The sequence below is a fragment of the Enterobacter sp. AN-K1 genome, from assembly GCF_020971765.1.
Lineage (GTDB): Bacteria > Pseudomonadota > Gammaproteobacteria > Enterobacterales > Enterobacteriaceae > Enterobacter > Enterobacter hormaechei_C.
On the sequence record NZ_CP087390.1, the window covers coordinates 2915766 to 2972985 of the forward strand.

At 56.3% G+C, this 57220-nt stretch carries 56 protein-coding genes, 1 pseudogene and 1 other annotated feature (2 of these 58 only partly in view); of the genes and pseudogenes, 39 read left to right on the plus strand and 18 right to left on the minus strand.

Going from position 1 to position 57220, the window contains the following annotated elements; all coding sequences use genetic code 11:
• From osmY to LOC22_RS13960, 4 genes are all read left to right on the plus strand, one after another.
• Positions 1–247, plus strand: partial view of a molecular chaperone OsmY gene (osmY, locus tag LOC22_RS13945; protein WP_015572610.1) — the 3' end only. Its footprint begins 371 nt before the window's first position; only the last 247 of its 618 coding nucleotides appear in the window; the start codon falls outside the window, past its left edge; the stop codon is at positions 245–247.
• Between the two features lie 124 nt (positions 248–371).
• A complete protein-coding gene (locus LOC22_RS13950; RefSeq protein ID WP_003856556.1) occupies positions 372–533 on the plus strand; it encodes a DUF1328 domain-containing protein in 162 nt (53 codons plus the stop codon).
• A 122-nt stretch (positions 534–655) separates the two neighbouring features.
• Positions 656–1708, plus strand: coding sequence for a patatin family protein (locus tag LOC22_RS13955; protein WP_003856550.1), 1053 nt, complete (start codon positions 656–658; stop codon positions 1706–1708).
• On the plus strand, positions 1705–2487 hold the full coding sequence (locus tag LOC22_RS13960; RefSeq protein WP_032652508.1) for a TatD family hydrolase: 783 nt from the start codon (positions 1705–1707) through the stop codon (positions 2485–2487). The genes LOC22_RS13955 and LOC22_RS13960 overlap by 4 nt, the downstream gene beginning before the upstream one ends.
• On the opposite strand, the gene LOC22_RS13965 is transcribed toward LOC22_RS13960, so the two are convergent.
• Complete coding sequence (locus LOC22_RS13965) at positions 2482–3342, minus strand: YjjW family glycine radical enzyme activase (protein WP_017694551.1); 861 nt, start codon at positions 3340–3342, stop codon at positions 2482–2484. The two genes, LOC22_RS13960 and LOC22_RS13965, sit on opposite strands and share 6 nt — an antisense overlap.
• Entirely contained in the window at positions 3317–4852 is a 1536-nt protein-coding gene (locus tag LOC22_RS13970) for a YjjI family glycine radical enzyme (protein WP_230238982.1), read from the minus strand. The genes LOC22_RS13965 and LOC22_RS13970 overlap by 26 nt, the downstream gene beginning before the upstream one ends.
• Before the next feature lie 262 nt (positions 4853–5114).
• Between LOC22_RS13970 and deoC the strand changes: the two genes are divergently transcribed.
• The 4 genes from deoC (at position 5115) to deoD (ending at position 9438) form a co-directional block, all read left to right on the plus strand.
• Positions 5115–5894: a deoxyribose-phosphate aldolase gene (deoC, locus tag LOC22_RS13975; RefSeq protein WP_003856543.1), complete on the plus strand. Its 780-nt coding sequence runs from the start codon at positions 5115–5117 to the stop codon at positions 5892–5894.
• A gap of 99 nt (positions 5895–5993) precedes the next feature.
• Positions 5994–7316: a thymidine phosphorylase gene (deoA, locus tag LOC22_RS13980; protein WP_017383831.1), complete on the plus strand. Its 1323-nt coding sequence runs from the start codon at positions 5994–5996 to the stop codon at positions 7314–7316.
• A 53-nt stretch (positions 7317–7369) separates the two neighbouring features.
• Positions 7370–8593, plus strand: a complete 1224-nt coding sequence (gene deoB / locus LOC22_RS13985; RefSeq protein WP_003856540.1) for a phosphopentomutase — start codon at positions 7370–7372, stop codon at positions 8591–8593.
• Between the two features lie 125 nt (positions 8594–8718).
• A complete protein-coding gene (deoD, locus tag LOC22_RS13990) occupies positions 8719–9438 on the plus strand; it encodes a purine-nucleoside phosphorylase (protein ID WP_047062448.1) in 720 nt (239 codons plus the stop codon).
• 85 nt (positions 9439–9523) lie between these two features.
• On the opposite strand, the gene lplA is transcribed toward deoD, so the two are convergent.
• Positions 9524–10540, minus strand: a complete 1017-nt coding sequence (gene lplA / locus LOC22_RS13995) for a lipoate--protein ligase LplA (RefSeq protein ID WP_015572614.1) — start codon at positions 10538–10540, stop codon at positions 9524–9526.
• A gap of 39 nt (positions 10541–10579) precedes the next feature.
• Positions 10580–11224 (minus strand): YtjB family periplasmic protein, encoded by a 645-nt coding sequence (locus LOC22_RS14000; protein ID WP_015572615.1) that lies wholly within the window; start codon positions 11222–11224, stop codon positions 10580–10582.
• 117 nt (positions 11225–11341) lie between these two features.
• On the opposite strand from LOC22_RS14000, the gene serB reads away from it, so the two are divergent.
• From serB to nadR, 3 genes are all read left to right on the plus strand, one after another.
• Positions 11342–12310, plus strand: coding sequence for a phosphoserine phosphatase (serB, locus tag LOC22_RS14005; protein ID WP_003856524.1), 969 nt, complete (start codon positions 11342–11344; stop codon positions 12308–12310).
• Between the two features lie 75 nt (positions 12311–12385).
• Positions 12386–13771: a DNA repair protein RadA gene (gene radA / locus LOC22_RS14010; RefSeq protein WP_017383829.1), complete on the plus strand. Its 1386-nt coding sequence runs from the start codon at positions 12386–12388 to the stop codon at positions 13769–13771.
• Positions 13772–13806: 35 nt separating this feature from the next.
• On the plus strand, positions 13807–15039 hold the full coding sequence (gene nadR, locus LOC22_RS14015; RefSeq protein WP_015572616.1) for a multifunctional transcriptional regulator/nicotinamide-nucleotide adenylyltransferase/ribosylnicotinamide kinase NadR: 1233 nt from the start codon (positions 13807–13809) through the stop codon (positions 15037–15039).
• Between the two features lie 83 nt (positions 15040–15122).
• Here the strand turns inward: nadR and LOC22_RS14020 are convergent, their stop codons facing one another.
• Positions 15123–16124 carry a zinc-binding alcohol dehydrogenase family protein gene (locus LOC22_RS14020; RefSeq protein ID WP_196064047.1) on the minus strand — a complete coding sequence of 334 codons (1002 nt, stop codon included), beginning with the start codon at positions 16122–16124 and terminating at the stop codon, positions 15123–15125.
• Positions 16125–16232: 108 nt separating this feature from the next.
• On the opposite strand from LOC22_RS14020, the gene LOC22_RS14025 reads away from it, so the two are divergent.
• Positions 16233–17132, plus strand: coding sequence for a LysR family transcriptional regulator (locus LOC22_RS14025; RefSeq protein WP_015572618.1), 900 nt, complete (start codon positions 16233–16235; stop codon positions 17130–17132).
• 128 nt (positions 17133–17260) lie between these two features.
• Here LOC22_RS14025 and ettA read toward each other — a convergent pair whose 3' ends face one another.
• The gene (gene ettA, locus LOC22_RS14030; protein ID WP_006810191.1) at positions 17261–18928 is read right to left on the minus strand and encodes an energy-dependent translational throttle protein EttA; all 1668 of its coding nucleotides are present in this window, start codon (positions 18926–18928) and stop codon (positions 17261–17263) included.
• Between the two features lie 226 nt (positions 18929–19154).
• Here ettA and sltY point away from each other — a divergent pair, with 226 nt between their 5' ends.
• Positions 19155–21092, plus strand: a complete 1938-nt coding sequence (sltY, locus tag LOC22_RS14035) for a murein transglycosylase (protein ID WP_045338414.1) — start codon at positions 19155–19157, stop codon at positions 21090–21092.
• 55 nt (positions 21093–21147) lie between these two features.
• Positions 21148–21477, plus strand: coding sequence for a trp operon repressor (gene trpR, locus LOC22_RS14040; protein ID WP_032670591.1), 330 nt, complete (start codon positions 21148–21150; stop codon positions 21475–21477).
• Positions 21478–21504: 27 nt separating this feature from the next.
• On the opposite strand, the gene yjjX is transcribed toward trpR, so the two are convergent.
• On the minus strand, positions 21505–22020 hold the full coding sequence (yjjX, locus tag LOC22_RS14045) for an inosine/xanthosine triphosphatase (protein ID WP_015572619.1): 516 nt from the start codon (positions 22018–22020) through the stop codon (positions 21505–21507).
• 48 nt (positions 22021–22068) lie between these two features.
• Between yjjX and gpmB the strand changes: the two genes are divergently transcribed.
• Positions 22069–22716 carry a 2,3-diphosphoglycerate-dependent phosphoglycerate mutase GpmB gene (gene gpmB, locus LOC22_RS14050; RefSeq protein ID WP_006810187.1) on the plus strand — a complete coding sequence of 216 codons (648 nt, stop codon included), beginning with the start codon at positions 22069–22071 and terminating at the stop codon, positions 22714–22716.
• Here the strand turns inward: gpmB and robA are convergent.
• A complete protein-coding gene (robA, locus tag LOC22_RS14055; RefSeq protein WP_015572620.1) occupies positions 22713–23582 on the minus strand; it encodes an MDR efflux pump AcrAB transcriptional activator RobA in 870 nt (289 codons plus the stop codon). The genes gpmB and robA overlap by 4 nt on opposite strands.
• Before the next feature lie 214 nt (positions 23583–23796).
• Between robA and creA the strand changes: the two genes are divergently transcribed.
• Positions 23797–24267: a protein CreA gene (gene creA, locus LOC22_RS14060; RefSeq protein ID WP_032103047.1), complete on the plus strand. Its 471-nt coding sequence runs from the start codon at positions 23797–23799 to the stop codon at positions 24265–24267.
• A gap of 48 nt (positions 24268–24315) precedes the next feature.
• On the opposite strand, the gene arcA is transcribed toward creA, so the two are convergent.
• Positions 24316–25032, minus strand: coding sequence for a two-component system response regulator ArcA (gene arcA, locus LOC22_RS14065; RefSeq protein ID WP_003856501.1), 717 nt, complete (start codon positions 25030–25032; stop codon positions 24316–24318).
• Between the two features lie 95 nt (positions 25033–25127).
• On the opposite strand from arcA, the gene yjjY reads away from it, so the two are divergent.
• The 7 genes from yjjY (at position 25128) to LOC22_RS14100 (ending at position 31932) form a co-directional block, all read left to right on the plus strand.
• Positions 25128–25268: a protein YjjY gene (gene yjjY / locus LOC22_RS14070; RefSeq protein WP_001541509.1), complete on the plus strand. Its 141-nt coding sequence runs from the start codon at positions 25128–25130 to the stop codon at positions 25266–25268.
• 399 nt (positions 25269–25667) lie between these two features.
• Entirely contained in the window at positions 25668–26354 is a 687-nt protein-coding gene (locus tag LOC22_RS14075; RefSeq protein WP_017383824.1) for a tRNA/rRNA methyltransferase, read from the plus strand.
• 211 nt (positions 26355–26565) lie between these two features.
• Positions 26566–26634 (plus strand): thr operon leader peptide, encoded by a 69-nt coding sequence (gene thrL, locus LOC22_RS14080; RefSeq protein ID WP_015572623.1) that lies wholly within the window; start codon positions 26566–26568, stop codon positions 26632–26634.
• Positions 26573–26690 (plus strand) — a sequence feature (Thr leader region). Its footprint overlaps the gene before it by 62 nt.
• A 24-nt stretch (positions 26691–26714) precedes the next feature.
• Positions 26715–29177, plus strand: a complete 2463-nt coding sequence (gene thrA, locus LOC22_RS14085; RefSeq protein ID WP_230238983.1) for a bifunctional aspartate kinase/homoserine dehydrogenase I — start codon at positions 26715–26717, stop codon at positions 29175–29177.
• Position 29178: 1 nt separating this feature from the next.
• Complete coding sequence (gene thrB / locus LOC22_RS14090) at positions 29179–30108, plus strand: homoserine kinase (protein ID WP_047726399.1); 930 nt, start codon at positions 29179–29181, stop codon at positions 30106–30108.
• A 3-nt stretch (positions 30109–30111) separates the two neighbouring features.
• Entirely contained in the window at positions 30112–31398 is a 1287-nt protein-coding gene (gene thrC / locus LOC22_RS14095) for a threonine synthase (protein ID WP_015572626.1), read from the plus strand.
• A gap of 246 nt (positions 31399–31644) precedes the next feature.
• Positions 31645–31932: a DUF2502 domain-containing protein gene (locus LOC22_RS14100; protein ID WP_219378323.1), complete on the plus strand. Its 288-nt coding sequence runs from the start codon at positions 31645–31647 to the stop codon at positions 31930–31932.
• A 31-nt stretch (positions 31933–31963) separates the two neighbouring features.
• Here LOC22_RS14100 and yaaA read toward each other — a convergent pair whose 3' ends face one another.
• Both yaaA and LOC22_RS14110 read right to left on the minus strand, forming a co-directional pair.
• Positions 31964–32737: a peroxide stress protein YaaA gene (yaaA, locus tag LOC22_RS14105; protein WP_022650381.1), complete on the minus strand. Its 774-nt coding sequence runs from the start codon at positions 32735–32737 to the stop codon at positions 31964–31966.
• Positions 32738–32803: 66 nt separating this feature from the next.
• Positions 32804–34237, minus strand: coding sequence for an alanine/glycine:cation symporter family protein (locus tag LOC22_RS14110; protein WP_047062444.1), 1434 nt, complete (start codon positions 34235–34237; stop codon positions 32804–32806).
• 262 nt (positions 34238–34499) lie between these two features.
• Between LOC22_RS14110 and tal the strand changes: the two genes are divergently transcribed.
• The 3 genes from tal (at position 34500) to LOC22_RS14125 (ending at position 37596) form a co-directional block, all read left to right on the plus strand.
• Positions 34500–35453 carry a transaldolase gene (tal, locus tag LOC22_RS14115; protein ID WP_003856481.1) on the plus strand — a complete coding sequence of 318 codons (954 nt, stop codon included), beginning with the start codon at positions 34500–34502 and terminating at the stop codon, positions 35451–35453.
• 110 nt (positions 35454–35563) lie between these two features.
• Entirely contained in the window at positions 35564–36151 is a 588-nt protein-coding gene (gene mog / locus LOC22_RS14120; protein WP_003856479.1) for a molybdopterin adenylyltransferase, read from the plus strand.
• Between the two features lie 122 nt (positions 36152–36273).
• Positions 36274–37596, plus strand: coding sequence for an MFS transporter (locus tag LOC22_RS14125; protein ID WP_023295901.1), 1323 nt, complete (start codon positions 36274–36276; stop codon positions 37594–37596).
• On the opposite strand, the gene satP is transcribed toward LOC22_RS14125, so the two are convergent.
• The gene (satP, locus tag LOC22_RS14130) at positions 37573–38139 is read right to left on the minus strand and encodes an acetate uptake transporter (protein ID WP_003856474.1); all 567 of its coding nucleotides are present in this window, start codon (positions 38137–38139) and stop codon (positions 37573–37575) included. The genes LOC22_RS14125 and satP overlap by 24 nt on opposite strands.
• A gap of 296 nt (positions 38140–38435) precedes the next feature.
• Between satP and dnaK the strand changes: the two genes are divergently transcribed.
• The 4 genes from dnaK to nhaR all read left to right on the plus strand — a co-directional run bounded on the left by dnaK (position 38436) and on the right by nhaR (position 43888).
• Complete coding sequence (gene dnaK, locus LOC22_RS14135) at positions 38436–40349, plus strand: molecular chaperone DnaK (RefSeq protein WP_006810169.1); 1914 nt, start codon at positions 38436–38438, stop codon at positions 40347–40349.
• A gap of 87 nt (positions 40350–40436) precedes the next feature.
• A complete protein-coding gene (dnaJ, locus tag LOC22_RS14140) occupies positions 40437–41582 on the plus strand; it encodes a molecular chaperone DnaJ (RefSeq protein WP_014830600.1) in 1146 nt (381 codons plus the stop codon).
• A 172-nt stretch (positions 41583–41754) separates the two neighbouring features.
• Positions 41755–42930, plus strand: a complete 1176-nt coding sequence (gene nhaA / locus LOC22_RS14145) for a Na+/H+ antiporter NhaA (RefSeq protein WP_230238984.1) — start codon at positions 41755–41757, stop codon at positions 42928–42930.
• A 58-nt stretch (positions 42931–42988) separates the two neighbouring features.
• Entirely contained in the window at positions 42989–43888 is a 900-nt protein-coding gene (nhaR, locus tag LOC22_RS14150; protein ID WP_017694543.1) for a transcriptional activator NhaR, read from the plus strand.
• A gap of 58 nt (positions 43889–43946) precedes the next feature.
• Here nhaR and rpsT read toward each other — a convergent pair whose 3' ends face one another.
• On the minus strand, positions 43947–44210 hold the full coding sequence (gene rpsT / locus LOC22_RS14155) for a 30S ribosomal protein S20 (RefSeq protein WP_003856458.1): 264 nt from the start codon (positions 44208–44210) through the stop codon (positions 43947–43949).
• A gap of 115 nt (positions 44211–44325) precedes the next feature.
• Between rpsT and LOC22_RS14160 the strand changes: the two are divergent.
• The 8 genes and pseudogenes from LOC22_RS14160 to LOC22_RS14195 all read left to right on the plus strand — a co-directional run.
• Positions 44326–44531: pseudogene (locus LOC22_RS14160) on the plus strand (DUF2575 domain-containing protein); the annotation flags it as partial.
• Positions 44532–44538: 7 nt separating this feature from the next.
• Positions 44539–45465, plus strand: coding sequence for a bifunctional riboflavin kinase/FAD synthetase (gene ribF, locus LOC22_RS14165; RefSeq protein ID WP_003856456.1), 927 nt, complete (start codon positions 44539–44541; stop codon positions 45463–45465).
• Positions 45466–45510: 45 nt separating this feature from the next.
• Positions 45511–48327 (plus strand): isoleucine--tRNA ligase, encoded by a 2817-nt coding sequence (ileS, locus tag LOC22_RS14170; RefSeq protein ID WP_032670587.1) that lies wholly within the window; start codon positions 45511–45513, stop codon positions 48325–48327.
• Positions 48327–48827: a signal peptidase II gene (gene lspA / locus LOC22_RS14175; RefSeq protein ID WP_032670586.1), complete on the plus strand. Its 501-nt coding sequence runs from the start codon at positions 48327–48329 to the stop codon at positions 48825–48827. Before ileS ends, lspA begins: the two co-directional genes overlap by 1 nt.
• A 116-nt stretch (positions 48828–48943) precedes the next feature.
• Positions 48944–49393: an FKBP-type peptidyl-prolyl cis-trans isomerase gene (fkpB, locus tag LOC22_RS14180; protein ID WP_003856450.1), complete on the plus strand. Its 450-nt coding sequence runs from the start codon at positions 48944–48946 to the stop codon at positions 49391–49393.
• Position 49394: 1 nt separating this feature from the next.
• On the plus strand, positions 49395–50345 hold the full coding sequence (ispH, locus tag LOC22_RS14185) for a 4-hydroxy-3-methylbut-2-enyl diphosphate reductase (protein WP_017694539.1): 951 nt from the start codon (positions 49395–49397) through the stop codon (positions 50343–50345).
• Between the two features lie 156 nt (positions 50346–50501).
• Positions 50502–51056, plus strand: coding sequence for a glucose-6-phosphate isomerase family protein (locus tag LOC22_RS14190; protein ID WP_017383813.1), 555 nt, complete (start codon positions 50502–50504; stop codon positions 51054–51056).
• Positions 51049–51819: a glucose-6-phosphate isomerase family protein gene (locus LOC22_RS14195; protein ID WP_017694538.1), complete on the plus strand. Its 771-nt coding sequence runs from the start codon at positions 51049–51051 to the stop codon at positions 51817–51819. Before LOC22_RS14190 ends, LOC22_RS14195 begins: the two co-directional genes overlap by 8 nt.
• A 27-nt stretch (positions 51820–51846) precedes the next feature.
• Here the strand turns inward: LOC22_RS14195 and LOC22_RS14200 are convergent, their stop codons facing one another.
• Genes LOC22_RS14200 through LOC22_RS14220 form a run of 5 tightly spaced genes read right to left on the minus strand, consistent with a single transcriptional unit; the run spans position 51847 to position 56151 of the window.
• A complete protein-coding gene (locus LOC22_RS14200) occupies positions 51847–52665 on the minus strand; it encodes a PTS system mannose/fructose/sorbose family transporter subunit IID (RefSeq protein ID WP_015572637.1) in 819 nt (272 codons plus the stop codon).
• Positions 52665–53462, minus strand: a complete 798-nt coding sequence (locus LOC22_RS14205) for a PTS mannose/fructose/sorbose/N-acetylgalactosamine transporter subunit IIC (RefSeq protein WP_015572638.1) — start codon at positions 53460–53462, stop codon at positions 52665–52667. The genes LOC22_RS14200 and LOC22_RS14205 overlap by 1 nt, the downstream gene beginning before the upstream one ends.
• 10 nt (positions 53463–53472) lie before the next feature.
• Positions 53473–53967: a PTS system mannose/fructose/N-acetylgalactosamine-transporter subunit IIB gene (locus LOC22_RS14210; RefSeq protein WP_015572639.1), complete on the minus strand. Its 495-nt coding sequence runs from the start codon at positions 53965–53967 to the stop codon at positions 53473–53475.
• Between the two features lie 10 nt (positions 53968–53977).
• Complete coding sequence (locus LOC22_RS14215) at positions 53978–54406, minus strand: PTS sugar transporter subunit IIA (protein ID WP_047056534.1); 429 nt, start codon at positions 54404–54406, stop codon at positions 53978–53980.
• 2 nt (positions 54407–54408) lie between these two features.
• Entirely contained in the window at positions 54409–56151 is a 1743-nt protein-coding gene (locus LOC22_RS14220; protein ID WP_015572641.1) for a class I mannose-6-phosphate isomerase, read from the minus strand.
• 187 nt (positions 56152–56338) lie between these two features.
• Between LOC22_RS14220 and LOC22_RS14225 the strand changes: the two genes are divergently transcribed.
• Positions 56339–57220 carry the 5' portion of a LacI family DNA-binding transcriptional regulator gene (locus tag LOC22_RS14225; RefSeq protein WP_230238985.1) on the plus strand. The gene runs 126 nt beyond the window's last position, so 882 of the gene's 1008 nt are visible here — the first part of the coding sequence; its start codon is at positions 56339–56341; its stop codon lies beyond the right edge, outside the window.

Genomic DNA, 57220 nt, shown 5'->3' on the forward strand with positions numbered 1-57220 from the left:
CGTACGTGACAGCAAAGAATCGTCGGTGAAGGGCTATGCCGGAGATGCAGCAACTACCAGCGAAATCAAAGCTAAACTGTTAGCTGACGACATCGTGCCATCCCGTATGGTGAAAGTTGAAACCACCGATGGTGTGGTCCAGCTGTCCGGTACGGTTGAGAATCAGGCACAAAGCGATCGTGCCGAGTCAATTGCGAAAGCTATTGATGGTGTGAAAAGCGTCAAAAACGATCTGAAAACGAAGTAAAGCAGTACCATTCGCCCGCAGGCTGAAAACCGCGGGCGAAATAAAAACGATTCTGGAAAAGCCGGTGAGTGACCTGAGCGCTCACGTTTAGCGGCCGACATTAACTATGGTAAAGGAGAGGCTTATGTTTCGTTGGGGCATTATATTTCTGGTTATCGCGTTAATTGCCGCCGCATTGGGCTTTGGTGGACTGGCGGGTACCGCGGCATGGGCAGCGAAAATTGTCTTCGTCGTCGGTATTATTCTGTTCCTGGTCAGCCTGTTTACGGGTCGACGTCGCCCGTAGCAAACGCAATATTTATTAAACAAACTCAAGCCAGTCCTCGTGACTGGCTTTTTCTCGTTTGAGAACCACCGGGGAAGTGCGTTACTGTGTCTCATCAAAATAATGAAAACAGGAAGGCAGAGGTGGGGCAACGAATTCCCGTTACGCTCGGCAATATTGCGCCGCTGACGTTAAAACCGTTTCATGCAGGCCAGCTTGCGCTGGTCTGTGAAGGGGGAGGGCAGCGCGGTATCTTTACCGCCGGCGTGCTTGACGAATTTATGCGCGCACAATTCAACCCGTTCGATCTCTATTTCGGCACCTCTGCCGGGGCGCAGAACCTCTCCGCCTATGTCTGCAACCAGCCCGGCTATGCGCGCAAAGTGATTATGCGCTACACCACCTCCAAAGAATTCTTCAATCCGGTACGCTTCGTACGCGGCGGGAACCTGATCGATCTCGACTGGTTACTGGATGCTACCTCCAGCCAGATGCCGCTGGCCATGGATACCGCGTCACGTCTGTTCGATACCGGCAAAGAATTCTGGATGTGCGCCAGCCGTGGCGATGACTATTCGCCGGGTTACTTTTCGCCGCAGAAAGAGAACTGGCTGGATATCATCCGCGCGTCCAGCGCGATCCCGGGATTCTACCGCACCGGCGCCCTGCTGGAGGGGATAAGCTATCTTGACGGCGGTATCAGCGACGCGGTGCCGGTACAGGAGGCGGCGCGGCGCGGGGCAAAAACCATTGTGGTGATCCGCACGGTGCCTTCGCAGATGTATTACACCCCACAGTGGTTTAAGCGGATGGAACGCTGGCTGGGCGACAGCAGCCTGCAACCGCTGGTGAATATCGCGAAGCAGCATGAAACCACCTACGGCGCGATGCAGCGTTTTATTGAAAAACCACCGGGCAAGCTGCGCATCTTTGAAATTTATCCGCCTAAGCCGCTGTTGAGCATGGCGCTGGGCAGTCGGCTGCCTGCGTTGCGTATGGATTACAAAACGGGGCGGCTGTGCGGGCGTTACTTCCTGGCGACCGTCGGGAAAATGCTGGCGGAGCAACCGCCTCTTCATCGGCATAAAAGCATCATTTTGCCGCCTGCCGTTGTGGCCAATGACGCGGTGGCGATGCCGCTGGTGGACGCGCCGCAGGCCAACGATGGCTTACTCGATAACGAGGATCTGGCGTGACGCACTGCTTTATCGATACCCATTGCCACTTTGATTTCCCGCCGTTTAGCGGGGAGGAAACATCAAGTATTGCGCGCGCGGCTGAGGCCGGTGTGAGAGCCATTATTGTGCCCGCTATTGAAGCGGCGAGATTCGACAAAGTTCTGGCGCTTGCCCGGGAGCACGATGCGCTGTATGCCGCGCTGGGTCTGCATCCGATCGTTATTGAGCACCATCTTGATGACCATCTCGACAGGCTGGATGCCACGCTGCAAAATGCGGATACGAAGCTGGTTGCCATCGGTGAGATCGGCCTCGATCTCTATCGTGAAGATCCGCAGTTTGAGCGCCAGCAGACGATCCTGGATGCGCAGCTCCGGCTGGCAAAGCGCCACGATCTGCCGGTGATCCTCCACTCCAGACGTACCCATGACAAACTGGCGATGCACCTGAAGCGTATCGACGTGCCGCGCAGGGGCGTGGTCCATGGTTTCGCTGGAAGCCTTCAGCAGGCGCAGCGTTTTATTGAGCTGGGCTATAAGATTGGCGTCGGTGGCACCATTACCTATCCGCGTGCCAGCAAAACCCGTGATGTGATGGCGCAGCTCCCGCTGACCTCGCTCCTGCTGGAAACGGATGCGCCTGACATGCCGCTGAATGGTTTTCAGGGCCAGCCCAACCGCCCGGAGCAGGCGGCGCGCGTTTTTGATGTGCTGTGTGAGCTGCGTCAGGAGCCTGAAGATGTGATTGCCAGCGCGCTGCTGGAAAACACCCGCGCGGTCTTCGGCATCACGCTATAAATAAAGGGCCGGGCGGATCACCGTGATCTGCTGCCGTTCCAGGGCCTGCGCCAGCGGCTCGATGTCCTCCGGCGTGGCGCTCCGCCATCGCGCCGCCTCCCCGTAAACCCCATGAGCATGAAACGCGTTGATCCGCACAGGAACGTTCCCCAACGCGTGGATAAAAGCGGTCAGCGATGGCAGATGGTGCAGATAATCACACCGAGCGGGGATCACCAGCAGGCGCAGCTCCGTCAGGCGATGACGATCGGCCAGCCAGCGGATGCTCTGCTTGATCTGCGTGTTTTCGCGCCCGGTCAGAAAACGGTGATGTTCATTGCCCCAGGCTTTCAGATCCACCATCGCGCCGTCAAACACCGGTAACAGCTTTTGCCAGCCGGTTTCGCTTAACAGGCCGTTGCTGTCCACCAGGCACGTCAGATGGCGCAGGGACGGATCGGCTTTGATCGCGGTGAACAGCGCAACCAAAAACGGCAGCTGCGTGGTGGCCTCACCCCCGCTGACGGTCACGCCCTCAATAAACGGCGCGGACGTGCGAACCCGGGAGAGGATCTCCTCGACGCTATAGCGCTGCGCCATCGGCGTCGCCTGCTGCTGACACAGGTGCAGACAGGTGTCGCACTGCTGACAGTGACTCTCCTGCCACCAGACGCGCCCGGCCTGAATTGCCAGCGCATCATGAGGACAGTGGGGAACACAGTCGCCGCAGTCGTTGCAGCGCCCTATCGTCCACGGGTTGTGGCAGGTTTTGCAGCGCAGGTTACAGCCCTGGAGGAACAACGCCAGGCGGCTGCCCGGCCCGTCCACGCAGGAGAAGGGTATGACCTGACTAACTAAAGCGCATCTGCTGTTCATGGCTTATCACGCGCGGCTGACGTTCCAGAATACGGGTATTGCGCGCGGCCTCCTCGCCGAGCCAGGTGGTGTTGGTGCGCGAGCCGGCCTCCCGGTATTTCTCCAGATCGGAGAGCCGCACCATATACCCGGTGACGCGCACCAGGTCGTTTCCGGCTACATTCGCGGTGAACTCACGCATACCGGCGTTGAACGCCCCCAGGCACAGCTGCACCACAGCCTGAGGATTGCGTTTAACCGTTTCCTCCAGGGTGAGAATATCGCTGATCCCCGAATGATAGTGTTTATGATGCGGCGCCACGGCCAGCAGGTGGCTGACAGGGTCCGGTTCGTCGCCGTACGGCAGACGTGCGCCCGGCGTGGTGCCAGAATCGGAACTGATCCCAGACTGGGCATGCAGCATCGCGCGGTGCTGCCAGCCGTGTTTCACCGGCGTGTTTTCAACAAACGCCGCAAGCTGTTCACTGATGCGGTAGCCCAGCGCATTGGCCTGTTCGTTCTTACCGTAACGTCCCGTAATGCCTGCTTTCTCGCACAGCACATTCACCGCTTCGGCCAGACCGTACATGCCAAACATCGGCACAAAGCGATCGGCATCAATCAGCCCCTCTTTCACCAGGAAGCTATTCTCAAAGAAGCCGGATTGTTCATATAAAAAATCGCAGCGCGCATTGATGATCGCGATTTGTTGCTGGCAGTAGTGTGGCAGGGTACGGGTGAAAAAGTCTTCCGGTGAGCGGCTGTGTTCCGCAATCGCTTTCAGGTTAAGGCGCACCAGCGTGCTGCCGCCGCCCGCCAGCGGCAGGGAGTTGTAACAGCTCACCACGCCATAGCGACCTTTTGTGAAAATTTTATCATTCACCGGGCCATTAGAAATATGCGGTTTACTACATTCACAAATGTTTTCCGCCACGCTCAGCAGCAGATCGCCGGGGGTTACATCCGGGTCGTAGATAAAGGTCAGGTTCGGCGCAACCTGCTTCAGTTCGGCATCCGCGCGAAGGATGGCTCGGGTGACAGGCGTATCCGCCGGGCCGATATTGGCATGCATAAACGCATCGGGCAGGGTTCTGTCCAGGTAACGCCAGAAACGTTTTATTCGGCTATCGATTTCATCCTGTGTTAGAATTTTAACATAAGGGCTGAGTATCTCATCGAGCTGGCCCAGATAGACCGGCATCGATGTGACGGACGGAACATGGTGATAAAGGATAGTGAGCAGCGAGAGGGCATCATCCAGATCTTTAGCCCCTTCCAGCTCCAGCCATTCTGAGCCGTTAGCCAGAAATTTAGCGTAGTCCGGCAGCACGTAGCGCGGTTTGTAAGGCGCATGGCCTTCGAACATGTCGCAGATGAATCCATCGTCCAGCGCGGCGCGGGCCGCCTCTGGCAGAGCGGGATAGGGCAGATTGTTCTCCGCTTCCAGCGCCAGAAAATGACGTTTTTGTTCCGGGGTTAACACCGGGCTGGTCACAATGTGCTGGCAACGTTGTTGCAGGGTGTCGGGCATGTTCACTTCCTTGGTTGTTCTGCGGATGGTGAACGAATTGTAGGAAGCCAGCCTGGTGGCGCTTTTGATCAGAACGGGGATATCGCCGATTTAGTCAGCAATTAACGCACTAAAATTTGAAGAAGATCTCATTACAGTAATGCAAATTTGCACACAGTTTTCATTAACTGTGATGAATGTCGAAGTGTGGATGCGGGTGAATGTTAGAATACTCACAGACCCGCAAGGTAAAATTTATACGGCACTGCCGTTGGAGAATGTTATGACCGATTTAACTGCAAGCAGCCTGCGCGCGTTGAAACTGATGGACCTGACCACCCTGAACGATGACGACACCAATGAAAAAGTCATCGCCCTGTGCCATCAGGCGAAAACGCCAGTGGGTAACACCGCCGCCGTCTGTATCTACCCGCGCTTTATCCCGATTGCCCGCAAAACGCTGAAAGAGCAGGGCACGCCGGACGTGCGCATTGCCACCGTAACTAACTTCCCGCACGGCAATGACGATATCGAGATCGCGCTGGCAGAAACCCGCGCGGCGATTGCGTACGGCGCGGACGAAGTTGACGTGGTATTCCCGTACCGCGCGCTGATCGCCGGCAACGAGCAGGTCGGTTTTGACCTGGTGAAAGCCTGTAAAGACGCGTGTGCGGCGGCAAACGTGCTGCTTAAAGTGATCATCGAAACCGGCGAGCTGAAAGAAGAGGCGTTGATTCGTAAGGCGTCTGAAATCTCCATCAAAGCGGGCGCGGATTTCATTAAAACCTCTACCGGTAAAGTGCCGGTCAACGCTACTCCGGAAAGCGCACGCATCATGATGGAAGTCATCCGTGATATGGGCGTGTCCAAAACCGTTGGCTTCAAACCGGCGGGCGGCGTGCGTACCGCGGAAGACGCGCAGCAGTTCCTGGCGATTGCCGACGAGCTGTTCGGCGCCGACTGGGCTGATTCCCGCCACTACCGCTTCGGCGCGTCCAGCCTGCTGGCCAGCTTGCTGAAAGCGCTGGGTCACGGTGACGGTAAGAGCGCAAGCAGCTACTAAGTTGAATTGCCGGGTGACGCTACGCTAACCCGGCCTACAGGATCGTAGGGCGGGTCAACATATCCGCCGCCATTCACCCGATTCCGCATGGAGGTTACCGTGTTTCTCGCACAAGAAATTATTCGTAAAAAACGTGATGGTCATGCATTAAGCGACGAAGAAATCCGCTTTTTTATCAATGGCATTCGTGATAACACCATCTCTGAAGGGCAGATTGCGGCTCTGGCGATGACCATTTTCTTCCACGATATGTCGATGCCTGAGCGCGTGTCGCTGACCATGGCGATGCGAGATTCAGGAACCGTTCTGGACTGGAAAAGCCTCAACCTTAACGGCCCAATTGTGGACAAACACTCCACCGGCGGCGTGGGCGACGTGACGTCTCTGATGCTCGGCCCAATGGTGGCGGCCTGTGGCGGTTACATCCCGATGATTTCCGGGCGCGGCCTGGGTCATACCGGCGGTACGCTCGACAAACTGGAAGCCATTCCGGGCTTCGATATCTTCCCGGATGACAACCGCTTCCGCGACATTATTAAAGACGTTGGCGTGGCGATTATCGGCCAGACCAGCTCTCTTGCTCCGGCTGACAAGCGTTTCTACGCGACGCGTGACATTACCGCGACCGTAGACTCCATCCCGCTGATCACCGCCTCTATCCTTGCCAAAAAACTGGCGGAAGGTCTGGATGCACTGGTGATGGATGTGAAAGTGGGCAGCGGCGCGTTTATGCCAACCTATGAACTCTCTGAGGCGCTGGCCGAAGCGATCGTTGGCGTCTCCAACGGCGCGGGCGTGCGCACCACTGCACTGCTGACGGACATGAACCAGGTGCTGGCCTCCAGCGCCGGTAACGCGGTTGAAGTCCGTGAGGCCGTGCAGTTCCTCACAGGCGAATACCGTAACCCGCGCCTGTTCGATGTCACCATGGCGCTGTGCGTTGAGATGTTAATCTCCGGCAAGCTGGCCAAAGACGACGCGGAAGCCCGCGCGAAGCTTCAGGCGGTGCTGGACAACGGCAAAGCGGCGGAGATCTTTGGTCGGATGGTGGCGGCGCAGAAAGGCCCGACCGACTTCGTGGAAAACTACGCGAAATACCTGCCCACCGCGATGCTCAGCAAAGCGGTCTATGCGGACAGCGAAGGCTTTGTCTCGGCTATGGATACCCGCGCGCTCGGCATGGCTGTCGTGTCTATGGGCGGCGGTCGTCGTCAGGCATCGGACACCATTGATTACAGCGTCGGCTTTACCGATATGGCCCGTCTGGGCGACAGCGTTGACGGCCAACGTCCGCTGGCGGTGATCCACGCGAAAGATGAAGCCAGCTGGCAGGACGCGGCGAAAGCGGTGAAGGCGGCAATATCTCTTGACGATAAAGCACCGGAAACCACACCGACGGTCTATCGTCGTATCACTGAATAGCGGTATACTGATCTGATCGCATTTTTATGAAGCACTAAGTACGGAGAACAATTATGAAACGTGCATTTATTATGGTGCTGGACTCATTCGGCATCGGCGCAACCGAAGATGCAGAACGATTTGGTGACGTGGGTTCCGATACCCTGGGTCACATCGCGGAAGCCTGTGCAAAAGGCGAAGCGGACAACGGTCGTAAAGGCCCTCTGAACCTGCCAAACCTGACCCGTCTGGGGCTGGTAAAAGCGCATGAAGGCTCTACCGGTAAGATCGCAGCCGGTATGGACGGTAACGCGGAAGTGGTGGGCGCCTACGCGTGGGCGCACGAGCTCTCTTCCGGGAAAGATACTCCGTCCGGCCACTGGGAAATCGCCGGCGTGCCGGTGCTGTTTGACTGGGGCTACTTCTCCGATCACGAGAACAGCTTCCCGCAGGAGCTGCTCGATAAGCTGGTGAAGCGCGCCAACCTGCCGGGCTACCTCGGCAACTGCCACTCCTCCGGTACCGTGATTCTGGATCAGCTCGGCGAAGAGCATATGAAAACCGGCAAGCCGATTTTCTATACCTCTGCTGACTCCGTGTTCCAGATCGCCTGCCATGAAGAGACGTTTGGCCTGGATAAACTGTACGAGCTGTGCGAGATCGCCCGTGAAGAGCTGACCGAAGGCGGCTACAACATTGGCCGCGTTATCGCGCGTCCGTTTATCGGCGACAAAGCGGGTAACTTCCAGCGTACCGGCAACCGTCACGATCTGGCCGTGGAGCCACCGGCGCCGACCGTGCTGCAAAAACTCGTCGACGAGAAAGACGGCCACGTGGTTTCCGTGGGTAAAATCGCGGACATTTACGCCAACTGCGGCATTACCAAAAAGGTCAAAGCGACCGGTCTGGATGCGCTGTTCGACGCCACCATCAAAGAGATGAAAGAAGCGGGCGATAAGACCATTGTCTTCACCAACTTCGTGGACTTCGACTCCTCCTGGGGCCACCGTCGCGACGTCGCCGGGTATGCTGCGGGTCTGGAGCTGTTTGACCGCCGTCTGCCAGAGCTGATGGAGCTGGTGGGGGAAGATGACATTCTGATCCTGACCGCTGACCATGGCTGTGACCCGACCTGGACCGGTACCGACCACACCCGTGAGCACATTCCGGTGCTGGTGTACGGCCCGAAAGTCAAACCGGGCTCGCTGGGTCACCGTGAGACCTTCGCGGACATCGGCCAGACGATTGCGAAATACTTTGGTACGTCTGACATGGAATATGGCAAGGCTATGTTCTAAACGGATTGGGTGCGGCCTGATGCCCTCACCCCGGCCCTCTCCCAAAGGGAGAGGGAGAACAGAATGTAGGCCGGGTAAGGCGTAGCCGCCACCCGGCAAAAACAACAATGTAAAAGGAACTGAAGATGGCAACTCCTCACATTAATGCAGAAATGGGTGATTTCGCTGACGTCGTATTGATGCCGGGCGACCCGCTGCGCGCGAAGCACATTGCAGAAACCTTCCTCGAAGACGTGCGTGAAGTGAACAACGTGCGCGGCATGCTGGGCTTCACTGGCACCTATAAAGGCCGCAAAATCTCCGTGATGGGTCACGGCATGGGTATCCCATCTTGCTCCATCTACACCAAAGAGCTGATCACCGATTTCGGCGTGAAGAAAATCATCCGTGTCGGCTCCTGCGGCGCAGTGCGCATGGACGTTAAGCTGCGTGACGTGGTGATCGGCATGGGCGCGTGCACCGACTCTAAAGTCAACCGCATTCGCTTTAAAGATCATGACTTTGCGGCCATCGCTGACTTTGACATGGTGCGTAACGCGGTTGACGCGGCAAAAGCGCTGGGCGTTGACGCGCGCGTGGGCAACCTGTTCTCTGCCGATCTGTTCTACTCGCCAGAAGGTGACATGTTCGACGTGATGGAAAAATACGGCATTCTGGGCGTGGAAATGGAAGCGGCCGGTATCTATGGCGTGGCGGCTGAATTCGGTGCGAAAGCGCTGACCATCTGCACCGTGTCTGACCACATCCGTACCCACGAGCAGACTACCGCTGCCGAGCGTCAGACCACCTTCAACGACATGATCAAAATCGCGCTGGAATCCGTTCTGCTGGGCGATAAAAAGTAATACCTGTTGCGCCGGGTGGCGGATTCGCCTGACCCGGCCTGCGGTTTTCCAGGCCCGCTAAGCAGAGCGCCAGCGGGCTTTTTTATTAGCGTACTGCCTGCGCAATCCACGCCGATAACTCCCGCAACTCTTGTTCCTGTTCCGGAAAATCAACACGTAACGCGTCACACTCCTGTTGCAGCATATCTGCCCGATAGAGACAGCCCTGCAAACGTGCAGCCAGCGCTTCTAACGGTGCCGGATTAAGACTATCCGTAAATACCTGGGTACGAGAGATATGGCCTTTCTCGACGTCAAAGTGCAGCTCAACGCCGCCCCAGGTAAATCGCTCATCCAGCAGGTGTGAAAACGCCGGTGCCTGACCGAAATTCCACTCCCAGCTGCTCTGGCGGGCGAAGGTTTCCGCGAAGTTTGGCAGATCCGGGGTTTTATCCGGAGAAATCACCTCGGCTTCTACGCGTTCACCGTAATGCCTGAAAAAGGCCTCGCGGATCGCATCGCAAATGCGTTCATGGGTAATCCCCGGCAGGAGCTCCACCAGATTCGCCACGCGACCGCGCACGGAGGTAATGCCTTTGGCCTGGAGCTTTTTCTTGTCCGGATTCAGATAGTTTGCCAGACGGCTCAGATCGGCATTCAGCAATAATGTGCCGTGGTGGAATCCGCGATCCATCGTTTCGCGGTAGGCTGAGCCTGACACTTTCCGGTCGCCTTCAGGCGTTTTCACGACCAGATCGTTACGTCCCGAGGCTTCAGCCGTCACGCCGAGTGAATTGAGCGCGTTAAGCACAATGGAGGTCGAGATGGTTTTGTCGTATTCCGGCTTGCCCGCCATAAAGGTAAAGCAGGTGTTGCCCAGATCGTGAAACACCGCACCGCCGCCGCTGCTGCGGCGCGCCAGGCGGACGTTGTCCTCTTCCATACGGCGGGTGTTACACTCTTTCCACGGATTTTGCGCGCGACCAATAACGACCGTATCGGCGTTGCGCCAGAGAAACAGGACGCGCTGGGTGGCAGGCATCTGGCGGAAGATGCACTCTTCCACCGCCAGGTTAAACCAGGGATCGTAAGAGTCAGAGATTAGCAGGCGTAACGTCGACATGGCAGATTTCCTTTTCCGAATCATCCGCCTACTTTATCATTATTCTTTCTTCTCGCTCTCTTCCTCTTCGGGAACCGACTTGCTGGCGGTTAACAGGAACGGCGACTGCTGCCAGCGGGTGCGTTTGCCCTGGAGCAGCGTGCGCGCCAGTACCACGCCAATCGCCAGCGAGAGCAGCAGCATCAGGCGCAAAATATTGGTGGTGTTATCCACCTGTTTGGCTTCGGTTGGCAGGGTGTGGGTGTCGAGTGTCAGACGTAAATAGCCGAGCGGACCATTCTTGCCCTGAATGGGTTCGACGATTTGTTGGTTGAAATAACCCCCGGCTTTTTTGCCATCCAGCGCCAGCCTGTCGCGCACGTCGACATGCTCACCCGCGCGGGCAATCAGGTCGCCCTGTTCATCGTACACGCCCGCATCCAGAATGCGGCTGTTTTCCGTAAGCTGGCGCAATACCTGGGCTATTCGCTTATCATCCGGCGTTTCGGTGCGCATAGACGGCGCAACGTTGAGCGTCACCTGGCGCGCCAGCGTCCGGGCCAGTTCCTCAAACTGCGGGTTACGCTGTCGTTGGTGATTCTGGCTAAACCAGGATGCCCCCTGCATCAGCGCCACTAATAGTGCGAGACAGATCAGGACAATCACGGCGCGATGAAGCCGGAATTTCAGTTTTGCGCGAGCCATATTCCACCTGCTTAAAATTTACGGCTTAATGTTGCCAGAAGTGATGGTTACAGGGTAGCCTCATGCGTTATTTTCCCTCTGGAACCTTCCGGCGCGAACGAAATTACAGGAGCTTCAATGCCGAACATTACCTGGTGCGACCTGCCAACGGATGTCTCTTTATGGCCAGGATTGCCGCTCTCTTTAAGTGGCGATGAGGTGATGCCTCTCGATTACCACGCTGGCCGTAGCGGCTGGCTGCTGTACGGACGCGGCCTGGATAAGCAACGCCTCACCCAGTATCAAACCAAACTGGGCGCAGCGATGGTCATCGTTGCGGCCTGGTGCGTGGAAGATTATCAGGTTATTCGCCTGGCGGGTTCCCTGACGCAGCGCGCCACGCGTCTGGCGCACGACGCCGGGCTGGACGTTGCCCCCCTCGGCAAAATTCCGCACCTGAAAACGCCCGGCCTGCTGGTAATGGACATGGACTCCACCGCCATTCAGATCGAATGTATTGACGAGATTGCTAAACTGGCGGGCAGCGGCGAGCTGGTGGCGGAAGTCACCGAGCGCGCGATGCGCGGCGAGCTGGATTTCACCGCCAGCCTGAGGCAGCGCGTGGCGACCCTGAAGGGGGCCGATGCTAACATTTTGCGTCAGGTGCGCGATGAACTGCCCCTGATGCCTGGGCTGACGCAGCTGGTGCTCAAGCTGGAGACGCTCGGCTGGAAAGTGGCGATTGCCTCCGGCGGGTTCACCTTCTTTGCCGACTACCTGCGTGACAAGCTGCGTCTGACCACCGTGGTGGCAAACGAGCTGGAGATCATGGACGGCAAACTCACCGGACAGGTCATCGGCGACATCGTGGATGCGCAGTACAAAGCCAATACGCTGACGCGTCTGGCGGAGAAATATGCCATTCCGGTCGAGCAGACCGTCGCCATCGGCGATGGCGCGAACGATCTGCCGATGATCAAAGTTGCCGGGCTGGGTATTGCCTACCATGCCAAGCCGAAAGTGAATGAAAAGACGGAAGTCACTATCCGTCATGCTGATCTGATGGGGGTGTTCTGCATTCTCTCCGGCAGCATTAATCAAAAATAGCGGCCTGCTTTTGTAGGCCGGGTAAGCGTCAGCGCCACCCGGCGCGCAGACCGCACAGAAATAACGAGGTAAACCGTGGCGAAAGCTCCAAAACGCGCATTTGTCTGTAATGAATGTGGTGCGGATTATCCGCGCTGGCAGGGGCAATGCAGCGCCTGTCATGCCTGGAACACCATCACCGAAGTGCGTGGTGTGGCGGCTTCGCCGAGCGTGGCCCGCAATGAACGGCTGAGCGGCTATGCGGGCAATGCAGGCGTGTCGAAGGTACAAAAACTTTCGGATATCAGCCTGGAAGCGCTGCCGCGCTTTTCCACCGGATTCAAAGAATTTGACCGCGTGCTCGGCGGTGGCGTAGTGCCGGGCAGCGCCATTCTGATCGGCGGTAACCCGGGCGCGGGTAAATCGACCCTGCTGCTGCAAACGCTCTGCAAGCTAGCCGAACAGATGAAAACCCTGTACGTCACGGGGGAAGAATCACTTCAGCAGGTGGCGATGCGCGCGCACCGCCTCGGCCTGCCGACCGGCAATCTGAATATGCTTTCGGAAACCAGCATCGAGCAGATCTGCATGATCGCCGAAGAAGAGCAGCCGAAGCTGATGGTGATTGACTCCATTCAGGTGATGCATATGGCTGACATTCAGTCGTCACCGGGAAGCGTGGCGCAGGTGCGTGAAACCGCGGCCTACCTGACGCGCTTTGCCAAAACGCGCGGCGTGGCGATTGTAATGGTTGGTCATGTGACCAAAGACGGCTCGCTGGCGGGACCGAAAGTGCTTGAACACTGTATCGACTGCTCGGTGATGCTCGATGGCGATGCGGATTCCCGTTTTCGTACCCTGCGCAGCCATAAAAACCGCTTTGGCGCGGTGAATGAGCTGGGCGTGTTTGCCATGACCGAGCAGGGGCTTCGCGAAGTCAGCAACCCGTCGGCCATCTTCCTGAGCCGTGGCGACGAGATCACGTCCGGTAGTTCGGTGATGGTGCTGTGGGAGGGGACGCGTCCGCTGCTGGTTGAAATTCAGGCGCTGGTGGATCAATCGATGATGGGCAACCCGCGGCGCGTGGCGGTCGGTCTGGAACAGAACCGCCTGGCGATCCTGCTGGCGGTGCTGCACCGTCACGGCGGTCTGCAAATGGCGGATCAGGATGTGTTCGTCAACGTGGTTGGTGGGGTGAAGGTTACGGAAACCAGCGCGGACCTGGCGCTGCTGCTGGCAATGGTCTCCAGCCTGCGCGACAGACCGTTGCCGCAGGATCTGGTGGTATTTGGTGAGGTAGGGTTGGCCGGCGAGATCCGCCCGGTGCCGAGCGGTCAGGAGCGTATCTCCGAAGCGGCAAAACATGGCTTCCGCCGCGCGATTGTTCCGGCCGCCAACGTGCCGAAAAAAATTCCGGAAGGGATGCAGGTTTTTGGCGTTAAAAAACTTGCAGATGCGTTAAATGTCTTTGACGACTTATAATTACGTATTCGATTTTGCAGGAGGCACCGTAATTTATGTCATCATTTGACTACATCAAGACCGCTATCCGCCAGAAGGGCTGCACGTTGCAGCAGGTGGCGGACGCCAGCGGCATGACCAAGGGCTACCTGAGCCAACTGCTGAACGCCAAAATCAAAAGCCCCAGCGCGCAGAAGCTGGAAGCGCTGCACCGTTTTCTGGGGCTTGAATTTCCGCGGATGCAAAAGAACATTGGCGTGGTGTTCGGTAAGTTCTACCCGCTGCATACCGGGCATATCTATCTGATCCAGCGCGCCTGTAGCCAGGTCGACGAACTGCATATCATCATGGGTTATGATGAAACCCGCGATCGCCAGCTGTTTGAAGACAGCGCCATGTCGCAGCAGCCCACCGTGCCGGACCGCCTGCGCTGGCTGCTTCAGACCTTTAAATATCAGAAAAATATTCGTATTCATGCCTTTAACGAAGAGGGCATGGAGCCGTATCCGCACGGCTGGGACGTGTGGAGCAACGGCATCAAAGCGTTTATGGAAGAGAAGGGCATTGCGCCTAACTGGATCTACACCTCTGAAGAGTCCGACGCGCCGCAGTTCCGCGAGCATCTGGGCATCGAGACGGTGCTGATCGATCCTAAACGCACCTTCATGAACATCAGCGGGGCGCAGATCCGCGAGAACCCGTTCCGTTACTGGGACTACATCCCGACCGAGGTGAAGCCGTTCTTCGTGCGTACGGTGGCGATCCTCGGCGGCGAGTCGAGCGGGAAATCGACGCTGGTAAATAAGCTGGCGAACATCTTCAATACCACCAGTGCGTGGGAGTATGGCCGCGATTACGTCTTCTCACACCTTGGCGGCGACGAGATGGCGTTGCAGTATTCCGACTACGATAAAATCGCGCTCGGTCATGCCCAGTACATTGATTTCGCGGTGAAATACGCCAATAAAGTTGCCTTTATTGATACCGATTTCGTCACCACGCAGGCGTTCTGCAAAAAGTACGAAGGGCGCGAGCACCCGTTTGTGCAGGCGCTGATTGACGAATACCGCTTTGACCTGGTGATCCTGCTGGAAAACAACACCCCGTGGGTGGCCGACGGCATGCGCAGCCTGGGCAGCTCGGTGGACAGGAGGGAGTTCCAGACCATGCTGGTAGAGATGCTTAACGAGAACAACGTTGAGTTTGTACATGTGGAAGAGTCGGACTACGACTCCCGCTTCCTGCGCTGCGTCGAGCTGGTGAAGGAGATGATGGGGGAGCAGGGTTAATAACTTCCCCTCTCCCACCAGGAGAGGGGACTTTAATCTCCCTCTCCCTTTGGGAGAGGGCCGGGGTGAGGGAATCAGTCCACTCAATACTCAACCACCACCTTCCCACGCATATGCCCCTCCAGCACCCTGCGGTGCGCTTCGGTAATGCTTTCCACGCTTAGCCCGTGCAGCGTTTCGCTGAGCGAGCTTTCCACCACGCCGTTATCCACCAGCTTCGCCACCTCATCTAAAATCTCACCCTGACGCGCCATATCCGTGGTCTGGTACATGCTACGGGTGTACATAAATTCCCAGTGCAGGGCGGCAGATTTGGACTTCAGCTTGTCCTGGTTCAGCGGATGCGCGTTTTCAACGATGGAACAAATGTGTCCCTGAGGGGCAATCAGATCGCTGACCGCATCCCAGTGCCCGTCGGTATCGTTGAGGATAAAAATGTAATCCACAAAGGTGAGCCCCTGTTTCGCCAGTTCACCCTTCAGGTCGCGGTAATTTACAACAATGTCTGCACCGCGATCGCGACACCACCGGGCGGAATCTTCTCGTGAGGCAGTTGCGACGATCTTCACCTTGCTGTTGTGCTTCGCAAACGGGATCGCCAGCGATCCGACTCCACCCGCGCCGCCAATTATCAGCAGCGTTTTATCTGCGTCGGCATCCTGAATCTTCAGCCGTTCAAACAGGCCTTCCCACGCGGTGAGCGCCGTCAGCGGCAGTGCTGCCGAGGCGGCCCAGTCAAGGATTGCAGGCTTGTGCCCGACAATGCGCGCATCGATCAGCTGGTGCGTGGTATTACTGCCCGGACGGGTGATGTCCCCCGCGTACCACACTTCATCACCCGGTTTGAATCCGGTGACGCCAGCCCCAACGGCTTTTACGATCCCGCTGGCATCCCACCCGAGAATGCGCGGCTCCTTCAGTCCGCTTTTAGCAATGCCTGCATGTACTTTGGTGTCCACCGGGTTTACGGAGACGGCTTTTACCTCCACCAGCAGATCGTGTTCACCGGGCTGCGGCATCGGCGGAGTGATTTCAATGAAGGTGGAAGGATTTTCTGGGTTAACGGCAATGGCTTTCACTGACATGGTGTGCTCCTCAATGGCATGCGTTTTGTTGAGGCTAGTCTATTAAGTGGTCAGCTGCATGATAAGATGGACAATCCAGAACTCAGCGTTCGTACAGGGTGAACAATCATGTTTAAACAGCTTCAGGATATGGCGCTGTTTGCGCTGGTGGCCGAGATGGGCAGCTTTACCGCGGCGGCGCAGAAGGCGGAACTGCCGAAATCCAGCGTCAGCCAGCGGATTAGCCAGCTGGAGCAGCAGGTGGGGATCCGTCTGTTGAATCGCACCACGCGCAGGATCAGCCTGACGTTTGCAGGCGAGCACTATCTGGTGCACTGTCGCGAGATGCTGGCGGCCAGCGAGCGCGCGGAGTATGCCATTCAGCGGCTGCGCGAAAACCCCAGCGGGCGGCTGCGGATCACCTGTCCGGCGGGAATTGGCGCGACGCTGCTGGCGCATATGAATGCCGAGTTCCAGCTTCGCTATCCGGACGTGTCGCTGGATGTGTCGATCTCAGACGACGTGGTGGATCTGGTCGAGTCTGGCTTTGACGTGGCGCTGCGCACCGGCAAACCGCAGGATTCTTCCCTGATTGGCCGCATGATTGGGCACTGTCCGCGCTACATGCTGGCCTCGCCCCACTACCTGGCGCGTCGGGCGCCGTTAATCCATCCCCGACAGCTGGTGGAGCACCGCTGCATTACGCACCGGGCATGGTCGGAGTGGCTTCTGCGAAGCGAGAGTGAGGATTATCGGTATCTGCCGGATAACGCCCATATGACCGATAACCTGGTGTACGCCCGGGAATGCGCCATTGCCGGGGCGGGGATCACGCTGTTACCCGCATTCTTGCTGGAAGATAAGATCGAAAAGGGCGCGCTGGTGAAGGTGCTGCCGGCGTGGAGCGTTGAGGGAAACGATCTCTGGCTGGCCTACCCGAGCCGTAAGCTCAATTCGCCTGCGCTGATGAGCTATATCGACTTTGCGATGCAGTTTGATGAGGTGAAGCGGTATTACGTGGGCAAATAAAAAAGCCGGGTGGCGGCTTCGCCTTACCCGGCCTACACACTGTGCGGCCTGATGCCCTCACCCTGGTCCTCTCCCACGGGGAGAGGGTACAAACATAAAAAACGGCAACCGAAGTTGCCGTTTTGCTTTTATTTCGCAATACGCTTGTACTTAATACGCTTCGGCTCCAGCGCGTCTGCGCCCAGCGTGCGTTTCTTGTACTCTTCGTATTCGGTGAAGTTACCTTCGAAGAACTCCACTTTACCTTCGTCCTGGTAGTCCAGGATGTGGGTCGCGATACGGTCCAGGAACCAGCGGTCGTGCGAGATAACCATCGCGCAGCCCGGGAACTCCAGCAGGGCGTTTTCCAGCGCGCGCAGGGTTTCGATGTCCAGGTCGTTGGTAGGTTCATCAAGCAGCAGAACGTTGCCGCCAACCTGGAGCAGTTTTGCCAGGTGCAGACGACCGCGCTCACCGCCGGACAGCTCGCCCACGCGTTTGCCCTGGTCAGTGCCCTTAAAGTTAAAGCGGCCAACGTAAGCGCGGCTTGGCATCTCGGTGTTGCCGATACGCATGATATCCAGACCGCCGGAAACCTCTTCCCACACGGTTTTGCTGTTATCCATTGCGTCGCGGAACTGGTCCACGGAAGCCAGCTTCACGGTTTCACCCAGGGTGATAGAGCCGCTGTCAGGCTGTTCCTGACCGGACATCATGCGGAACAGGGTCGATTTACCTGCGCCGTTCGGACCGATGATGCCAACGATAGCGCCTTTCGGCACGGAGAAGGTCAGGTCGTCGATCAGCAGACGGTCGCCGTAGGACTTACGCAGGTTGGTCACTTCAACCACTTTATCCCCCAGACGTGCGCCAGGTGGAATAAACAGTTCGTTGGTTTCGTTACGTTTCTGGTATTCAGTGTTGTTCAGCTCTTCGAAGCGTGCCAGACGTGCTTTGCCCTTGGACTGACGGCCTTTCGCGCCCTGACGCACCCACTCCAGCTCTTTCTCGATAGACTTACGACGCGCCGCTTCCTGAGATGCTTCCTGCGCCAGACGCTGATCTTTCTGCTCCAGCCAGGAGGAGTAGTTGCCTTCCCACGGAATACCTTCGCCGCGGTCCAGCTCCAGGATCCAGCCCGCAACGTTGTCGAGGAAGTAACGGTCGTGGGTAATCGCCACCACGGTGCCTTCGAAGTCGTGCAGGAAGCGCTCCAGCCACGCCACGGATTCCGCATCCAGGTGGTTGGTAGGTTCGTCGAGCAGCAGCATGTCTGGTTTTTCCAGCAGCAGGCGGCACAGCGCCACGCGGCGGCGTTCACCACCGGACAGGTTAGCGATTTTCGCATCCCAGTCTGGCAGACGCAGGGCATCAGCCGCGCGCTCCAGCTGCACGTTCAGGTTGTGACCGTCGTGCGCCTGGATAATCTCTTCATATTTGCCCTGCTGAGCGGCCAGTTTGTCGAAGTCCGCATCCGGCTCGGCGTATTTGGCATACACTTCATCCAGACCTTTCAGGGCGTTAACCACCTCGGATACCGCTTCTTCAACGGATTCACGCACGGTGTGTTCCGGGTTCAGCTGGGGTTCCTGCGGCAGGTAGCCGATCTTAATGCCAGGCTGCGGACGGGCTTCACCTTCGATGTCTGTATCGATGCCGGCCATGATGCGCAGCAGGGTGGACTTACCGGCACCGTTGAGACCCAGAACACCGATTTTTGCGCCCGGGAAGAAGCTCAGCGAGATATTTTTAAGAATATGACGTTTCGGCGGGACAACTTTGCCGACACGATGCATGGTATAAACGAATTGAGCCACGTTGGACTTCGCCTCTTTTATCGTGATGAGAATGAATTTCAGCCTCGAAGTGTAGCCTTTTTCACGCCCTAATCCCAGCCAGGAACGTCGGGAGTGTTAAAACGCGCAAGAAAGGTAAAAAAGTGTCCATGACGTGGCGCGTTGTGGGATGCCTGGTTAGCATAAGTTGATGTAACTTTGACGTGGCAAGACGCTGCAACTGACGAAAAACAATGAGGAAGAGCTTGTGGAAAAAGCCAAACGGGTGGTCTGGCGTCTGCTGGCTGCCAGCGTATGCGTAATGGCGGTAAGCCAGGCGGTGCATGCCGATTCACTGGATGAACAACGTAACCGCTATGCCCAGATTAAACAGGCATGGGACAACAAGCAGATGGATACCGTGCAGGCGCTGATGCCGACGCTGAAGGATTATCCGCTGTATCCGTATCTTGAGTATCGCCAGATCACGGACGATCTCATGAATCAACCGACCGTCACCGTGAATAACTTCATTCAGGCGAACCCGACCCTGCCGCCTGCGCGCACCCTGAAGTCCCGGTTTGTGAACGAGCTGGCCCGCCGCGAAGACTGGCGCGGCCTGCTGGCTTTCAGCCCGGATAAACCGGGCGCGACGGAAGCGCAGTGTAATTACTATTATGCGAAATGGGCGACCGGTCAGCAGGAGGAAGCCTGGACCGGCGCGAAAGAGCTGTGGCTGACGGGCAAAAGCCAGCCAAACGCCTGTGACCCGCTGTTCAGCGCCTGGCGCGCCTCGGGCAAGCAGGATCCGCTCTCTTACCTGGAACGTATTCGCCTGGCGATGAAGGCCGGAAACACCCGGCTGGTCACCGTGCTGGCGGGCCAGATGCCCGCAGATTATCAGACTATTGCGTCTGCCGTTATCGGTCTTGCAAACGATCCCAATACCGTGCTGACGTTTGCGCGTACTACCGGCGCGACCGATTTTACCCGCCAGATGGCGGCGGTGGCCTTTGCCAGCGTGGCGCGTGATGATGTGGAAAACGCCCGGCTGATGATCCCGCAGCTGGTGCAGGCCCAGCAGCTTAATGACGATCAAACTCAGGAGCTGCGCGATATCGTGGCATGGCGACTGATGGGGACAGATGTCACCGACGAACAGGCGCGCTGGCGTGATGATGCGGTGATGCGTTCAAACTCTGTCTCGCTGGTGGAGCGTCGCGTGCGCATGGCGCTGGGAACGGGCGATCGTCGTGGCCTCAATACCTGGCTGGCGCGTCTGCCGATGGATGCCAAAGAGAAAGATGAATGGCGTTACTGGCAGGCGGACATGCTGCTCGAACGTGGTCGTGACGATGAAGCCAAAGAGATCCTCCACTCCCTGATGCAGCAGCGCGGATTCTACCCGATGGCGGCGGCGCAGCGTCTGGGCGAGGAGTACACCCTGAAGATCGACAAAGCGCCAGCCAACGCGAACCCGGCGCTGACGCAGGGGCCGGAAATGGCGCGCGTGCGCGAGCTGATGTACTGGAATCTGGATAATACCGCGCGCAGCGAATGGGCGAATCTGGTCACCAGCCGTACCACCGATGAGAAAGCGCAGCTTGCCCGCTATGCATTTGATAATCGCTGGTGGGATCTGAGCGTGCAGGCGACGATCGCCGGCAAACTGTGGGATCATCTCGAAGAGCGTTTCCCGCTGGCTTATAAGGATCTGTTCGATCGCTACACCAGCGGCAAAGATATTCCGCAAAGCTACGCGATGGCCATTGCCCGTCAGGAGAGCGCCTGGAACCCGAAAGTGCGTTCTCCGGTGGGTGCCAGCGGCCTGATGCAGATTATGCCGGGTACCGCGACGCACACGGTGAAGATGTTTAATATTCCAGGCTACAGCAGCCCGTCCCAGCTGCTGGATCCGGAGACTAACATCAACATCGGTACCAGCTACTTGCAGTACGTCTATCAGCAGTTCGGTAATAACCGTATCTTCGCGTCAGCGGCGTACAACGCCGGGCCTGGCCGCGTGCGGACATGGCTTGGCAACAGCGCAGGGCGCATCGACGCCGTGGCGTTTGTCGAGAGCATTCCGTTCTCGGAAACGCGCGGCTATGTGAAGAATGTGCTGGCTTATGACGCCTACTATCGCTACTTCATGGGGCAGAAAGATACCCTGATGAGCGATGCCGAGTGGCAGAGACGTTACTGATCGGCGCGGGTTGTGTTATGCTGTACTCGCTAATGAGTACAAGAGGCAGCATAACATGACCCAGCATTCCCCGTATTCCTCGGCCATGGCCGAACAGCGTCATCAGGAGTGGCTTCGTTTTGTGGAGTTGCTCCGCCAGTCTTACGACAAAGATCTGCATTTACCGTTGCTACAGCTGATGCTGACGCCCGATGAACGCGAAGCGCTGGGCACGCGGGTACGCATTATTGAGGAACTGCTGCGCGGCGAAATGAGCCAGCGCGAGCTGAAAAACGAGCTGGGCGCGGGTATTGCGACCATCACCCGTGGTTCAAACAGCCTGAAGTCGGCGCCGGTTGAACTGCGTCAGTGGCTGGAAGCGGTATTGCTGAAAAGCGCCGGATGACGGCTTCGCCTTATCCGGCCTGTAAACTTAACGATAAATCGCGTTATGGAACGGACTTAACGCCAGAATAACGGCCTGGTGGTAAACGCCTGAACGCGTAAGCTTGCCACCCGTAAAGACGCCAATCGCCCCCTCTTTACGACCAATTTCATCAATGCCGGTGTAGTGCGACATTACCGGCCCCAGCGCCTCACCCGCGCGGACTTTCTCCAGTATGACTTCCGGCAGCGGCAGCGTGGCAGAACGCGCTTCGCCGCGCTGCTCACGGCTTTCGATGACAACCCAGCTGAAGGTCGCCCCTTCGTCGATGCCTGCTTCAATCGCGACCCAGAAGTCAGCGTCTGGCGCGGCGGCTTTTGCATTCGCCACGCGATTTCGTGCGCCAGCGCGTGTTTCCTCGCTGCCAAACGGCTGTTCCGGCACACCGCTCTCGACGCCGACGGCGTCAATATGGCAGGATCCTTCGCCGAAGATCTCTTCAAATGCCCTTAGAATTGCCTGAATTTTGGCAGGATTGGTGGTAGCAGAGACAACATGGTGCATAATTAAGCTCGATTTAAAAAATTCATCGCAGTATAACGGAAAAAAAGCATGTTACAGGTATACCTTGTTCGCCACGGTGAAACGCAGTGGAACGCCGAGCGACGTATTCAAGGCCAGTCAGACAGTCCTCTCACCGACAAAGGTGTGCAGCAAGCGTGGCAGGTGGCGGAGCGCGCCAGAACGCTGGGTATCACTCACGTCATCTCCAGTGATTTAGGCCGCACGCAGCAGACGGCACGCATCATCGCCGATGCCTGTGGCTGCGACGTGACCCTCGAACCGCGTCTGCGCGAGCTGGATATGGGCGTGCTGGAAAAACGTCCTATCGATACGCTGACGGAAACCGAAGAAGGCTGGCGCCGCACGCTGGTGAACGGCACTGAAGATGGTCGCATCCCTGAAGGGGAATCCATGCAGGAGCTGAGCGTGCGCATGCATGCCGCGCTGGCCGAGTGCCTGAAACTCCCGGCAGGTAGCCGACCGCTGCTGGTAAGCCACGGTATCGCGCTGGGTTGCCTGGTGAGCACCATTCTGGGACTGCCGGCTTACGCCGAACGCCGTTTGCGTCTGCGCAACTGTTCCATTTCCCGTATCGACTATCAGGAAAGTGCCTGGCTGGCATCGGGGTGGGTAGTTGAGATGGCAGGGGACATTTCGCATCTTGATGCCCCTGCTCTGGACGAATTGCAGCGTTAACGACGTACCGGAATCAGGAATTCCATACGCAGATTGATAGGGCCTTCTTCCGGTTTAGCATCTTGCGCCGGATAGTAGCGCTCAATGTCCTGACCTTTACGGCGATTCAGATTCAGCATCGGCATGCAGGTCCCGTAAACGGTCAGGATGAACTCCTGAACGCCCGTTCCTAAACCTTCGTATGAGAACATCACATACTCGCCGCCTTCCAGCACGACAGGCTTCGAGCCATGAATGTAACCGTTCGCCATGTCAGGCGTCAGCGCCGTGGTATAGAACACCTCCTGCTCGTCGTCTTTTTCCTGGCTGGGATGCGTTTCGTTCAGGCCATACAGAATCGGCGGGAGCGCCGGAGCATGGCTTAAAAATTCGCGCCAGAACTGAACGCGCATCTGATGGCGGAACTCAGAGATCTGCTCCAGGGAACAGGAGTAGCTCTGCGTGGTGCCGACCAGGTGCGTTTCCGGCAGGGTGATGATTTCATATTTTGGCATCGCAAACTCGCCCAGACGCAGCGGCGGACGCATACCAAAGGAGCTCCAGTCCGGCGAGCGGCGATAAAGTGCTGGCGTTAACGAGAACTGTTTTTTAAAGGCGCGGGTGAAGGTTTGCTGTGAATCGAAGCGATATTGCAGGGCAATATCCAGGATTGGTCGCGCGGTCAGGCGCAACGCGACAGCAGACTTTGATAAACGACGTGCGCGAATATAGGCACCGATAGCATGACCGGTGACATCCTTGAACATCCTTTGCAGATGCCACTTGGAATAGCCTGCTTTTGCCGCCACATTATCCAGTGACAAAGGCTGGTCGAGATGACCTTCCAGCCAGGTGAGCAGGTCGCGAATAATTCCAGCCTGATCCATATACTATCCTCATCCTTAAAACTGCCGCAGGTGCCTGTTTACAGGTTAGCGGATAATAGCATTTTTTGACGTTTTAGCATTCAGTGTTTTTTTTGCGCATAAATGCTTTTTGTAGTGATTTATGTGCGGATATATTCTAATCCTGTGATCTTGCTACATTTTTATCTAACCTGTTGAATAATCGCTCAGCGTAATTTTTATGAATGGTAACAATATGAAATACAAGGTTTTAGTCTTTACAGCACTGGCGCTGATGGCAGGGCGCGTGGCACAGGCGGAGCAAATTGGCTCCGTGGATACTGTGTTTAAAATGTTTGGGCCGGACCACAAAATTGTGGTGGAAGCCTTTGACGATCCGGACGTTAAAAACGTCACCTGCTATGTCAGCCGGGCAAAGACCGGCGGGATTAAAGGCGGCCTGGGGCTGGCTGAAGACACGTCTGACGCGGCCATCTCCTGCCAGCAGGTTGGCCCGGTGGAATTGAGTGACAAAATCAAAAACGGCAAAGCGCAGGGCGACGTCGTATTCCAGAAACGGACCTCGCTGGTGTTCAAAAAGCTACAGGTGGTCCGTTTTTATGACGCGAAGCGTAACACCCTGGCTTATCTGGCTTATTCCGACAAAGTCGTGGACGGCTCACCGAAAAACGCGATAAGCGCGGTACCGATTATGCCGTGGCATTGATAAAAAAAACGGCGCAAATGCGCCGTTTTTTACTGCGTGACGGGAGAATTACTCCTGGAGGTCACCGCAGAAACGATAGCCTTCACCATGGATCGTGGCGATGATTTCCGGCGTATCCGGCGTAGATTCGAAGTGCTTACGAATACGACGGATGGTTACGTCAACGGTACGATCGTGTGGCTTCAACTCACGACCGGTCATTTTCTTCAGCAGTTCTGCACGGGACTGGATCTTGCCCGGGTTCTCGCAGAAGTGCAGCATCGCGCGGAATTCACTGCGCGGCAGTTTGTACTGCTCACCGTTCGGGCTAATCAGCGAACGGCTATTGATATCAAGTTCCCAGCCGTTGAATTTGTAGCTGTCGACGCTACGACGCTCTTCACTTACCGTACCCAGATTCATGGTGCGGGACAGCAGGTTGCGTGCACGAATGGTTAACTCGCGAGGGTTGAACGGCTTGGTGATGTAGTCATCCGCGCCGATTTCCAGACCAAGAATTTTATCAACCTCGTTGTCACGGCCCGTCAGGAACATCAACGCGACGTTCGCCTGTTCACGCAGTTCGCGCGCCAGAAGAAGCCCGTTTTTGCCCGGCAGGTTGATATCCATAATCACCAGGTTGATATCATTTTCAGAAAGGATCTGATGCATCTCTGCGCCATCGGTCGCTTCAAAGACATCGTAGCCTTCTGCTTCGAAAATGCTCTTTAACGTGTTGCGTGTTACCAACTCGTCTTCAACGATAAGAATGTGCGGGGTCTGCATGTTTGCTACCTAAATTGCCAACTAAATCGAAACAGGAAGTACAAAAGTCCCTGACCTGCCTGATGCATGTCGCAAATTAACATGATCGGCTTAACGTGACTAAAGTACGTAATTGCGTTCTTGATGCACTTTCCATCAACGTCAACAACATCATTAGCTTGGTCGTGGGTACTTTCCCTTTGGACCCGACAGTGTCAAAAACGGCTGTCATCCTAACCATTTTAACAGCAACATAACAGGCTAAGTGACACCGGACACCCAATAAAACTACGCTTCGTTGACATATATCAAGTTCAATTGTAGCACGTTAACAGTTTGATGAAATCATCGTAGCTGAATGCTAGCCTTTGTCACAATTTTTCAATAAACCAACTAGTTGCGGACATTGATTGATAAACGGTACGAATCCAATCAGAAAAGAGTATTCATATGGTCATTATCATTACAAAACATAAGGATAATGGACTTCTGTTAACATTCTAACTGATTGTTCAGCCACAAAATAGTTTAGCTTTTTTTAATTGTTATGAAACGCTATTTCGGTGATTTGTGTTGCAAAATTGTAAATTCGTGCTGCGTAATATGTTGAACTGAATCACATTTTTACCTGCTAACTGATTAAAAAGAGAGCGTAAATGCATCTGTCGATTGTGCTGGTGGCACCAGCAAGAGCTGAAAATATTGGCGCTGCGGCGCGTGCCATGAAGACTATGGGGTTTACCGATTTGCGTATTGTGGACAGCACGGCGCATCTGGAGCCTGCTGCGCGCTGGGTGGCGCACGGTTCGGGTGATATTCTCGATAATATAACCACTTACGCTACGCTCGCCGACGCACTCCACGATATTTCGTTTACCGTCGCGACGACCGCGCGCAGCCGGGCTAAGTTTCACTATTACGCCACGCCTGCTGAACTGGTGCCGATGCTGGAAGAGAAAAGCCAGTGGCTGGAGAAAGCCGCGCTGGTGTTTGGGCGAGAAGATTCCGGGCTGACTAACGAAGAGCTGGAGCTGGCTGACGTGCTGACGGGCGCGCCGATGGTGGCGGATTATCCGTCACTCAATCTGGGGCAGGCGGTGATGGTCTATTGCTATCAATTAGCATCCTTAATACAAATTTCTCAGCCACCGGTGACAGTTTCGGATGAAAACCAGCTGGCGGCACTGCGTGTTCGTGCAGATAACCTTCTTGAGCAGTTGGGCGTCGCTGACGATCAAAAAATGGTGGACTGGTTACAGCAGCGCCTGGGGCGTCTTGAGCAGCGCGATACGGCAATGCTGCACCGATTGCTTCATGATATTGAAAAAAAATTAGCCGAGTAAAATAGTGTCATAGGTTTTTATTATGGCCGATCCTGCTGATGTCTGGGGTTGCATCTGGGTTATTCCGATGAAAATAAATCTGCCCGCAGCGGGACGTGAGAATGTCCCGAATTGTGATCGAATTAAAAATTCATTGACTTAAGGGGCTCGATCCTTTAACCCTAAAAGAATAGAGCACAGACAGATAATAATGACAGAGTACACAACATCCATGAAACGCATCAGCATCACCACCATTACTACAACCATCATCATTACCACAGGTAACGATGCGGGCTGACGCGTACAGGAAAAACAGAAAAAAGCCCGCACCTGAACAGTGCGGGCTTTTTTTTCGGCTAAAGGAAATGAGGTAGAACCATGCGAGTGTTGAAGTTCGGCGGTACGTCAGTGGCAAATGCAGAACGTTTTCTGCGTGTTGCCGATATCCTGGAAAGCAACGCCAGGCAGGGGCAGGTTGCCACCGTGCTCTCTGCCCCGGCCAAAATCACGAACCACCTGGTGGCGATGATTGAAAAAACCATCGGTGGTCAGGATGCACTACCGAACATCAGCGACGCCGAGCGTATCTTTGCCGATCTGCTTCAGGGGCTGGCCGACGCCCAGCCTGGTTTCCCGCTGGCGCAGCTGAAAAGCACCGTTGAACTTGAATTTGCCCAGATTAAACACGTTCTTCACGGTATCAGCCTGCTTGGTCAGTGTCCGGACAGCATCAACGCGGCGCTGATTTGCCGGGGTGAAAAACTCTCTATCGCCATCATGGCTGGCGTGCTAGAAGCGCGCGGTCACCACGTGACGGTCATCGATCCGGTTGAAAAACTGCTGGCTGTGGGCCACTACCTTGAATCCACCGTCGACATTGCCGAGTCGACACGCCGTATTGCGGCGAGCAAAATCCCGTCTGACCATATGATCCTGATGGCAGGCTTTACCGCCGGTAACGAGAAGTGCGAACTGGTGGTGCTGGGGCGTAACGGCTCTGACTACTCCGCTGCCGTGCTGGCGGCCTGTTTACGCGCAGACTGTTGTGAGATCTGGACTGACGTCGACGGCGTTTATACCTGCGATCCGCGCCAGGTACCGGACGCCAGGCTGCTGAAGTCGATGTCGTACCAGGAAGCGATGGAGCTTTCCTACTTCGGCGCTAAAGTTCTTCACCCGCGTACCATCTCCCCGATTGCCCAGTTCCAAATCCCCTGCCTGATTAAGAATACCGGTAACCCTCAGGCGCCGGGCACGCTGATTGGCGCCAGCGCGGATGAAGATGACCTGCCGGTGAAAGGCATTTCTAACCTCAATAACATGGCGATGTTCAGCGTCTCCGGCCCGGGGATGAAGGGCATGGTCGGCATGGCGGCACGCGTCTTTGCCGCTATGTCCCGCAACGGGATCTCCGTGGTGCTGATCACGCAGTCTTCTTCCGAATACAGCATCAGCTTCTGCGTTCCGCAGGGTGATTGCCTGCGTGCCCGTCGCGCGCTGGAAGAAGAGTTCTATCTGGAGCTGAAAGAAGAGCTGCTGGAGCCGCTCTCGATTCAGGAGCGTCTGGCGATTATCTCTGTGGTCGGCGACGGCATGCGCACCCTGCGCGGTATCTCCGCCAAATTCTTTGCCGCGCTGGCGCGGGCCAATATTAATATCGTGGCGATTGCCCAGGGCTCATCAGAGCGTTCCATTTCCGTTGTCGTGGATAACGATGACGCCACTACCGGCGTGCGCGTGGTGCATCAGATGCTGTTCAACACCGACCAGGTGATTGAGCTGTTCCTGGTGGGCGTCGGTGGTGTCGGTGGCGCGCTGCTGGAGCAGGTGAAGCGCCAGCAGGAGTGGCTTAAGAAGAAACATATCGATTTGCGCGTTTGCGGCATTGCGAACTCGAAAGCGTTGCTGACTAACGTCCACGGTCTGAATCTGGAAAACTGGCAGGCGGAGCTGGAAGAGGCGAAAGAGCCATTTAACCTGGGCCGCCTGATCCGCCTGGTGAAAGAATATCACCTGCTTAACCCGGTGATTGTTGACTGTACCTCCAGCCAGGCGGTGGCCGATCAGTACGCCGACTTCCTGCGCGAAGGGTTCCACGTGGTGACGCCAAACAAAAAGGCCAACACCTCGTCGATGGATTACTATCATCAACTGCGGCTGGCGGCGAGTAAGTCGCGCCGTAAGTTTCTGTATGACACCAACGTGGGCGCGGGCCTGCCGGTCATCGAGAACCTGCAAAACCTGCTGAACGCGGGCGACGAACTACAGCGTTTCTCCGGCATCCTCTCCGGCTCCCTGTCGTTTATCTTCGGCAAGCTGGACGAAGGGATGAGCTTGTCGGAAGCCACCCGCGCCGCGCGCGAGCTGGGCTACACCGAGCCGGATCCGCGCGACGACCTCTCCGGCATGGACGTGGCGCGTAAGCTGCTGATCCTGGCGCGCGAAACTGGCCGCGAGCTGGAGCTTTCGGATATCGTGATTGAGCCGGTGCTGCCAGCAGAATTTGATGACAGCGGTGACGTCAGCGCCTTTATGGCCAGGTTGCCGCAGCTTGACGACGCCTTTGCCGCACGCGTTGCGAAAGCCCGTGATGAAGGTAAGGTATTGCGCTATGTTGGCAACATTGAAGAAGACGGCGTCTGCCGGGTGAAGATTGCCGAAGTGGATGGCAACGATCCGCTGTACAAGGTGAAAAACGGCGAGAACGCCCTGGCGTTCTACAGCCATTATTATCAGCCACTGCCGCTGGTGCTTCGCGGCTATGGCGCAGGGAATGATGTGACGGCGGCAGGCGTGTTTGCCGATCTGCTGCGTACCCTGTCATGGAAGTTAGGAGTTTAAGATGGTTAAAGTATATGCCCCGGCTTCCAGCGCCAATATGAGCGTCGGATTTGACGTGCTGGGCGCGGCGGTCACGCCGGTGGACGGTTCGCTGCTGGGCGATACGGTTACGGTTGAGGCGGCAGAGCGCTTCAGTCTGAATAACATCGGCCGCTTCGCCAGTAAGCTGCCGTCTGAACCGCGCGAGAATATCGTTTATCAGTGCTGGGAACGCTTCTGTCAGGAGATCGGCAAAAACGTGCCGGTCGCCATGACGCTGGAAAAGAGCATGCCGATTGGTTCGGGGCTGGGCTCGAGCGCCTGCTCGGTGGTCGCCGCGCTGGTGGCGATGAATGAGCATTGCGGCAAGCCGCTGAACAACAGCCGTCTGCTGGCACTGATGGGCGAGCTGGAAGGGCGCATCTCCGGCAGCATTCATTATGATAACGTGGCGCCGTGCTTCCTTGGCGGCATGCAGCTGATGATTGAAGAAAATGGCATCATCAGCCAGCAGGTGCCAGGGTTTGATGAGTGGCTGTGGGTGCTGGCCTATCCGGGCATTAAAGTGTCTACCGCCGAAGCGCGTGCGATCCTGCCAGCGCAGTATCGTCGTCAGGACTGTATCGCCCACGGGCGTCATCTGGCGGGCTTTATTCACGCCTGCTACACCCGTCAGCCGCAGCTGGCGGCGAAACTGATGAAAGACGTCATTGCCGAGCCGTATCGCACGAAGCTGCTGCCGGGCTTTAACGAAGCGCGACAGGCATCCATGGATATCGGCGCACTGGCGTGCGGCATCTCCGGCTCCGGCCCGACGCTGTTCGCCTTATGCGACAAGCCAGACACCGCGCAGCGCGTGGCGGACTGGCTCTCTAAACACTACCTGCAAAATCAGGAAGGCTTTGTTCATATTTGCCGTCTGGACACGGCTGGCGCACGAGTACTGGGATAACGAATGAAACTCTACAACCTTAAAGATCATAACGAGCAGGTCAGCTTCGCGCAGGCGGTAACGCAGGGGCTTGGCAAAAATCAGGGGCTGTTCTTCCCCCACGACCTGCCGGAATTTCAGCTGACCGAAATCGATGAGCTGCTGAAGCAGGACTTTGTCACCCGCAGCACCAAAATTCTGTCTGCCTTTATCGGCGACGAAATCCCGCAGGAGCTGCTCGAAGAGCGCGTGCGTGCGGCGTTTGCTTTCCCGGCGCCGGTGAAGCAGGTGGAGCCTGACGTTGGTTGTCTGGAGCTGTTCCACGGCCCGACGCTGGCGTTCAAAGATTTCGGCGGTCGCTTTATGGCGCAGATGCTGACCCACATCAGCGGCGACAAACCGGTGACCATTCTTACCGCGACTTCAGGCGATACCGGAGCGGCGGTGGCCCATGCGTTCTACGGCCTGAAAAACGTCCGCGTGGTGATCCTCTATCCGAAAGGCAAAATCAGCCCGCTTCAGGAAAAACTGTTCTGCACCCTTGGGGGCAACATTGAAACCGTGGCGATCGACGGCGATTTCGATGCCTGTCAGGCGCTAGTGAAGCAGGCCTTCGATGACGAAGAGCTGAAGGCGGCGCTGGGGCTGAACTCTGCCAACTCCATCAACATCAGCCGTCTGCTGGCGCAGATCTGCTACTACTTCGAAGCGGTGGCGCAGCTGCCGCAGGACGCGCGCAATCAGCTGGTGGTTTCCGTGCCAAGTGGGAACTTCGGCGACCTGACGGCAGGCCTGCTGGCGAAATCACTCGGCCTGCCGGTGAAGCGCTTTATCGCCGCCACCAACGCCAACGACACCGTGCCGCGTTTCCTGAAGGACGGAAAATGGGCGCCGAACGCGACTCAGGCCACGCTCTCCAATGCGATGGATGTGTCACAGCCTAACAACTGGCCGCGTGTGGAAGAGCTGTTCCGCCGTAAGGTCTGGCGTCTGGGCGATCTGGGTTACGCAGCGGTGACGGACGAAACCACTAAAGCCACCATGCGCGAGCTGAAAGCGGTGGGCTATACCTCTGAGCCGCACGCGGCGATTGCCTATCGTGCCCTGCGCGATCAGCTTCAACCGGGTGAGTATGGCCTGTTCCTCGGCACCGCCCATCCGGCCAAGTTCAAAGAGAGCGTGGAAGCGATCCTGGGGGAAACGCTGCCGCTGCCAAAAGAGCTGGCCGATCGCGCCGACCTGCCGCTGCTGTCTCATGAGCTGCCCGCAGACTTTGCCGCGCTGCGTAAGCTGATGATGACCCGAGCGTAAGTTTGTTGCCCGATGGCGGCTACGCCTTACCGGGCCTACAACGGCTCAGAATGTAGGCCGGGTAAGCGCAGCGCCACCCGGCTTTTTTATGGAGAAATTAAGGAGAAAAACAGCAGGAAAAAAGCAGAAATTCCCAATAAATGCGGTCACTTAGCGTTTAGGATTGCAGAGAATAACATCCCCCGTTCCCATCACGTACTCTCCTTATATCGGCCCACGTTGGGCAAGAAGAATAAGGAGTCACCTATGTCTACACTGAAACCTGCACTTATCGCGCTTTCACTGATGCTGGTCGCTCCCATGGCGGTGCAGGCAGCTGAGATCACCCTCGTGCCCGCGGTAAAACTGCAAATTGGCGATCGGGATAATAACGGGCACTACTGGGATGGCGGCCGCTGGCGCGACAATGACTGGTGGAAAGCACACTATGACTGGCGCGATAACCACTGGCGTCCGCACGATGAACATCGCGATCGTGACGATCACCACCGTCATGACGAGCGCCGCCCGGGCCCGGACCGGAAGCACCATTAACACAAACCCCGCCAGCTGGCGGGGTTGTCTTTTATTGCTCGTGACGCTTAAACACCAGCTCGTTTTTTCCTGACGATGCCTCGTCGAAGAAATACCCTTCACTGTTAAAGCCGGTGAGCTGCTCTGGCTTCGTCAGGCGGTTTTGAATGATGAAGCGGCTCATCAGACCGCGCGCTTTTTTGGCGTAGAAGCTGATCACTTTAAATTTGCCGTTTTTCTCGTCGAGGAACACCGGCTTGATAATGTCCGCATCCAGCTTTTTCGGCTTCACCGATTTGAAGTACTCATCGGAGGCCAGGTTGATCACCACGTTGTCCCCCTGGGCTTGCAGCGCCGCGTTAAGCTTGTCGGTAATGACATCGCCCCAGAACTGGTACAGATCTTTGCCTTTGGCGTTTTCCAGGCGGATACCCATCTCCAGACGATACGGCTGCATCAGATCCAGCGGGCGCAGCACCCCGTACAGGCCGGATAACATGCGCAGATGCTGCTGGGCAAAATCGAAATCGGCTTCGCTAAACGTTTCTGCTTGCAGGCCAGTGTAGACGTCACCTTTGAAGGCCAACAGCGCCTGGCGGGCGTTGGCGGGCGTGAAGTCAGGCTGCCACTCATGAAAACGGGTGGCATTCAGGTCGGCGAGTTTATCGCTGATGCTCATCAGCGAAGCGATTTGCGGAGCCGAAAGCTTACGCGCCTCGTGGATCAGCTGTTGCGAGTAGTCCAGCAATTCCGGCTGGGTATAACGCTCAGTGGCGAGCGGGCTCTGGTAGTCGAGCGTTTTGGCAGGTGAAATCAGAATCAGCATATCCAGTCCTTGCAGGAAATTTAGAGCGACTTTAACAAAAAATCGCCCTGAATTGATCGATAGCTGTTATTGCCGCGGCAAATCATCCCAGGTGCCAGGGGCAATTTGTGACTCGATTTCGGGATAGCGTGAGGCGTCAAAGACGGGCTGTACGCCGAGCTTGCGCTGACGCAGATAATCGCGCGCGATCAGCGCCACAACCGGTGAAAGCAGCAAAATGGCCGTCAGGTTCGTGATGGCCATCAGCGCCATAATGACGTCCGCTATTTGCCAGATCATCGGCATGCTGAGCAGGCAACCTACAAACACCATCGCCAGCACGCCCGCGCGAAGGATGTTGCGGGCCAGACGCGAGTCAACTTTCAGGAAGATAAGGTTGTTTTCGGCATAGATATAGTTCACCGCAATGGAACTAAAGGCAAAAAGTCCCACGACAAGTGCGACAAGGCCCGCGCCCCAGCCGCCGACGAGGGAGACCAGCGCCTGTTGTACCCAATGAATGCCTGCCGTACTACCGGACGGTTGTTCAGCGGCACCGGCCAGCAGCATTATCATCGCGCTGGCGGAGCAGATAACAATGGTGTCTGTGAAGACGCCAATCATCTGTACAATGCCCTGCGCGGCGGGATGTGGGGGCCAGGATGCGGCCGCTGCGGCGGCATTCGGCGTGGAGCCCATTCCCGCTTCGTTGGAGAACATACCCCGCTGAAAACCCGCAGTGAGTGCCTGGCTAAGGGTGTAACCCAGCGCGCCGGAAGCCGCTTCGCGCCAGCCGAACGCGCTTTGGAAAATGGTGACGATGACGTTCGGCACCTCGTCGATATGTATCGCGCATACCATCAGGCTGGTGGACACCCACAGCAGCGCCATCAGCGGAACCAGCCACTGCATCAGGCGGGCAACCCCTTTGAGCCCGGTCACAATGGTCAGCAGAGTGAGAAGGGCAAGCGCGCCGCCCGTCAGCCACTCCGGACAATTGAAGGCAAAGCGCAGCGCGTGGGCGACGGAATTTGCCTGAACGGTATTGAAAATAAGGCCATAGGCAATCAGCAAAAAGATCGAGAACAGAACGCCCATCCAGCGCATTCCCAGCCCGCGAGCCATATACCAGGCGGGACCGCCGCGAAACTGACCTTTGCCGTCTTTTTCTTTGTAGAGTTGCGCAAGCGAGCATTCAGCAAAGGAGGTGGCCATACCGATAATCGCCGTCACCCACATCCAGAATACCGCGCCCGGACCGCCCGCGCCGATCGCCAGCGCGACACCGGCCAGGTTACCGCTGCCGACGCGCGCGGCCAGGCTGGTACAGAGCGCCTGAAACGAGGTCAGGCCGCCCGGCTGTGGGGTGACGCTGTTTTTCAGACTTCTGCCAAATTTGCGGATATAGCGAAACTGAATCAGACCGCTGCGCCACATAAACCAGATACCTGCTCCTGAAAGCAGGTATATCATGATCGAACCCCAGAGGACTTCGTTGATAAAGAAAAAGAAATCAGGCACTAACGTCCCTCTTGTTGATGCCAAAGTGAATATGTAAGCGCTACCACTGATTGTGCATGCTGTTACTTAGCAGCCTGTTAATATTCTGAGTTTATCATACTCTGCCTAAGCGCACTGTCTGCGGTTGCGCTGCCTCTCACTCGTGTTATCATCAGGGCAGACCGGTTACATCCCCCTAACAAGTAAACCTGTCATTTTTCCGCTGCTGGCAAGCTGTCGGTAGTGTGAATTATCCAGGGCACGTTAAAAGAGAAACACTATCATGACGGATAAATTGACCTCCCTTCGTCAGTTCACCACTGTCGTCGCTGACACCGGAGATATCGCGGCAATGAAGCTGTACCAGCCGCAGGATGCCACAACCAACCCTTCTCTGATCCTTAACGCCGCGCAGATCCCTGAGTATCGCAAACTGATCGACGAGGCGGTGACCTGGGCAAAAGCACAGAGCAATGACCGCGCGCAGCAGGTTGTGGATGCTACTGACAAACTGGCAGTGAACATCGGTCTGGAAATCCTGAAGCTCGTTCCTGGCCGTATCTCTACCGAAGTTGATGCTCGCCTGTCCTACGACACCGAAGCGTCTATCGCAAAAGCAAAACGCCTGATCAAACTGTACAACGATGCGGGCATCAGCAATGACCGTATCCTGATCAAACTGGCGTCTACCTGGCAGGGCATCCGCGCTGCTGAGCAGCTGGAAAAAGAAGGCATCAACTGTAACCTGACTCTGCTGTTCTCCTTCGCGCAGGCGCGTGCATGTGCCGAAGCTGGCGTATACCTGATTTCTCCGTTCGTGGGCCGTATTCTGGACTGGTACAAAGCCAACACCGACAAGAAAGAGTACGCGGCGTCTGAAGATCCAGGCGTGATTTCAGTGACTGAAATCTACGAATACTACAAACAGCACGGCTATGAGACCGTTGTTATGGGCGCAAGCTTCCGTAACGTCGGCGAAATCATCGAGCTGGCTGGCTGTGACCGCCTGACTATCGCTCCTGCGCTGCTGAAAGAGCTGGCAGAAAGCGAAGGTGCTATCGAGCGTAAACTGTCCTACACCGGCGAAGTGAAAGCACGCCCTGAGCGCATCACCGAGTCCGAGTTCCTGTGGCAGCACAACCAGGATCCAATGGCCGTAGATAAACTGGCGGACGGTATCCGTAAGTTTGCTATCGACCAGGAAAAACTGGAAAAAATGATCGGCGACCTGCTGTAATCATTCTGCGTGACCGGGTTCCCGGTCACGCGTCTTTCCCCCGCCTCTGTCTGAATTTTCTCTCTGCGTGTATCATTCCCTTTAATCAGTACTTTTTGAATGGAATGGATATGAATACCTTACGCATCGGCTTAGTGTCGATTTCTGACCGCGCCTCCAGCGGTGTTTATCAGGATAAAGGCATCCCTGCTCTGGAAGCGTGGCTGGGCAGCGCGCTCACTACCCCGTTTGAGATCCAGACTCGCCTGATCCCGGACGAGCAGCCGATCATCGAGCAAACCCTGTGTGAACTGGTGGATGAGATGAGCTGCCACCTGGTGCTGACGACGGGCGGAACCGGCCCCGCGCGCCGCGATGTAACGCCGGACGCGACGCTGGCTATCGCCGATCGTGAAATGCCGGGCTTCGGTGAGCAGATGCGCCAGATCAGTCTACACTTTGTCCCGACGGCCATTCTTTCCCGTCAGGTCGGGGTGATCCGCAAACAGGCGCTGATCCTGAACCTGCCGGGGCAGCCGAAGTCGATAAAAGAGACGCTGGAAGGGGTAAAAGCCGAGGACGGCAGCGTTATCGTCCACGGTATCTTTGCAAGTGTACCGTATTGTATACAACTGCTTGACGGTCCGTACGTGGAAACTGACGGCAATGTGGTAGCAGCATTTCGCCCTAAAAGCGCTCGCCGCGAAACAATCTCCTGAAATTCTTTAAAATGTGACATTAGCGCCAGCCGCGGTAGCGTGTAAATGGATTTACGATATAGTAATTTTTTCTTTACGATTGCTGTAAAAAATAATCCACAACACATGCACAATGGTTCGCTATGTCACATAACACCCGACCTCTGAATCGACAGGACTACAAAACCCTCACGCTCGCTGCCCTGGGCGGCGCGCTGGAGTTTTACGACTTCATCATCTTTGTCTTCTTCGCCGCCGTTGTGGGGGCGCTGTTTTTCCCGGCGGATATTCCGGAATGGCTGCGTCAGGTACAAACCTTCGGCATTTTCGCTGCCGGCTATCTGGCGCGTCCGCTGGGCGGCATTGTCATGGCGCACTTTGGCGATCTGGTCGGGCGCAAGAAGATGTTTACCCTCAGCATCCTGCTTATGGCCGTGCCGACGCTGGCGATTGGCCTTTTGCCTACCTATGAGTCGATGGGCATTATCGCCCCGTTATTGCTGCTGCTGATGCGTATTCTCCAGGGCGCGGCCATCGGCGGGGAAGTACCGGGCGCCTGGGTGTTTGTCGCTGAACACGTCCCGGTGCGCCGCATCGGCATTGCGTGCGGAACGCTGACCGCAGGGCTGACGATCGGGATCCTGCTTGGCTCCGTGGTTGCAACCATCATCAATACCAGCATGACGCAACAGGCCGTTCACGACTGGGGCTGGCGTATACCGTTCCTGCTGGGCGGGGCGTTTGGGCTGGTGGCAATGTACCTGCGACGCTGGTTGCAGGAGACGCCAATATTTCTGGAAATGCAGCAGCGGAAGGCGCTGGCGCAAGAACTGCCGGTGAAAACCGTAGTAGTGCGGCATAAAAAAGCGGTAGTGGTGTCGATGCTTCTGACCTGGCTGCTGTCTGCGGGGATCGTGGTGGTCATTTTGATGTCGCCGGTCTGGCTGCAAAAACAGTACGGTTTTGCGCCTGCCGTGACGTTACAGGCGAACAGTATCGCGACAATTATGCTCTGCTTTGGTTGTCTGGCCGCCGGGCTGGCGGCGGATCGTTTCGGCGCAAGCGCGACCTTTATTGTCGGCAGTTTGCTTCTGGCCGCGTCGAGCTGGGCATTTTATCATCTTGCGGGCACCCATCCTGAACAGCTGTTCCTGCTATACGGTGTCGTCGGGCTGTGCGTGGGCGTCGTTGGCGCCGTACCGTACGTAATGGTCCGCGCCTTCCCGCCGGAGGTACGCTTCACTGGGATCTCTTTCTCTTATAATGTCTCGTATGCCATTTTCGGTGGGCTGACCCCGATTGTGGTGACGGTGTTGATGGGGGTGTCACCCCTTGCACCTGCGTGGTACGTGCTGGCGTTATCGCTGATGGGACTGGTTTTGGGGGTGTGGCTTCGCCAGTCAGAGGGACGTCGTGCCCGCGACGCGGGCACGACAGAGGGATCAGTGTTTTTCACCAATCGGTAGAATGGTGCGGTCGAACTGCTCGTTCAGCACTTCACCCATGGCCAGGTAGATTGCGCTTGCGCCGCAAACCAGACCTACCCAGCCGGCAACGTGAACGATGCCTTCGTTATCCGCCAGGTGACCGATGGCCAGCAGAGCGAACAGTACGGTCAGGCTCAGGAAGACGAATTGCAGTGCGCGGTTCGCCTTAAGGGTACCGAAGAACATGAACAGGGTGAACACGCCCCACAGTCCCAGGTACACGCCCAGGAAATGGGCGTTTGCCGCCTCTGCCAGGCCCATTTTAGGCATCAGCAGAATTGCGACCAGAGTCAGCCAGAAGGAACCGTAAGAGGTAAAGGCGGTTAAGCCGAAGGTGTTGCCTTTCTTATATTCCAGCAGGCCCGCAAAGATCTGTGCGATACCGCCGTAAAAAATGCCCATCGCCAGGATAATGCCGTCCATCGGGAACATCCCGATATTGTGCAGGTTCAGCAGAATGGTGGTCATGCCAAAACCCATCAGGCCCAGCGGAGCCGGATTAGCCAACTTAGTGTTGCCCATAAGTCCTCAAAAAAATCATCATTAATATGGTGAAATGGTTAAACCCGCGCCAGTTCTACCTGACGGGGCGCGGCATCATAATGGGCGGCATCGACGCCGTCTATGATCTCACCGGGGTGAAATTAAAAAATTTTTTATCCTTCCCCCTTGATGGATGCCGTTGTGACCCCATCTTGTAAGCAACCGCAGTGTGTGGACCTGAAAAAAATCAAATCTGGGCAGTTGAAAAAGCACGTTCTGCCCTTATTACAGGTACACAACCACATGTTGACTGAATTTTTAGTGGAGACGTTTAGATGGGTAAAATTATTGGTATCGACCTGGGTACTACCAACTCTTGTGTAGCGATTATGGATGGCACTACTGCACGTGTGCTGGAGAACGCCGAGGGCGATCGCACCACGCCTTCTATCATTGCTTATACCCAGGATGGTGAAACTCTGGTTGGTCAGCCGGCTAAACGTCAGGCCGTGACAAACCCGCAAAACACCCTGTTTGCGATCAAACGCCTGATTGGCCGCCGCTTCCAGGACGAAGAAGTTCAGCGTGACGTTTCCATCATGCCTTACAAAATCATCGCAGCCGATAACGGCGATGCATGGCTTGATGTGAAAGGCACCAAAACGGCACCTCCGCAGATCTCTGCTGAAGTGCTGAAGAAAATGAAGAAAACTGCGGAAGATTACCTGGGTGAACCGGTAACTGAAGCTGTTATCACCGTACCTGCTTACTTCAACGATGCTCAGCGTCAGGCAACCAAAGATGCTGGCCGTATCGCAGGTCTGGAAGTAAAACGTATCATCAACGAACCAACCGCAGCAGCACTGGCTTACGGTCTGGATAAAGAAGTTGGCAACCGTACTATCGCGGTTTACGACCTGGGTGGTGGTACCTTCGATATCTCTATTATCGAAATCGACGACGTTGACGGCGAAAAAACCTTCGAAGTTCTGGCAACCAATGGTGATACCCACCTGGGTGGTGAAGACTTCGATACCCGTCTGATCAACTACCTCGTTGACGAGTTCAAGAAAGATCAGGGCATTGACCTGCGTAATGACCCGCTGGCCATGCAGCGCCTGAAAGAAGCCGCTGAGAAAGCGAAGATCGAGCTGTCTTCCGCTCAGCAGACCGACGTGAACCTGCCGTACATCACCGCAGACGCGACCGGTCCAAAACACATGAACATCAAAGTGACCCGTGCGAAACTGGAAAGCCTGGTAGAAGACCTGGTGAACCGTTCTATCGAGCCACTGAAAGTTGCATTGCAGGACGCTGGCCTGTCCGTGTCTGACATTCAGGACGTTATCCTGGTAGGTGGTCAGACTCGTATGCCAATGGTTCAGAAGAAAGTGGCTGAGTTCTTTGGTAAAGAGCCACGTAAAGACGTGAACCCGGACGAAGCGGTTGCTATCGGTGCTGCGGTTCAGGGTGGTGTTCTGACGGGTGAAGTAAAAGACGTACTGCTGCTGGACGTTACCCCGCTGTCTCTGGGTATCGAAACCATGGGTGGCGTGATGACTCCGCTCATCAACAAAAACACCACTATCCCGACGAAACACAGCCAGGTGTTCTCTACCGCTGAAGACAACCAGTCTGCGGTAACCATCCATGTGATTCAGGGTGAGCGTAAGCGCGCGGCGGATAACAAATCTCTGGGTCAGTTCAACCTGGACGGTATTAACCCGGCACCACGCGGCATGCCACAGATCGAAGTCACCTTCGACATCGATGCTGACGGTATCCTGCATGTGTCTGCGAAAGACAAAAATAGCGGTAAAGAGCAGAAGATTACCATCAAGGCATCTTCTGGCCTGAACGAAGCGGAAATCGAAAAAATGGTTCGTGATGCCGAAGCTAACGCGGAATCCGACCGTAAGTTCGAAGAGCTGGTTCAGACCCGTAACCAGGGTGACCATCTGCTGCACAGCACCCGTAAGCAGGTTGAAGAAGCGGGCGATAAACTGCCAGCGGAAGACAAAACTGCGATCGAAACTGCACTGAGCGCGCTGGAAACGTCTCTGAAAGGCGAAGACAAAGCGGACATCGAAGCGAAGATGCAGGAGCTGGCACAGGTTTCTCAGAAGCTGATGGAAATCGCTCAGCAGCAGCACGCACAGCAGCAGGCGGGCGCTGATGCTTCCCAGAACAACGCGAAAGACGACGATGTTGTCGACGCTGAGTTCGAAGAAGTGAAAGACAAAAAATAATCGCCCTGATGCAGGGTAAGTAATCGGCACGGGCGTAGGAGAATTCTCCACGCCCGTGCTCGCATGTTAAGGGGCTTAAAAAAACCAATGGCAAAGCAAGACTATTACGAGATTTTAGGCGTTCCGAAAACTGCGGAAGAGCGTGAAATCAAAAAGGCGTATAAGCGCCTGGCCATGAAATTCCACCCTGACCGTAATCAGGGTGACAAAGAGGCTGAAGCCAAATTTAAAGAGATTAAAGAAGCCTACGAAGTCCTGACCGATGCACAAAAACGTGCGGCCTATGATCAGTACGGTCACGCGGCCTTTGAACAGGGCGGCATGGGCGGCGGTGGATTTGGTGGCGGCGGCTTCGGCGGCGGCGCTGATTTCAGCGATATCTTTGGTGATGTATTTGGCGATATCTTCGGCGGCGGACGTGGTCGTCAGCGCGCGGCGCGCGGCGCAGACCTGCGCTACAACATGGAGCTGACGCTTGAAGAAGCGGTTCGCGGCGTCACCAAAGAGATCCGTATTCCGACGCTGGAAGAGTGTGACGTTTGCCACGGCAGCGGCGCGAAAGCGGGGACTCAGCCACAGACCTGCCCAACCTGTCACGGTTCCGGTCAGGTGCAGATGCGCCAGGGCTTCTTCGCGGTGCAGCAGGCCTGTCCGCACTGTCATGGTCGCGGTACGCTGATTAAAGATCCGTGCACCAAATGCCACGGTCACGGTCGCGTGGAGAAAACCAAAACGCTGTCCGTTAAGATCCCGGCAGGCGTGGATACGGGCGACCGCATCCGTCTGGCAGGTGAGGGTGAAGCCGGCGAGCACGGCGCACCGGCAGGCGATCTGTACGTTCAGGTTCAGGTGAAGCAGCACGCCATCTTCGAGCGTGAAGGTAACAACCTGTACTGTGAAGTGCCGATCAACTTTGCGATGGCGGCGCTGGGTGGCGAAATCGAAGTGCCGACGCTGGACGGTCGCGTTAACCTGAAAATCCCTGGCGAAACCCAGACCGGGAAGCTGTTCCGCATGCGCGGCAAAGGCGTTAAATCCGTTCGCGGTGGCGCGCAGGGTGACCTTTTATGCCGCGTGGTCGTGGAAACGCCGGTCGGCCTGAACGATAAGCAGAAACAGCTGCTGAAAGAGCTTCAGGAAAGCTTTGGCGGCCCGACGGGTGAGAAAAACAGTCCGCGCTCCAAAAGCTTCTTCGATGGCGTCAAAAAATTCTTCGACGATTTAACCCGCTAACCCGCTAGCTGGTTACTATCCTTTAAAGCCCGGAAGCAATTCCGGGCTTTTTGTTTATAGCGTTATTCCTCGGTTAAACTGAATATATACCCAATATTAATCTGTTTTTACCGATCTGTTTGCGCTGATATTATGGTTTTACCGAGGTATTGTTGTAAAAGAGAGTTTAAACGTGAAATTACTACACCGTTTCTTTAGCAGTGAGGCATCCGGCGGAGTCATCCTGATTATTGCTGCTGCGGCCGCTATGCTGCTCGCCAATATGGGCATGACGCGCGATCTCTATCACGCATTTCTGGAAACGCCCGTCGAGCTGAAAGTCGGGGCGCTGGAAATTAACAAGAACATGCTGCTGTGGATCAACGATGCGCTGATGGCGGTGTTCTTTCTGCTGGTGGGTCTGGAGGTTAAACGTGAGCTGGTGATCGGTTCGCTTGCCAGCCGTCAGCGCGCGGCGTTTCCGGTGATCGCGGCGATTGGCGGGATGATCGTTCCGGCGTTGCTCTTTCTCGCGTTTGCGTGGCAGGATCCGGTTGCGCGTGACGGCTGGGCGATCCCGGCCGCAACGGATATCGCGTTTGCGCTCGGGGTCTTAGCCTTGCTCGGTAGCCGCGTCCCGGTCGCACTGAAAATTTTCCTGATGGCGCTGGCGATTATCGATGATCTGGGCGCTATCGTGATTATCGCGCTGTTCTACACCAGCGATCTGTCGGTTCTGTCGCTGAGCGTGGCAGCCGTGGCTATTGTGGTGCTGGCCTTGCTGAACGTCTTCAACGTCCGACGTACGGGTATTTATATTCTGGTGGGCATGGTGCTGTGGACGGCGGTGCTGAAGTCTGGCGTGCATGCCACGCTGGCGGGCGTCATCGTTGGCTTCTTTATTCCACTGAAGGAGCAGGACGGCAAATCGCCTGCCAGACAGCTGGAGCATGTGCTTCATCCGTGGGTGGGCTTTATGATCCTGCCGCTGTTTGCGTTTGCCAACGCGGGTGTTTCCCTGGCCGGGGTTACCCTGGACGGACTCACCTCCGTGCTGCCGCTGGGTATCATCGCCGGTCTGTTTATCGGTAAGCCGCTGGGTATCAGCCTGTTCTGCTGGCTGGCGCTGAAGCTGAAGCTGGCGTCATTGCCAAACGGGACCACCTTTAGCCAGATTATGGCCGTCGGCGTGCTGTGCGGTATTGGATTCACCATGTCGATCTTTATCTCGACGCTGGCGTTTGGCGCAAACGCGCTTGAGCTTATCGTCTGGGCAAAACTCGGAATTCTCATCGGGTCATTACTGGCCGCAGTCATTGGTTATACCTTGTTGAAGGTGAAATTGTCCGGACAGGCTGTCCAGGCATAACGGAAAACCGGGAGGAGGGGCTCCTTCTCCCGATACACACTCAGGGAGAGAACACGCGATGTCTCATTTGAATTACAACCATCTTTATTACTTCTGGCACGTTTATAAACAGGGCTCGGTCGTGGGGGCGGCAGAAGCGCTTTACCTGACGCCACAAACCATTACCGGGCAAATCAAAGCCCTGGAAGAGCGGTTACAGGGCAAGTTGTTCAAGCGCAAGGGCCGTGGGATTGAGCCCAGTGAGTTGGGCGAGCTGGTGTTCCGCTATGCGGATAAAATGTTCACCCTGAGCCAGGAGATGCTGGATATCGTCAACTACCGCAAAGAGTCTAACCTGCTTTTTGACGTGGGGGTGGCGGATGCGCTGTCCAAACGGCTGGTGAGTGGCGTGCTGGATGCGGCGGTGGTGGAAGATGAACAGATCCATTTACGCTGCTTTGAGTCCACTCACGAGATGCTGCTGGAACAGCTGAGCCAGCATAAGCTGGATATGATTATTTCGGATTGCCCTATCGATTCCACGCAGCAGGAAGGCTTGTTCTCGGTGAAAATTGGCGAATGCGGCGTCAGTTTCTGGTGCATCAATCCGCCACCGGAAAAACCGTTTCCTGCCTGCCTGGAAGAGCGCCGCTTGCTGGTGCCGGGTCGGAGGTCCATGCTCGGACGGAAGCTGCTGAACTGGTTTAACTCGCAGGGGCTGAACGTAGAAATTCTCGGTGAGTTCGACGATGCGGCGCTGATGAAAGCCTTTGGCGAAGCGCATAACGCTATCTTCGTTGCTCCGACGCTGTACGCGCACGATCTCTATTCAGACGACAAAATAACCGAGATCGGCAGGGTGGATAACGTGATGGAAGAGTATCACGCCATATTCGCCGAAAGGATGATTCAGCACCCGGCGGTGCAGCGAATCTGCAATCGCGACTATTCGGCGCTGTTTACGCCGCCGGTAATCTGAAGACATAAAAAAACCCGCGTTAAGCGGGTTCTTTCAAACAAGCAACAACAAGTGGCGATTAAGCCAGTTTGTTGATCTGCGCGGTCAGGTTTGCTTTATGACGCGCTGCTTTGTTTTTGTGGATCAGACCTTTAGCAGCCTGACGATCCACGATTGGTTGCATTTCGTTAAATGCGTTCTGCGCTGCAGCTTTGTCGCCAGCTTCGATAGCTGCGTATACTTTCTTGATGAAAGTACGCATCATAGAGCGACGGCTTGCATTGTGCTTACGAGCCTTTTCAGACTGAACGGCACGTTTCTTAGCTGATTTGATATTAGCCAAGGTCCAACTCCCAAATATGATCTATGTGGACAATTCAAAGGCCGAGGAATATGCCCTCTATACCTTCTTTTGTCAATGGATTTGTGCAAATAAGCGCCGTTAATGTGGCGACGCTACGTTACGTAGTGATGGCGCAGGATTCTACCAGCTTGTCGTTCGTGAATACAGCTTTTCGGCGTAAAAATCGCAGTTCGCGGACAGATTTTTTTGCTGCGAAAGGTCAGCGTGATGAAATCATACGGCTTTCTGTTTAGCGTGAACAATCGCCGGTTAACCTTAACCGCTGTACAAGGTATACTTTGGCGATTTTCACTGTTTTGAGCCAGTCATGAAGCTGATACGCGGCATACATAATCTCAGTCAAGCCCCGCACGGGTGCGTGCTGACCATTGGTAATTTCGACGGCGTGCATCGTGGGCATCAGGCGCTGTTGCAGGGATTGCGTAAAGAAGGCGAGGCGCGAGGCCTGCCCGTCGTGGTGATGATTTTCGAGCCTCAGCCGCTGGAGCTGTTTGCAGGCGAGAAATCCCCCGCGCGGCTGACGCGTCTGCGTGAGAAGTTACGCTACCTGGCGGAGTCAGGGGTGGACTACGTCCTGTGCGTACGGTTCGACCGTCGTTTTGCCGCGCTGACCGCACAAAATTTTGTCAGCGACCTGTTGGTCAGGCAGCTTGGCGTGCAGTTTCTCGCCGTGGGCGATGATTTCCGCTTTGGCGCTGGTCGTCAGGGCGATTTCTTGTTATTACAGAAGGCTGGCCTGGAGTACGGGTTTGACGTCACCAGCACGATGACCTTCTGTGAGGGCGGCGTGCGCGTCAGCAGCACGGCGGTACGTCAGGCGCTGGCGAACGATGAACTGGACACGGCAGAAACGCTGCTGGGTCACCCGTTCACAATTTCAGGTCGCGTGGTCCATGGCGATGCGCTGGGCCGCACGATAGGTTTCCCGACGGCGAATATACCGCTGCGTCGTCAGGTCTCCCCGGTTAAAGGGGTCTATGCGGTGGAAGTGGCAGGACTGGGCGAGAAGCCTTTCTACGGCGTCGCCAACATTGGCACACGTCCAACGGTTGCCGGTGTGCGTCAACAGTTAGAAGTACACCTGCTGGACGTTGTAATGGACCTGTATGGTCGCCATATAGATGTGATACTGCGTAAAAAAATACGCAATGAACAGCGATTCGCTTCGCTGGATGAACTTAAAGCGCAAATCGCGCGAGATGAATTAACGGCCCGCGAGTTTTTTGGGCTTTAGAACCGGCTTAACTGCCTACGTGATAAATACGGAACCGAGAATCTGATGAGTGACTATAAATCAACCCTGAATTTGCCGGAAACAGGGTTCCCGATGCGCGGCGATCTCGCCAAGCGTGAACCGGGAATGCTGGCGCGTTGGACCGATGATGACCTGTACGGCATCATTCGTGCAGCCAAAAAAGGCAAAAAAACCTTCATTCTGCATGATGGCCCTCCATATGCGAATGGCAGCATTCATATTGGTCACTCTGTAAACAAGATTCTGAAAGACATTATCGTGAAGTCCAAAGGACTCGCGGGATATGACTCGCCTTACGTTCCGGGCTGGGACTGCCATGGTCTGCCGATCGAGCTGAAAGTTGAGCAAGAGTACGGTAAGCCGGGTGAGAAGTTCACCGCCGCAGAATTCCGCGCGAAATGCCGCGAATACGCTGCCACCCAGGTTGACGGTCAGCGCGCTGACTTCATCCGTCTGGGCGTGCTGGGTGACTGGTCGCATCCGTACCTGACCATGGACTTCAAAACCGAAGCCAACATCATCCGAGCGCTGGGTAAAATCATCGGCAACGGTCACCTGCACAAAGGCGCGAAGCCGGTGCACTGGTGCGTCGACTGCCGCTCTGCGCTGGCAGAAGCGGAAGTGGAGTATTACGACAAAACCTCGCCTTCTATCGACGTGGCCTTCGAAGCGGTCGATCAGGATGCGATCAAAGCTAAATTTGGTCTGCCTGGTGTAAGCGGCCCGATCTCTCTGGTGATCTGGACCACCACCCCGTGGACGCTGCCTGCTAACCGCGCGATCTCCCTCTCTGGCGAGTTTGAGTATGCGCTGGTGCAGATTGATGGCCGTGCGGTTATCCTGGCGAAAGACCTGGTCGAAAGCGTGCTGAAACGCGCGAACATCACCGATTACACCGTGCTGGGCACCGTAAAAGGTGACGCGCTGGAACTGATGCGCTTCAAACACCCGTTCCTGGACTTCGACGTTCCGGCGATCCTGGGCGACCACGTCACGCTGGACGCGGGTACCGGTGCGGTGCATACCGCCGGTGGCCACGGTCCTGACGACTACAACATCAGCCTGAAATATGGTCTGGAAATCGCTAACCCGGTTGGTCCGGACGGCTCTTACCTGCCAGGCACGTACCCGGCGTTGGACGGCATCAACGTCTTTAAAGCTAACGACATCATCGTTGACATGCTGCGCACCAGCGGCGCGCTGCTGCACGTTGAGAAAATGCAGCACAGCTATCCGTGCTGCTGGCGTCACAAGACCCCGATCATCTTCCGTGCGACCCCGCAGTGGTTCATCAGCATGGATCAGAAAGGCCTGCGTGCGCAGTCTCTGAAAGAGATCAAAGGCGTGCAGTGGATCCCTGACTGGGGCCAGGCGCGGATCGAATCCATGGTGGCTAACCGTCCTGACTGGTGTATCTCCCGTCAGCGCACCTGGGGCGTGCCGATGTCTCTGTTCGTACATAAAGAGACGCAGGAGCTGCACCCGAACACTCTGGAACTGATGGAAGAAGTGGCGAAGCGCGTCGAAGTTGACGGCATTCAGGCGTGGTGGGATCTCGACGCCCGCGACATCCTGGGCGCTGACGCAGACAGCTACGAGAAAGTGCCGGATACCCTGGACGTGTGGTTCGACTCCGGGTCTACCCACTCCTCCGTGGTTGACGTGCGTCCGGAGTTTGCTGGTCACGCTGCCGATATGTATCTGGAAGGGTCTGACCAACACCGCGGCTGGTTCATGTCATCGCTGATGATCTCCACCGCCATGAAGGGTAAAGCACCTTACCGCCAGGTATTGACCCACGGCTTCACCGTGGATGGTCAGGGCCGTAAGATGTCCAAATCTATCGGTAACACCGTTTCTCCGCAGGACGTGATGAACAAACTGGGCGCGGACATTCTGCGTCTGTGGGTGGCCTCTACCGACTACACCGGCGAAATGGCGGTCTCTGATGAGATCCTGAAACGTGCTGCTGACAGCTATCGTCGTATTCGTAACACCGCGCGCTTCCTGCTGGCGAACCTGAACGGGTTCGATCCGGTGAAAGACATGGTGAAGCCGGAAGAGATGGTTGTGCTCGATCGCTGGGCGGTAGGCTGCGCGAAAGCGGCGCAGGAAGATATTCTTAAAGCCTATGAGTCTTACGACTTCCACGAAGTGGTGCAGCGCCTGATGCGCTTCTGCTCCATCGAGATGGGCTCGTTCTACCTCGACATCATCAAAGACCGCCAGTACACCGCGAAAGCGGACAGCGTGGCGCGTCGTAGCTGCCAGACTGCGCTGTTCCACATCGCAGAGGCGCTGGTACGCTGGATGGCGCCGATCATGTCCTTCACCGCGGATGAAATCTGGGGTTACCTGCCGGGTGACCGCGAGAAGTATGTCTTCACCGGCGAGTGGTACGAAGGTCTGTTCGACCTCTCCAGCACTGAAGCAATGAACGATGCCTACTGGGACGAGCTGCTGAAAGTGCGTGGCGAAGTGAATAAGGTTATCGAGCAGGCGCGCGCTGACAAGAAAGTCGGTGGCTCTCTGGAAGCGACCGTGACCCTGTACGCCGAACCGGAGCTGGCGGCCAAACTGACCGCGCTGGGCGATGAATTACGATTTGTCCTGTTGACCTCCGGTGCGAAAGTTGCGGATTATGCCGAAGCTACTGCTGATGCTCAGCAGAGTGAACTGCTCAAAGGACTGAAGGTCGCACTGAGCAAAGCCGACGGTGAAAAATGCCCGCGTTGCTGGCATTACACCACTGATGTCGGTCAGGTGGCGGAACACGCAGACATCTGCGGACGCTGTGTAAGCAACGTCGCCGGTGACGGCGAAAAACGTAAGTTTGCCTGATGAGTAAAACTCTCTGTTCAACAGGACTGCGCTGGCTGTGGCTGGTGGTGGTGGTGCTGTTTATTGATTTGGGCAGCAAGTTCCTGATCCTCCAGAATTTCGCTCTGGGGGATACGGTCCCGCTGTTTCCGTCGCTTAACCTGCACTATGCCCGCAACTATGGTGCGGCGTTTAGTTTCCTTGCCGACAGCGGTGGCTGGCAGCGCTGGTTCTTCGCGGGTATCGCTATCGGTATCTGCGTCGTGCTGGCGGTGCTGATGTACCGCTCAAAGGCCACGCAAAAGCTGAATAATATCGCCTACGCGCTGATCATTGGCGGCGCGCTGGGTAACCTGTTTGACCGCCTGTGGCACGGCTTTGTGGTCGATATGATCGACTTCTACGTTGGCGACTGGCACTTCGCGACCTTTAACCTCGCCGATAGCGCAATATGCGTTGGTGCGGCGTTAATCGTGCTGGAAGGCTTCTTGCCTAAACCGGCCGCGAAAGAGCAGGCGTAACAAAACCAGCCGGGTGACGCGTAGCGATCCCGGCCTACAGAATTTGTGGCCCCCGTAGGCCCGGTAAGCGTAGCGCCACCGGGCAACAGGTGACCCAAAACAAGCGAGCAATTTGCATGTCTAAATCCGTACAGAGCAACAGCGCGGTTCTCGTTCACTTCACGCTGAAGCTGGATGACGGCTCCACGGCCGAATCCACCCGCAACAACGGCAAACCGGCGCTGTTTCGTCTGGGCGACACCTCCCTGTCTGAAGGCCTTGAACAGCAGCTCCTCGGTCTGAAAGAGGGGGAGAAAAAAGCGTTTTCGCTGGAGCCGGATGCGGCATTCGGTGTGCCAAGCCCGGACCTGATCCAGTATTTCTCGCGTCGTGAGTTCATGGACGCGGGTGAACCAGAAATCGGGGCGATTATGCTCTTTACCGCTATGGACGGCAGCGAAATGCCTGGCGTGATCCGCGAAATCAACGGGGACTCCATTACCGTTGATTTCAACCATCCGCTTGCCGGGCGTACCGTTCATTTTGATGTAGAAGTGCTGGAGATCGATCCGGCACTGGAGGCCTGAAATGCAGATCCTGTTGGCTAACCCGCGCGGCTTTTGCGCCGGTGTAGACCGCGCTATCAGCATTGTTGAAAACGCGCTGGAGATTTACGGCGCGCCGATTTACGTGCGTCACGAAGTGGTGCACAACCGTTACGTGGTCGACAGCCTGCGCGAGCGCGGTGCGATTTTTATCGAGCAGATCAGCGAAGTGCCGGACGGCGCAATCCTCATCTTCTCCGCGCACGGCGTCTCTCAGGCGGTACGCAACGAGGCGAAAAGCCGCGATCTGACCGTATTCGATGCCACCTGTCCGTTAGTGACAAAAGTGCATATGGAAGTGGCGCGCGCCAGCCGTCGTGGTGAAGAGTCAATTCTGATTGGTCACGCCGGTCACCCGGAAGTTGAAGGCACCATGGGCCAGTACAGCAACCCGGAAGGGGGCATGTATCTGGTTGAGTCACCGGAAGATGTCTTTACGCTGGACGTGAAAAACGAAGCCCGTCTGTCGTTTATGACCCAGACGACGCTTTCCGTAGACGACACCTCAGACGTGATTGACGCCCTGCGCCAGCGCTTCCCGAAAATTGTCGGGCCGCGCAAAGATGATATCTGCTATGCAACCACCAACCGTCAGGAAGCCGTACGCGCCCTGGCTGAACAGGCGGATGTGGTGCTGGTGGTCGGCTCGAAAAACTCCTCTAACTCCAACCGACTAGCCGAACTGGCGCAGCGTATGGGGAAAGCGGCGTTCCTGATCGACGACGCAACGGACATTCAGGAATCGTGGGTGAAAAACGCGGCCTGCGTCGGTGTTACCGCAGGCGCTTCAGCGCCGGATATCCTGGTTCAAAACGTCATTGCCCGCCTACAAGAGCTGGGCGGTGGCGAAGCGGTGCCGCTGGAAGGCCGTGAAGAGAACATTGTCTTCGAAGTGCCGAAAGAGCTGCGAATCGACGCCCGCGAAGTGGAATAATGTCCTCTCAATCTTCAAAATGCCGGTGGCGAAAGCCTCCGGCATTTTTGTTTCTGGTTAACTGTGATTCACCATCAATATTGACGCTTTTATCACTAGGTTAATCGTTTAATCTGCCATCATGATATTGCTGTTCTCCTCGGGCCGGAGAGCGATATGAATTCAGACATCTTTTTGCCACCTCAGTTGACGTGGGCTACCGGCGCGCTAGCCGGCGGGCCGCTTATCCGCAAAACGACTCGTCTTGCGGATCTTCCTGGGATCTTCGCAGACGGCGAGGCGTGGAAGTGCGGCAATCCTCAAAAAAGTGTGTATGACGTAGACGTACTGGGCTCGCCCGTAGGGGAAGGGGCACTCTTCGTTGGGGTAACTCACCTGCGTGCGGGTAACGTGGGCGATGAGTTCTTTATGACTCGCGGTCATTTTCATCAGCGCCGCGAACAGGGCGAGGTCTATTTTGGCCTGCGCGGATGTGGCTTGTTGCTGCTGCAAACGGAGGCGGGCGACGCGCGGCTTGAGCAGGTGACGGCTGGCTCCGTGCATATTATTCCTCCTTTTACAGCGCATCGTTTGATTAACACTGGCAACGAGACGCTATCCTCCCTTGCCGTCTGGCCGAGCATTGCGGGACACGACTATGCGGCGCTGGCAGAGGGCTTCACCCTGCGGATCTTTGCCTCCGGGGAAGGTTACGAGGTGCGCCATGGCTAACTATGGCCTTGATATGACCATCAACCGTCAGCCGCTCGGTTTTTGCTACGGAGAGGATGTTACCGGGCCGATGCCGGAGATCAGAACGCTGGATCAGATCCGCCCGTCGCTGCGCAATCCGGACTGCGAAGGGCCTGAACAGGTATATGCCATCGCGATGGACGTGGCGCGTCTGGCGGACAGGCCGGAGCTCGAAAAACGCATGCTGCTTTTTGGTGTGGTCACCTACGCGGCAGGCACGCTTGGCGATGAGCCGGTCCGCAGCCAGGGACATGTTCACCGTATTAGCCAGCACAGCGGATGGTCGCCCCCTGAGCTGTACGAAATCTGGCAGGGTAAAGCGATTATCTACATGCAGGAGTATGTGGACGACGATCCGGGACGTTGTTTTGCGGTACTCGCGGGGCCGGGTGAAAAGGTACTGGTCCCTCCCGGATGGGGCCATGCGACGATTTCGGCCTCGCCCAATGAGCCGCTGACGTTTGGTGCGTGGTGCGATCGGGAATATGGCTTTGAGTATGAGGCCGTTCGTGCGCGAAAAGGTCTGGCCTGGTATCCCTTAGTTCAGGGTAATCATATTGTCTGGCAGCATAACAGTCACTACAGACCAGGGCGCTTGCAGATGATTACGCCGAGAAGTTATCCGGAATTTGGCATTACTGATGCGCCTGTTTATCAGCAGTTTATTGATGACCCCGCACGGTTCCAGTTTATTTCGCGTCCGGATAAAGTCGCAGAACTGTGGAATAACTTCCATCCATAAAGAAGCCGGGGCATTGCCCCGGTTTTCTTATCCTGCAAACAAACCGGACGCCACGCCAAGCGCTGCCAGTATAAGCAGCAATATCATGGCTTTTACCGGCGACACGCCGCGTTTTGCCATCAGATACCAGGTCCCCAGCACCACCGCCAGCGGAAGCAGCTGCGGGAAAATACCGTCCAGCATCTGCTGAACGTGAATGTTAACCCCGTCCCGGGTGATGAACTCCAGCCCGGTGCCGAGCTTCACGTAGCTGGCCGCCACGCCGCCCATGACAAATACGCCCAGTAGCGAGAGCGCTTCCCGTAGCCGGGTAGATTTGCTGCTGACCAGCATCTCCACGGAGCCTGATCCCATCTGGTAGCCTTTGAGAAACAGGAACCAGGAGCCAGGGATAATGATGGCCAGCCAGGCAACGGTATAAAACAGTGGACCGAGGATATTTCCGCCTGCCGCCAGCGCCATCCCAATGCTAAGCAGGATCGGGATCAGCATGCCGGGGATCATCGAATCGCCGATCCCGGCAATTGGCCCCATCAGGCCTACCTTCAGGGTATTTATGGTTTCACCGTCAATCGGCTCGCCGTTGGCTTTTTTCTCCTCCAGCCCCAGCGCCATACCGTTAACGATCGCGCCAATCTGTGGCTCCGTGTTGTAGAACGACGCGTGACGGCGCAGCATCTCGGTACGTTGTACCGGGTCGGGATAGAGCTTTTTTGCGACCGGCAGCATGCTCAGGCAAAAGCCGAAGGATTCAAGGCGTTCAAAGCTCATTGAGGAGAGGTTGTGCATCATCCACGCTCGCCAGCAGCGGCGCAGATCCTTGCGGGTGAGTTTACGTTCTTCCATCAGAATTCATCCTCGTCGTCAGGGACAGGTGCTGAAGCCACGGCCTGCGGTGCCTCGGGTTTATAGTTGTAATGAATCAGTGCCAGCAGGGCGCCCACGATCACCAGCGCGACCATATTGAGTTTCAGGAAAACGATGCAAACGAAGCCCACCAGAAAGTAGATGAGCATGGTATAGCTTTTGATGATCTGCTTAAGCAGGATGGCAATACCGACGGCGGGCAAGATGCCGCCCAGCACATTCATGGTGGAGAGGACGATGTGCGGCAGGCTGTCCATAAACCCGCTAATGTACTGTGCGCCAAAAAAGACGGCGATAAAGGTAGGCACAAAGCGCAGCACAAAATTCATCGCCTGCGGCCAGATGGCGCTGTTGAGGTAGATCCCGCGCTCGTCGCCGTTCTCCAGCGCCACATCCGCACGATGGTTCCAGAAGGAGTTCAGCACCATCATCGCATTGAAGAGAATGGTTCCGGCGATCCCAATAGTCGCCGCCAGCGCGACGGCAACCTCAGGTCCTTTGCCGGAAAGTATTCCCAGTGCAATGGCCGGATAAGCCACAAAGTTTAAATCTGCTGGCATCGAGCCGCCGGGTGTCACCATTGCGATATACACCGCCTGCACCGCTACGCCAATCATAATCCCGGTTTTGATATCGCCCAGGATCAGGCCAACCAGCATCCCGGAAATGAGCGGTCGGGAGATGAGATACCAGCCGCCCGTCAGCCCTAAAAGCCACGGACTACTGAGTGCGCCCAGATAACACAGCAGGCCAATTAAAGCCGCTTCGATAATCATGATCCGCTCCTTATTTCAGCTTTTGTCTGGCATCCTGCCAGGTATAAAAACTGGCATCGGGAACCAGGCGGAATTCAATCGCGTGTCCCTGCCCGGTCAGCCACTCGAACGCCGCCGCTTCATCCTGGGTTACCGATTGATTCGGGCCGATGGTGATCGTGTTAGCCCGGGCGCTCATCGGGCCCACGTTAATTTTTCCATTGCTGTTTTTCAGGCTAATGCCCGCCTGCTCAATGCGCTGTAGCGTGAGTGGAGATTTGCCAATCACGAAATAGCGCTTTTCGCTGGCAATCACTTTTGGCAGTTTTTCGATCGCGGTTGCCGTATCGAACAGCCACACTTTAGTATCTGATACGGCTCCTTTCATGACCGACGATAACAGCGGATCGGCCGCAACGGCATCGTCAATGGCAACGATGCCGTCGCAGGGCAGCTCCCTGGCCCAGCGTGTAATGAGCTGCCCGTGGATCACGCGATCGTCAATGCGTACAAAAGAAATACTCATATGCGGCTCCTTAAAAATCGTCTGTCTGTGCAGTATCTGCCGGTTTCGCCTGTACCAGCGTCGGCAGAGTAAGTTCGATAAGCTGCCCGGCAGCCTGATGAACATCGCGAGCCATCATCACCTCATCGGTTTGCAGTAGCATCGGGAAGTTGACTCCAGCCACCACGGCGACCGGCGGCTGCGTATGTGGGTTAAGCGCGGCCTCACAGGCCACGTTCCACGGCGTGCCGCTTTGCATGTCGCACAGCACCAGCACGCCGTCAGCGTTGACGCTTGCTGCTTCCAGTGTGGAGATGAAATCCTGCCGGAAGCCCTCTATTCCCGCCTGTTCGGTCAGACAAACGGTGTGTACGCCGGGGAGCTCGCCGTATACCATCCGGCCGCTCTCCAGCAGCGCGGCGGCTAACGGCCCATGAGTGGCGACAATAAAATGAATCATCGTTAGCTCCTTACCCAGGCTTTGATAGTCGCGAGGGGGTGTCCGGAAGCACGGGCTGAAGGTGAAATGCGATAGTCACCTACGCTTGCCGGAATGATGAAGGTTTCGGCGTAATGGACGGTAAACGGCTCAAATGCACCGGTTGGGCTGTCGACAATTGCTTCGTCGCCCTCTACCAGATTCAGCACGTTCACACCGCCGCCGGTGTGGTGCAAAACGGGTTCGCTAAACCAGTGGCGGCGGGTTTCGATAAATTCACGCTCGTGCAGGCCAGTACGCTCTTCACGCCAGCCGTTTCCTTCCGCGACAGGTTCGAACTGATTCACCAGATGCTGATGAACCCACTGCGCGTCGCGCTGCCAGTCGATCACCTTTTCACCGTGCTCCAGGTGTACCGGGCGCGGCAGCCCGTCCAGGCCCAGGCGGCCCCAGTCCCACAGTTTGAAGGTGAAAATATACGGCGTAGCGCTGATCTCCAGCACCATGGTACCCGCGCCGGAGCAGTGCACCGTCCCAGCCGGGATCAGGAAATGATCGTGCTTTTTTGCCGGGATCTGATTAACGAAGCGGTCGTCATCAAACGGTTTTTCACCGCGACCCGCGCGCCTGAGATCGTCCATCATGGCCTCAGGGTCTGTGCCGGTTTTGGTCCCCAGATAGACGACGGCACCCGGCTCCGCTTCCAGAATGTAATAACTCTCATCCTGGGTATAGTGCATCCCAAACTGCTGCTGGATGTACTCGGTAATGGGGTGGACCTGGAAGCTCAGATTCTGGCCACCCATGGTGTCGAGGAAGTCAAAACGGATCGGGAATTCCGCGCCGAAACGTGCGTGAACTTTCTCGCCCAGCAGAGCACGGGGCTCAAGCAAAACCAGATCCTGAGAGGGGATCTCGATCCGCACTGCGCCAAAACGCAGTAACAGGCTGTTCTCCTCGGGCACGCAGTCAAAACACCACGCGTAATTGGGTGCAGAGGGATCGAGATCGAATTGCTGTTTCATCCACTGGCCGCCCCAGACGCCAGGATCGAAAAAGGGCGCCACGCGGAAAGGCTGGGTGGTAGTTTGCTTCAGCCCGGCTCGCAGGGCCTCGCCGCTGACCATCGCGGGCTGGTTCGTCTGGGTTGTATCCAGTAAAAAATCGGTGCGCCTGAGCAGCGGCGTTTTGTGGCGATCGAAGACGCGCCATTCGACAAAAAAGGCGCGCTTGTAGCGACGAAGCATATCTTCCTGCTGATTATCTGCGCCCCAGTTCCCAGTCTCACCCCGGCGCATACGCTGCTGGATCTCCCAGCGCGGCAGATCGGCATACACCAGCACATCACCCGGATGGACAAGCGTCGCACCGGGTCCGTAGATCACAATCAGCCCCCCGGAACACTGGTTCACCTGAACCTGCAACGCCTCCAGACGCGCGGGATCGAAAAACTCTCCAAGCTGGTGGCAGGAGAGAACGCCAAAGACGCGATCGTCTGTGAGGTTGCGCGCCAGCATCTCATGAATGGCACACTCATCCCGTCGCGCCTGTTCAGCATTGATCGCCAGCGTCGGGCGTAGACGCGGCAGCACGTTCTCTTCAAGCTCGGTCATGCGCACGCCCGGATAGCAATCAATCACCAGCACCGTGCGGCTGCGCTGTTGGGTTTGTGACTCAAGAACGCGGGTTATTGCTTCCCAGCCTTGCCAGGCGCTGTCATCAAAACCCTGTATCGCCACCGTGGGGAATTTGTCGTAGGTTGTCATTGTATCCTCCGTAATCGTTATTTAAGGTTATTCGATTAACCGTATTTGAGAAGAGTGGTTAACGCGATTAACCCGCCATAAATGCGAATCGAATCCAGAACAACAGCGGTAATGTGAAGAGTCTCACAGGGAAAAATGCAAAAAACAGGTTATTCGATTAACCTGTAGTGATGATGAAGGAGACAACATGACGGGAATTACACTGGCCGATGTCGCGAAACGCGCCGGCGTGTCAACGGCGACGGTCTCAATGGTGCTCTGCAACAAAGGCCGCATTTCGCAAAGCACGCGCGAACGTGTGCTTAAGGCGCTGGATGAATCCGGCTATGTCTATAACCAGACGGCAGCCAATTTACGTAACCGCAGCAGTAACCAGGTCGGGCTGCTCTTGCACGATATCACCAACCCTTTTTATAGCGAGATGACGGCAGGGCTAAGTCATGAAATGGAGCGCCACGAGCTGATGCTTTTTCTGGCGAATAGCGAGGAATCGGCAGAGCGACAGCAAAAATTTGTTGATTCACTGATGCGTAATAACGTCGGCGGTATGGTGCTGTGTGCGGCTCGGGAAACGCCCCTGGCCTTTTTTGAGGGTCTGAAGCGGCGCAATATTCCGGCTATCATGGTTGTGCGCCCGCTGAACGATCCGGATTTTGATTTTGTCGGAACGGATAACTTCTTAGGCACGCAGATGGCGACGGAGCATCTGCTCAGAATGGGCCATCGGCACATTGCGTTCATTGGAGGGAGTCAGAATTCGGGCTCTCGGGCGCAGCGTATCGGGGGCTTTACCAGCAAGCTGCTGGAATACGGCGTGACGCCGAATCCTGCCTGGATCAGAACCTCACACGCCAGCCAAAGCGACGGCGCGCGCGTGGCAGAGGCGTTACTTCTCGAGCATCCACACATCAGTGCGGCAATTTGCTATCAGGATGTTGTGGCGCTGGGGGTGATGCAAAGCTTACGCAAGATGGGCCGTGAGCCGGGACGTGATTTTGCGCTGGTCGGTTTCGATGATATTACCGAAGCGGCTCTGGTGCAGCCCGCATTGACCACCGTATCGGTGGCG

Coding starts and splice junctions, on each gene's coding strand:
- LOC22_RS13950 (WP_003856556.1), top strand. CDS start 372: ATGTTTCGTTGGGGCATTATATTTCTGGTTATCGCGTTAATTGCCGCC.
- LOC22_RS13965 (WP_017694551.1), bottom strand. CDS start 3,342: ATGAACAGCAGATGCGCTTTAGTTAGTCAGGTCATACCCTTCTCCTGC.
- LOC22_RS13970 (WP_230238982.1), bottom strand. CDS start 4,852: ATGCCCGACACCCTGCAACAACGTTGCCAGCACATTGTGACCAGCCCG.
- deoC (WP_003856543.1), top strand. CDS start 5,115: ATGACCGATTTAACTGCAAGCAGCCTGCGCGCGTTGAAACTGATGGAC.
- deoB (WP_003856540.1), top strand. CDS start 7,370: ATGAAACGTGCATTTATTATGGTGCTGGACTCATTCGGCATCGGCGCA.
- deoD (WP_047062448.1), top strand. CDS start 8,719: ATGGCAACTCCTCACATTAATGCAGAAATGGGTGATTTCGCTGACGTC.
- lplA (WP_015572614.1), bottom strand. CDS start 10,540: ATGTCGACGTTACGCCTGCTAATCTCTGACTCTTACGATCCCTGGTTT.
- LOC22_RS14000 (WP_015572615.1), bottom strand. CDS start 11,224: ATGGCTCGCGCAAAACTGAAATTCCGGCTTCATCGCGCCGTGATTGTC.
- serB (WP_003856524.1), top strand. CDS start 11,342: ATGCCGAACATTACCTGGTGCGACCTGCCAACGGATGTCTCTTTATGG.
- nadR (WP_015572616.1), top strand. CDS start 13,807: ATGTCATCATTTGACTACATCAAGACCGCTATCCGCCAGAAGGGCTGC.
- LOC22_RS14020 (WP_196064047.1), bottom strand. CDS start 16,124: ATGTCAGTGAAAGCCATTGCCGTTAACCCAGAAAATCCTTCCACCTTC.
- LOC22_RS14025 (WP_015572618.1), top strand. CDS start 16,233: ATGTTTAAACAGCTTCAGGATATGGCGCTGTTTGCGCTGGTGGCCGAG.
- trpR (WP_032670591.1), top strand. CDS start 21,148: ATGACCCAGCATTCCCCGTATTCCTCGGCCATGGCCGAACAGCGTCAT.
- yjjX (WP_015572619.1), bottom strand. CDS start 22,020: ATGCACCATGTTGTCTCTGCTACCACCAATCCTGCCAAAATTCAGGCA.
- gpmB (WP_006810187.1), top strand. CDS start 22,069: ATGTTACAGGTATACCTTGTTCGCCACGGTGAAACGCAGTGGAACGCC.
- robA (WP_015572620.1), bottom strand. CDS start 23,582: ATGGATCAGGCTGGAATTATTCGCGACCTGCTCACCTGGCTGGAAGGT.
- creA (WP_032103047.1), top strand. CDS start 23,797: ATGAAATACAAGGTTTTAGTCTTTACAGCACTGGCGCTGATGGCAGGG.
- arcA (WP_003856501.1), bottom strand. CDS start 25,032: ATGCAGACCCCGCACATTCTTATCGTTGAAGACGAGTTGGTAACACGC.
- LOC22_RS14075 (WP_017383824.1), top strand. CDS start 25,668: ATGCATCTGTCGATTGTGCTGGTGGCACCAGCAAGAGCTGAAAATATT.
- thrA (WP_230238983.1), top strand. CDS start 26,715: ATGCGAGTGTTGAAGTTCGGCGGTACGTCAGTGGCAAATGCAGAACGT.
- thrB (WP_047726399.1), top strand. CDS start 29,179: ATGGTTAAAGTATATGCCCCGGCTTCCAGCGCCAATATGAGCGTCGGA.
- thrC (WP_015572626.1), top strand. CDS start 30,112: ATGAAACTCTACAACCTTAAAGATCATAACGAGCAGGTCAGCTTCGCG.
- LOC22_RS14100 (WP_219378323.1), top strand. CDS start 31,645: ATGTCTACACTGAAACCTGCACTTATCGCGCTTTCACTGATGCTGGTC.
- yaaA (WP_022650381.1), bottom strand. CDS start 32,737: ATGCTGATTCTGATTTCACCTGCCAAAACGCTCGACTACCAGAGCCCG.
- tal (WP_003856481.1), top strand. CDS start 34,500: ATGACGGATAAATTGACCTCCCTTCGTCAGTTCACCACTGTCGTCGCT.
- mog (WP_003856479.1), top strand. CDS start 35,564: ATGAATACCTTACGCATCGGCTTAGTGTCGATTTCTGACCGCGCCTCC.
- LOC22_RS14125 (WP_023295901.1), top strand. CDS start 36,274: ATGTCACATAACACCCGACCTCTGAATCGACAGGACTACAAAACCCTC.
- satP (WP_003856474.1), bottom strand. CDS start 38,139: ATGGGCAACACTAAGTTGGCTAATCCGGCTCCGCTGGGCCTGATGGGT.
- dnaK (WP_006810169.1), top strand. CDS start 38,436: ATGGGTAAAATTATTGGTATCGACCTGGGTACTACCAACTCTTGTGTA.
- dnaJ (WP_014830600.1), top strand. CDS start 40,437: ATGGCAAAGCAAGACTATTACGAGATTTTAGGCGTTCCGAAAACTGCG.
- nhaR (WP_017694543.1), top strand. CDS start 42,989: ATGTCTCATTTGAATTACAACCATCTTTATTACTTCTGGCACGTTTAT.
- ribF (WP_003856456.1), top strand. CDS start 44,539: ATGAAGCTGATACGCGGCATACATAATCTCAGTCAAGCCCCGCACGGG.
- ileS (WP_032670587.1), top strand. CDS start 45,511: ATGAGTGACTATAAATCAACCCTGAATTTGCCGGAAACAGGGTTCCCG.
- lspA (WP_032670586.1), top strand. CDS start 48,327: ATGAGTAAAACTCTCTGTTCAACAGGACTGCGCTGGCTGTGGCTGGTG.
- fkpB (WP_003856450.1), top strand. CDS start 48,944: ATGTCTAAATCCGTACAGAGCAACAGCGCGGTTCTCGTTCACTTCACG.
- ispH (WP_017694539.1), top strand. CDS start 49,395: ATGCAGATCCTGTTGGCTAACCCGCGCGGCTTTTGCGCCGGTGTAGAC.
- LOC22_RS14190 (WP_017383813.1), top strand. CDS start 50,502: ATGAATTCAGACATCTTTTTGCCACCTCAGTTGACGTGGGCTACCGGC.
- LOC22_RS14195 (WP_017694538.1), top strand. CDS start 51,049: ATGGCTAACTATGGCCTTGATATGACCATCAACCGTCAGCCGCTCGGT.
- LOC22_RS14200 (WP_015572637.1), bottom strand. CDS start 52,665: ATGGAAGAACGTAAACTCACCCGCAAGGATCTGCGCCGCTGCTGGCGA.
- LOC22_RS14205 (WP_015572638.1), bottom strand. CDS start 53,462: ATGATTATCGAAGCGGCTTTAATTGGCCTGCTGTGTTATCTGGGCGCA.
- LOC22_RS14210 (WP_015572639.1), bottom strand. CDS start 53,967: ATGAGTATTTCTTTTGTACGCATTGACGATCGCGTGATCCACGGGCAG.
- LOC22_RS14215 (WP_047056534.1), bottom strand. CDS start 54,406: ATGATTCATTTTATTGTCGCCACTCATGGGCCGTTAGCCGCCGCGCTG.
- LOC22_RS14220 (WP_015572641.1), bottom strand. CDS start 56,151: ATGACAACCTACGACAAATTCCCCACGGTGGCGATACAGGGTTTTGAT.